General features: G+C 72.2%; 47 protein-coding genes (1 of these 47 cut by a window edge). 30 read left to right on the top strand and 17 right to left on the bottom strand.

Annotation, left to right across the window (positions count from 1 at the left end):
* Positions 1 to 789: the 5' portion of a maleylpyruvate isomerase family mycothiol-dependent enzyme gene (locus IEZ06_RS25435; protein WP_189239200.1), read on the bottom strand. The gene continues 15 nt to the left of window position 1, outside the view; only the first 789 of its 804 coding nucleotides appear in the window; its start codon is at positions 787 to 789; its stop codon lies off the left edge, out of view.
* Between the two features lie 270 nt (positions 790 to 1,059).
* On the opposite strand from IEZ06_RS25435, the gene uvrA reads away from it, so the two are divergent.
* From uvrA to whiA, 7 genes are all read left to right on the top strand, one after another.
* On the top strand, positions 1,060 to 3,900 hold the full coding sequence (uvrA, locus tag IEZ06_RS25430) for an excinuclease ABC subunit UvrA (protein ID WP_189239199.1): 2,841 nt from the start codon (positions 1,060 to 1,062) through the stop codon (positions 3,898 to 3,900).
* A gap of 141 nt (positions 3,901 to 4,041) precedes the next feature.
* Entirely contained in the window at positions 4,042 to 4,467 is a 426-nt protein-coding gene (locus IEZ06_RS25425) for a Rieske (2Fe-2S) protein (protein ID WP_189239198.1), read from the top strand.
* 173 nt (positions 4,468 to 4,640) lie between these two features.
* A complete protein-coding gene (locus IEZ06_RS25420) occupies positions 4,641 to 5,108 on the top strand; it encodes a Rieske (2Fe-2S) protein (RefSeq protein ID WP_189239197.1) in 468 nt (155 codons plus the stop codon).
* Positions 5,109 to 5,238: 130 nt separating this feature from the next.
* On the top strand, positions 5,239 to 7,266 hold the full coding sequence (gene uvrC / locus IEZ06_RS25415) for an excinuclease ABC subunit UvrC (protein WP_189239220.1): 2,028 nt from the start codon (positions 5,239 to 5,241) through the stop codon (positions 7,264 to 7,266).
* 112 nt (positions 7,267 to 7,378) lie between these two features.
* A complete protein-coding gene (gene rapZ / locus IEZ06_RS25410; RefSeq protein ID WP_189239196.1) occupies positions 7,379 to 8,251 on the top strand; it encodes an RNase adapter RapZ in 873 nt (290 codons plus the stop codon).
* Positions 8,248 to 9,216 carry a gluconeogenesis factor YvcK family protein gene (locus IEZ06_RS25405; protein ID WP_189239195.1) on the top strand — a complete coding sequence of 323 codons (969 nt, stop codon included), beginning with the start codon at positions 8,248 to 8,250 and terminating at the stop codon, positions 9,214 to 9,216. Before rapZ ends, IEZ06_RS25405 begins: the two co-directional genes overlap by 4 nt.
* 93 nt (positions 9,217 to 9,309) lie before the next feature.
* Positions 9,310 to 10,290: a DNA-binding protein WhiA gene (gene whiA / locus IEZ06_RS25400; protein WP_189239194.1), complete on the top strand. Its 981-nt coding sequence runs from the start codon at positions 9,310 to 9,312 to the stop codon at positions 10,288 to 10,290.
* Positions 10,291 to 10,458: 168 nt separating this feature from the next.
* On the opposite strand, the gene IEZ06_RS25395 is transcribed toward whiA, so the two are convergent.
* Positions 10,459 to 10,959 carry a hypothetical protein gene (locus tag IEZ06_RS25395; protein ID WP_189239193.1) on the bottom strand — a complete coding sequence of 167 codons (501 nt, stop codon included), beginning with the start codon at positions 10,957 to 10,959 and terminating at the stop codon, positions 10,459 to 10,461.
* 228 nt (positions 10,960 to 11,187) lie between these two features.
* Between IEZ06_RS25395 and gap the strand changes: the two genes are divergently transcribed.
* The 5 genes from gap to IEZ06_RS25370 all read left to right on the top strand — a co-directional run bounded on the left by gap (position 11,188) and on the right by IEZ06_RS25370 (position 15,036).
* On the top strand, positions 11,188 to 12,195 hold the full coding sequence (gene gap, locus IEZ06_RS25390; RefSeq protein WP_189239192.1) for a type I glyceraldehyde-3-phosphate dehydrogenase: 1,008 nt from the start codon (positions 11,188 to 11,190) through the stop codon (positions 12,193 to 12,195).
* Positions 12,192 to 13,379 carry a phosphoglycerate kinase gene (locus IEZ06_RS25385; RefSeq protein ID WP_189239191.1) on the top strand — a complete coding sequence of 396 codons (1,188 nt, stop codon included), beginning with the start codon at positions 12,192 to 12,194 and terminating at the stop codon, positions 13,377 to 13,379. The genes gap and IEZ06_RS25385 overlap by 4 nt, the downstream gene beginning before the upstream one ends.
* Positions 13,380 to 13,458: 79 nt before the next feature.
* Positions 13,459 to 14,244, top strand: a complete 786-nt coding sequence (gene tpiA, locus IEZ06_RS25380) for a triose-phosphate isomerase (RefSeq protein WP_189239190.1) — start codon at positions 13,459 to 13,461, stop codon at positions 14,242 to 14,244.
* A gap of 132 nt (positions 14,245 to 14,376) precedes the next feature.
* Positions 14,377 to 14,607: a preprotein translocase subunit SecG gene (secG, locus tag IEZ06_RS25375; protein WP_068899030.1), complete on the top strand. Its 231-nt coding sequence runs from the start codon at positions 14,377 to 14,379 to the stop codon at positions 14,605 to 14,607.
* A gap of 81 nt (positions 14,608 to 14,688) precedes the next feature.
* On the top strand, positions 14,689 to 15,036 hold the full coding sequence (locus tag IEZ06_RS25370; RefSeq protein ID WP_012892502.1) for an RNA polymerase-binding protein RbpA: 348 nt from the start codon (positions 14,689 to 14,691) through the stop codon (positions 15,034 to 15,036).
* A gap of 97 nt (positions 15,037 to 15,133) precedes the next feature.
* Here IEZ06_RS25370 and IEZ06_RS25365 read toward each other — a convergent pair whose 3' ends face one another.
* Genes IEZ06_RS25365 through IEZ06_RS25355 form a run of 3 tightly spaced genes read right to left on the bottom strand, consistent with a single transcriptional unit; the run spans position 15,134 to position 18,623 of the window.
* Positions 15,134 to 16,111: a sugar kinase gene (locus tag IEZ06_RS25365; RefSeq protein WP_189239189.1), complete on the bottom strand. Its 978-nt coding sequence runs from the start codon at positions 16,109 to 16,111 to the stop codon at positions 15,134 to 15,136.
* A complete protein-coding gene (locus tag IEZ06_RS25360; RefSeq protein WP_307811752.1) occupies positions 16,108 to 17,037 on the bottom strand; it encodes an IclR family transcriptional regulator in 930 nt (309 codons plus the stop codon). Before IEZ06_RS25360 ends, IEZ06_RS25365 begins: the two co-directional genes overlap by 4 nt.
* Positions 17,034 to 18,623: an N-acyl-D-amino-acid deacylase family protein gene (locus tag IEZ06_RS25355; RefSeq protein WP_229798654.1), complete on the bottom strand. Its 1,590-nt coding sequence runs from the start codon at positions 18,621 to 18,623 to the stop codon at positions 17,034 to 17,036. Before IEZ06_RS25355 ends, IEZ06_RS25360 begins: the two co-directional genes overlap by 4 nt.
* A 212-nt stretch (positions 18,624 to 18,835) precedes the next feature.
* Between IEZ06_RS25355 and IEZ06_RS25350 the strand changes: the two genes are divergently transcribed.
* Positions 18,836 to 19,042, top strand: coding sequence for an EF-hand domain-containing protein (locus IEZ06_RS25350; RefSeq protein ID WP_189239188.1), 207 nt, complete (start codon positions 18,836 to 18,838; stop codon positions 19,040 to 19,042).
* Between the two features lie 205 nt (positions 19,043 to 19,247).
* Here IEZ06_RS25350 and IEZ06_RS25345 read toward each other — a convergent pair whose 3' ends face one another.
* Positions 19,248 to 19,511 carry a dsRBD fold-containing protein gene (locus tag IEZ06_RS25345; protein WP_068899040.1) on the bottom strand — a complete coding sequence of 88 codons (264 nt, stop codon included), beginning with the start codon at positions 19,509 to 19,511 and terminating at the stop codon, positions 19,248 to 19,250.
* A 271-nt stretch (positions 19,512 to 19,782) separates the two neighbouring features.
* On the opposite strand from IEZ06_RS25345, the gene IEZ06_RS25340 reads away from it, so the two are divergent.
* From IEZ06_RS25340 to IEZ06_RS25330, 3 genes are all read left to right on the top strand, one after another.
* Positions 19,783 to 20,952 carry a UDP-N-acetylglucosamine--N-acetylmuramyl-(pentapeptide) pyrophosphoryl-undecaprenol N-acetylglucosamine transferase gene (locus IEZ06_RS25340; RefSeq protein WP_189239187.1) on the top strand — a complete coding sequence of 390 codons (1,170 nt, stop codon included), beginning with the start codon at positions 19,783 to 19,785 and terminating at the stop codon, positions 20,950 to 20,952.
* A gap of 128 nt (positions 20,953 to 21,080) precedes the next feature.
* Positions 21,081 to 21,341 (top strand): hypothetical protein, encoded by a 261-nt coding sequence (locus tag IEZ06_RS25335; RefSeq protein WP_189239186.1) that lies wholly within the window; start codon positions 21,081 to 21,083, stop codon positions 21,339 to 21,341.
* A 100-nt stretch (positions 21,342 to 21,441) separates the two neighbouring features.
* Positions 21,442 to 21,672 (top strand): DUF2277 domain-containing protein, encoded by a 231-nt coding sequence (locus IEZ06_RS25330; RefSeq protein WP_189239185.1) that lies wholly within the window; start codon positions 21,442 to 21,444, stop codon positions 21,670 to 21,672.
* A 190-nt stretch (positions 21,673 to 21,862) separates the two neighbouring features.
* On the opposite strand, the gene IEZ06_RS25325 is transcribed toward IEZ06_RS25330, so the two are convergent.
* On the bottom strand, positions 21,863 to 22,630 hold the full coding sequence (locus tag IEZ06_RS25325) for an ABC transporter permease (protein WP_189239184.1): 768 nt from the start codon (positions 22,628 to 22,630) through the stop codon (positions 21,863 to 21,865).
* Positions 22,631 to 22,870: 240 nt separating this feature from the next.
* A complete protein-coding gene (locus tag IEZ06_RS25320; protein WP_189239183.1) occupies positions 22,871 to 23,842 on the bottom strand; it encodes an ATP-binding cassette domain-containing protein in 972 nt (323 codons plus the stop codon).
* Positions 23,843 to 24,470: 628 nt separating this feature from the next.
* Here IEZ06_RS25320 and IEZ06_RS25315 point away from each other — a divergent pair.
* Positions 24,471 to 25,226 (top strand): ABC transporter ATP-binding protein, encoded by a 756-nt coding sequence (locus tag IEZ06_RS25315; RefSeq protein ID WP_189239182.1) that lies wholly within the window; start codon positions 24,471 to 24,473, stop codon positions 25,224 to 25,226.
* Positions 25,211 to 26,995: a hypothetical protein gene (locus IEZ06_RS25310; RefSeq protein WP_189239181.1), complete on the top strand. Its 1,785-nt coding sequence runs from the start codon at positions 25,211 to 25,213 to the stop codon at positions 26,993 to 26,995. The genes IEZ06_RS25315 and IEZ06_RS25310 overlap by 16 nt, the downstream gene beginning before the upstream one ends.
* Positions 26,996 to 27,017: 22 nt before the next feature.
* On the opposite strand, the gene IEZ06_RS36645 is transcribed toward IEZ06_RS25310, so the two are convergent.
* From IEZ06_RS36645 to IEZ06_RS25295, 3 genes are all read right to left on the bottom strand, one after another.
* Positions 27,018 to 28,316: a lysozyme gene (locus tag IEZ06_RS36645; RefSeq protein WP_203872167.1), complete on the bottom strand. Its 1,299-nt coding sequence runs from the start codon at positions 28,314 to 28,316 to the stop codon at positions 27,018 to 27,020.
* 268 nt (positions 28,317 to 28,584) lie between these two features.
* Positions 28,585 to 29,610 carry an NAD(P)-dependent alcohol dehydrogenase gene (locus IEZ06_RS25300; protein ID WP_229798652.1) on the bottom strand — a complete coding sequence of 342 codons (1,026 nt, stop codon included), beginning with the start codon at positions 29,608 to 29,610 and terminating at the stop codon, positions 28,585 to 28,587.
* Between the two features lie 294 nt (positions 29,611 to 29,904).
* Positions 29,905 to 31,350: an FG-GAP repeat domain-containing protein gene (locus IEZ06_RS25295; RefSeq protein ID WP_189239180.1), complete on the bottom strand. Its 1,446-nt coding sequence runs from the start codon at positions 31,348 to 31,350 to the stop codon at positions 29,905 to 29,907.
* 254 nt (positions 31,351 to 31,604) lie between these two features.
* Between IEZ06_RS25295 and IEZ06_RS25290 the strand changes: the two genes are divergently transcribed.
* Together IEZ06_RS25290 and IEZ06_RS25285 are read left to right on the top strand one after the other, a co-directional pair.
* Positions 31,605 to 32,603, top strand: coding sequence for an aldo/keto reductase (locus tag IEZ06_RS25290; RefSeq protein WP_189239179.1), 999 nt, complete (start codon positions 31,605 to 31,607; stop codon positions 32,601 to 32,603).
* Between the two features lie 18 nt (positions 32,604 to 32,621).
* Complete coding sequence (locus IEZ06_RS25285) at positions 32,622 to 33,209, top strand: TetR/AcrR family transcriptional regulator (RefSeq protein WP_189239178.1); 588 nt, start codon at positions 32,622 to 32,624, stop codon at positions 33,207 to 33,209.
* Between the two features lie 184 nt (positions 33,210 to 33,393).
* Here IEZ06_RS25285 and IEZ06_RS25280 read toward each other — a convergent pair whose 3' ends face one another.
* Both IEZ06_RS25280 and IEZ06_RS25275 read right to left on the bottom strand, forming a co-directional pair.
* Entirely contained in the window at positions 33,394 to 35,565 is a 2,172-nt protein-coding gene (locus tag IEZ06_RS25280) for a hypothetical protein (protein WP_189239177.1), read from the bottom strand.
* Positions 35,566 to 35,712: 147 nt separating this feature from the next.
* Positions 35,713 to 36,828 (bottom strand): ADP-ribosylglycohydrolase family protein, encoded by a 1,116-nt coding sequence (locus IEZ06_RS25275; protein WP_189239176.1) that lies wholly within the window; start codon positions 36,826 to 36,828, stop codon positions 35,713 to 35,715.
* Between the two features lie 407 nt (positions 36,829 to 37,235).
* On the opposite strand from IEZ06_RS25275, the gene IEZ06_RS25270 reads away from it, so the two are divergent.
* Both IEZ06_RS25270 and IEZ06_RS25265 read left to right on the top strand, forming a co-directional pair.
* On the top strand, positions 37,236 to 38,426 hold the full coding sequence (locus IEZ06_RS25270) for an OmpA family protein (protein ID WP_189239175.1): 1,191 nt from the start codon (positions 37,236 to 37,238) through the stop codon (positions 38,424 to 38,426).
* A gap of 239 nt (positions 38,427 to 38,665) precedes the next feature.
* Positions 38,666 to 39,829: a DUF418 domain-containing protein gene (locus IEZ06_RS25265; RefSeq protein WP_189239174.1), complete on the top strand. Its 1,164-nt coding sequence runs from the start codon at positions 38,666 to 38,668 to the stop codon at positions 39,827 to 39,829.
* Positions 39,830 to 39,872: 43 nt separating this feature from the next.
* Here the strand turns inward: IEZ06_RS25265 and IEZ06_RS25260 are convergent, their stop codons facing one another.
* The gene (locus IEZ06_RS25260) at positions 39,873 to 41,654 is read right to left on the bottom strand and encodes a PD-(D/E)XK nuclease family protein (protein ID WP_189239173.1); all 1,782 of its coding nucleotides are present in this window, start codon (positions 41,652 to 41,654) and stop codon (positions 39,873 to 39,875) included.
* Positions 41,655 to 41,932: 278 nt separating this feature from the next.
* On the opposite strand from IEZ06_RS25260, the gene IEZ06_RS25255 reads away from it, so the two are divergent.
* Together IEZ06_RS25255 and IEZ06_RS25250 are read left to right on the top strand one after the other, a co-directional pair.
* Complete coding sequence (locus IEZ06_RS25255) at positions 41,933 to 43,111, top strand: ATP-binding protein (protein ID WP_189239172.1); 1,179 nt, start codon at positions 41,933 to 41,935, stop codon at positions 43,109 to 43,111.
* Entirely contained in the window at positions 43,108 to 44,169 is a 1,062-nt protein-coding gene (locus IEZ06_RS25250) for a ParA family protein (protein WP_189239171.1), read from the top strand. The genes IEZ06_RS25255 and IEZ06_RS25250 overlap by 4 nt, the downstream gene beginning before the upstream one ends.
* Positions 44,170 to 44,655: 486 nt before the next feature.
* Here IEZ06_RS25250 and IEZ06_RS25245 read toward each other — a convergent pair whose 3' ends face one another.
* Positions 44,656 to 47,124, bottom strand: a complete 2,469-nt coding sequence (locus tag IEZ06_RS25245) for a tetratricopeptide repeat protein (protein WP_189239170.1) — start codon at positions 47,122 to 47,124, stop codon at positions 44,656 to 44,658.
* A gap of 134 nt (positions 47,125 to 47,258) precedes the next feature.
* Between IEZ06_RS25245 and IEZ06_RS25240 the strand changes: the two genes are divergently transcribed.
* Complete coding sequence (locus IEZ06_RS25240) at positions 47,259 to 47,753, top strand: TIGR00725 family protein (protein WP_189239169.1); 495 nt, start codon at positions 47,259 to 47,261, stop codon at positions 47,751 to 47,753.
* A gap of 116 nt (positions 47,754 to 47,869) precedes the next feature.
* Here IEZ06_RS25240 and IEZ06_RS25235 read toward each other — a convergent pair whose 3' ends face one another.
* Entirely contained in the window at positions 47,870 to 48,379 is a 510-nt protein-coding gene (locus tag IEZ06_RS25235) for an ATP-binding protein (RefSeq protein ID WP_229798659.1), read from the bottom strand.
* A 404-nt stretch (positions 48,380 to 48,783) separates the two neighbouring features.
* Between IEZ06_RS25235 and tgmA the strand changes: the two genes are divergently transcribed.
* The 4 genes from tgmA (at position 48,784) to IEZ06_RS25215 (ending at position 52,735) form a co-directional block, all read left to right on the top strand.
* Positions 48,784 to 49,038, top strand: a complete 255-nt coding sequence (gene tgmA, locus IEZ06_RS25230; protein ID WP_189239167.1) for a putative ATP-grasp-modified RiPP — start codon at positions 48,784 to 48,786, stop codon at positions 49,036 to 49,038.
* Entirely contained in the window at positions 49,038 to 49,982 is a 945-nt protein-coding gene (gene tgmB, locus IEZ06_RS25225; RefSeq protein ID WP_189239166.1) for an ATP-grasp ribosomal peptide maturase, read from the top strand. The genes tgmA and tgmB overlap by 1 nt, the downstream gene beginning before the upstream one ends.
* Positions 49,979 to 51,175: an ATP-grasp peptide maturase system methyltransferase gene (gene tgmC / locus IEZ06_RS25220; RefSeq protein ID WP_189239165.1), complete on the top strand. Its 1,197-nt coding sequence runs from the start codon at positions 49,979 to 49,981 to the stop codon at positions 51,173 to 51,175. The genes tgmB and tgmC overlap by 4 nt, the downstream gene beginning before the upstream one ends.
* 156 nt (positions 51,176 to 51,331) lie before the next feature.
* A complete protein-coding gene (locus tag IEZ06_RS25215; RefSeq protein ID WP_189239164.1) occupies positions 51,332 to 52,735 on the top strand; it encodes a helix-turn-helix domain-containing protein in 1,404 nt (467 codons plus the stop codon).
* Between the two features lie 63 nt (positions 52,736 to 52,798).
* Here IEZ06_RS25215 and IEZ06_RS25210 read toward each other — a convergent pair whose 3' ends face one another.
* Positions 52,799 to 54,166 carry an ADP-ribosylglycohydrolase family protein gene (locus IEZ06_RS25210; RefSeq protein ID WP_229798650.1) on the bottom strand — a complete coding sequence of 456 codons (1,368 nt, stop codon included), beginning with the start codon at positions 54,164 to 54,166 and terminating at the stop codon, positions 52,799 to 52,801.
* A 399-nt stretch (positions 54,167 to 54,565) separates the two neighbouring features.
* Between IEZ06_RS25210 and pglW the strand changes: the two genes are divergently transcribed.
* Positions 54,566 to 56,914, top strand: a complete 2,349-nt coding sequence (pglW, locus tag IEZ06_RS25205; RefSeq protein ID WP_189239163.1) for a BREX system serine/threonine kinase PglW — start codon at positions 54,566 to 54,568, stop codon at positions 56,912 to 56,914.
* Positions 56,915 to 56,950: the final 36 nt, after the last annotated feature.

Below are 56,950 nucleotides of genomic sequence, written 5' to 3'. Positions count from 1 at the left end.
GGGAGGCGTCTCGGGAAGGCCGGGAGGCGCGGTCAGGGCCATCCACGGCGGCGGTGCGGGCACCGGTCCGGCCGAGGGCTGGTTGCCCGTGCTCCCCTCCGGCATCACCCTGAGCCCGCCCCCCTGCGTGCGGCCGGTGACCCAGCACAGCAGCGCCCACGGGTCGCCCTGGACCACCGGGCCGGAGCCCAGGTCGCGCCAGACCTGGTGGTGCAGGTAGTCGTCTATCGTCTCCTCCACCACGATCTCGCTGACCGGGCTCTGCTCCCTGGGCCAGCACACCATCGCGTCGTGCAGTTCCCGGCGCACGAACGCCTCGGGCCAGTCGGCCGCGGTGTAACCCGCGCCGAGGTCCACGTGGTGGATCTCCGTCTCGCGCAGGCGGCGGACCAGGAGGTACCAGGCGGGGTGCTCGGGCGGCCGGGTCCCGCACACCACGGCCGACCACGCCTCGGCGGGCAGGTCCCGGAAGGCGGCGGCGAGTCTCGCCGAGCTCTCCTCCAGGTCGGCGAGCTGCTCCTTGGCGGAGCGGGCGGCGCCCGCCTCGATCTCGGCCTCCCGGCTCTGCGGGTCGGGGTACTGCGGGGTCTCGACGCCCGTCCTGGCCCACTCGGTCAGGTTGACCAGGCTGTCGGCGTTGCGGGCGAGATGGGTGAGCAGGTGGCCCCGGGTCCAGCCGGGAAGCCGGGAGGGCTGCGGGATGTCGGCGTCGGAGAAGGAGGCCGCGGTGCCGAGGAGGCGCTCCGTCGAGGCCGAGAGCTCGGCCTGAAGTTTCTCTAGCAGATCCATTCCCCTACTCCATCATTGCGGCGGCGGCCGTGCCAACATCCCCGGCGGCGCCATGCCCGGGCATAAAAGAACCGGTTCACGTGGTTGAAACGGGAAGCGGCCCGTCGGGCGCGGGCGGAGGCCGTACTCTGGGGCGAGCGGGGAGCCCCGGTTTCCGGGCGCCCGCGCCGGGAGACCGCCGGGCGAGATCGCCGGCGAAAAACTGTCGGACCCCGTCGCTAGTCTTCCCGCGACCGCTTCTCAACCCTCTACACCGATGTCGGGACTGCTGTGGCTGACCGCCTCATCGTGCGTGGCGCACGTGAACACAACCTCAAGGACGTCTCGCTGGAGCTGCCGCGGGACTCGCTGATCGTCTTCACCGGGCTCTCCGGCTCGGGCAAGTCCAGCCTGGCCTTCGACACCATCTTCGCCGAGGGCCAGCGGCGCTACGTCGAGTCGCTCTCGGCGTACGCCCGCCAGTTCCTCGGGCAGATGGACAAGCCCGACGTCGACTTCATCGAGGGCCTCTCGCCCGCGGTGTCGATCGACCAGAAGTCGACGAGCCGCAACCCGCGCTCGACCGTCGGCACGATCACCGAGGTCTACGACTACCTGCGGCTGCTGTGGGCGCGGGTCGGCAAGCCGCACTGCCCGAAGTGCGGCCGGGCGATCGCCAGGCAGAGCCCCGAGCAGATCGTCGACCGGGTGATGGAGCTGGCGGAGGGCACCCGCTTCCAGGTGCTCGCCCCGGTGATCCGCGGCCGCAAGGGGGAGTACACCGAGCTGTTCGGCCAGCTCCAGGCCAAGGGATACGCCCGGGCCCGGGTCGACGGCGCGGTGATCAGGCTCGACGAGCCGCCGAAGCTGAAGAAGTACGAGAAGCACGACATCGAGGTCATCGTCGACCGGCTCTCGGTGAAGGAGGGCTCGCGCAGCCGCCTCACCGGCTCGGTGGAGACCGCCCTGCAGCTGTCGGGCGGCACCATCACGCTGGAGTTCGTCGACCTGCCCGAGGACGACCCGAACCGCGAGCGCTTCTACTCCGAGCACCTCTACTGCCCCTACGACGACCTGTCGTTCGAGGAGATGGAGCCGCGCTCGTTCTCCTTCAACTCGCCGTTCGGCGCCTGCCCGGAGTGCACCGGCCTGGGCGTCCGGATGGAGGTCGACCCCGACCTGGTCGTGCCCGACCCGGAGAAGACCCTGGGCGAGGGCGCGCTGGCCCCCTGGGCCGGCGGCCACACCAGCGACTACTTCGAGCGGCTGGTCGAGGCGCTCGGCAAGGCGATGGGCTTCAACCTCGACACCCCCTGGGAGCGCCTGTCCAAGAAGGCGCAGAAGGCGCTGCTGCACGGCCACGACGAGCAGGTGCACGTCCGCTACAGCAACCGCTACGGCCGCGAGCGCTCCTACTACACCACCTTCGAGGGCGTCATCCCCTGGGTGCAGCGCCGCCATGCCGAGTCCGAGAGCGACGGCATGCGGGAGAAGTACGAAGGCTACATGCGGGAGATCCCGTGTCCCGCCTGCAACGGCGCCAGGCTCAAGCCGGTCTCCCTGGCGGTCACGGTCGACGGCCGCTCCATCGCCGACGTGGCCTCCCTGTCGATCGCCGACTGCGCGGAGTTCCTGGCCGGGCTGAAGCTCTCCGACCGGGACATGCAGATCGCCGAGCGGGTGGTCAAGGAGATCAACGCCCGGATGGGCTTCCTGCTCGACGTCGGCCTCGACTACCTGACCATGGACCGCGCGGCCGGGACCCTCGCCGGCGGCGAGGCCCAGCGCATCCGGCTGGCCACCCAGATCGGCTCCGGGCTGGTCGGCGTGCTGTACGTGCTGGACGAGCCCTCCATCGGCCTGCACCAGCGGGACAACCAGCGGCTGCTGGAGACGCTGATCCGGCTGCGCGACATGGGCAACACGCTGATCGTGGTCGAGCACGACGAGGACACCATCGCCGCCGCCGACTGGGTGGTGGACATCGGCCCCGGCGCGGGCGAGCACGGCGGGCAGGTCGTCGTCTCCGGACCGGTCTCCGAGCTGCTGGCCTCCGAGGAGTCGCTGACCGGCGCCTACCTGTCGGGCCGCAGGAGCATCGCGATCCCGCCCGCGCGCCGCAAGCGCGACCGCAAGCGGCAGATCACCGTCAAGGGCGCCCGGGAGCACAACCTCCAGGGCGTGGACGTGGAGTTCCCGCTCGGCGTGTTCACCGCGGTCACCGGCGTCTCCGGGTCCGGCAAGTCCACCCTGGTCAACGACATCCTCTACAGCGCCCTGGCCAAGGAACTGAACGGCGCGCGCACGGTCCCCGGCCGGCACTCGCGGATCAACGGCATGGACCAGGTCGACAAGGTCGTGCACGTCGACCAGTCGCCGATCGGCCGCACCCCGCGCTCGAACCCGGCGACCTACACCGGCGTCTTCGACAAGGTGCGCGACCTGTTCGCCCAGACCACCGAGGCGAAGGTCCGCGGTTACGCCAAGGGCCGGTTCAGCTTCAACGTCAAGGGCGGCCGCTGTGAGGCCTGCTCGGGCGACGGCACGATCAAGATCGAGATGAACTTCCTGCCGGACGTGTACGTCCCGTGCGAGGTCTGCCACGGGGCGCGCTACAACCGGGAGACCCTGGAGGTCCACTACAAGGGCAAGACGATCTCCGAGGTGCTCGACATGCCGATCGAGGAGGCCCTCGGCTTCTTCGACGCGATCCCGTCGATCCGGCGTTACCTGCAGACGCTCAACGACGTCGGCCTCGGCTACGTCCGGCTCGGCCAGCCCGCCACGACCCTGTCCGGCGGTGAGGCGCAGCGCGTCAAGCTCGCCGCAGAGCTGCAGCGCCGCTCCACCGGCCGGACGATCTACGTGCTGGACGAGCCCACCACCGGCCTGCACTTCGAGGACATCCGCAGGTTGCTCGGCGTGCTCGGCAAGCTGGTGGACGGCGGGAACACGGTCATCGTCATCGAGCACAACCTGGATGTGATCAAGACCGCCGACTGGATCATCGACATGGGTCCCGAGGGCGGTTCCCGAGGCGGGACCGTGGTCGCCACCGGGACGCCCGAGGACGTCGCACTGGTCGAGGCCAGCCACACCGGCCGCTTCCTGCGCAAGATCCTCGGCAGCTGAGAGCGCCTGCGGGCCCCGCCGGTGTCCGGGCGCGATTCCCCTTCACCGGACACCGCAAACCCGGATTCGGGACCGGGCTCCTGCCTCAATACCCTTGAGGCGGAGCCCGGTTGGACGGGGGACGTTGCGAGAAGGGCCGCAATGAGCAGCAGTGATGGTTCCGCCATGCCCACGCGCAGGCAGGTGATCGGCGCCGCGGGGGCCGTGGCGTGCGGCGCGGCGCTCGCCGGCTGCGCCGCCGGGGCGCCCGGCCCGGCCGTGGTGCCGCCGGGCGTCAAGGGTCAGGTCGTCGCGAAGGTCGCCGACGTCCCGGTGGGCGGCGGCATGGTGCTCACCAAGTGGAAGATCGTGATCGCTCAGCCGACCGCGGGGGTGTTCAAGGCGTTCAGCGCGAGCTGCCCGCACCGGGGCTGCGCGGTCAGCCGCCCCGCCGAGGGCGTCATCCGCTGCCCCTGCCATGGCAGCGAGTTCGACGCCGTCTCCGGAAAGTGCCTCAAGGGCCCGGCCGAGGCGCCCCTGGCCGAGTTCGCGCTGAAGGTCGAGGGCGACGGCATCGTCATGGTCTGAGACGGACGTCTCCACAGGGTCGCGGCCAAGGTGTAAATCTTCACAGTCTCCTGATGTCCGGTACGGCATGCTGGCCCGCATCGGAGTGACGGCCGGGGACGGCCGGGGACGGCCACGGGCGCCCCCGGCCGGCCATGGGCGCGATACGGATGCGGACCCCCGGGAGGGTGACCATGACGGACACGACACGGCGTGCGGTGATGCTGGGTGCGGGAGGGGCGGGGCTCGCGGCGGTGCTGACCGCGTGCTCCGGCTACGGCGAGCCGACGGCGGACGACGCGGGCTCCTCCAGCGCGGCCCCGTCGGCGGCGGAGACCGGCTCGGAGACGGCGGCCGGCTCCGGTGACTCCGCGGCGAACGCGCTGGCCAAGACCTCCGACATCCCCGTGGGCGGCGGCGAGGTGTTCAAGGATGCGAAGGTCGTGGTGACCCAGCCGAAGGCGGGGGAGTTCAAGTGCTTCAGCTCCGTCTGCACGCACCAGGGGTGCGACGTGGGCGGAGTCGAGGGGACCGACATCGTCTGCCCCTGCCACAACAGCAGGTTCAGCATCACCGACGGGTCCGTCACCAACGGCCCCGCCAACAAGCCCCTGGAGGAGAAGGCCATCAAGGTCGACGGAGATTCGATCACGCTGGCCTGACCGGTGCGGTCCGCCGTACCGGCGTCCCCGGCGAGGGGCGGCCGGGGTGCCGGTGCGACGGGTCGCGGGTCCGGCGGGGCAGGACTCCCTGTCGGTGGGGCCCGATAGGCTTCGGGACGTGGCGAGATCTGTGCAGGGTCCGGCGAGTTTCCGGCCGAAGCCGGGGTCGATCCCCGAGTCCCCCGGTGTCTACCGGTTCAGGGACGCCGGAGGCCGGGTCATCTACGTGGGCAAGGCCAAGAGCCTGCGCCAGCGGCTGAACTCCTACTTCGCCGACTTCGCGGGACTGCACCCGCGCACCCAGACCATGCTCACGACCGCCGCCGGCGTCGACTGGACGGTCGTGGGCACCGAGGTCGAGGCGCTCCAGCTCGAATACTCCTGGATCAAGGAGTACGACCCGCGGTTCAACGTCAAGTACCGCGACGACAAGTCCTACCCCTACCTCGCGGTCACGATGGGCGAGGAGTTCCCCCGCGTCCAGGTGCTGCGCGGCGCCAAGCGCAAGGGCACCCGTTACTTCGGTCCCTACTCCCACGCCTGGGCGATCAGGGAGACGGTCGACCTGCTGCTGCGGGTCTTCCCGATCCGGAGCTGCTCGTCGGGGGTGTTCCGGCGCGCCGCCCAGATCGGCCGGCCCTGCCTGCTGGGTTACATCGACAAGTGCTCGGCGCCGTGCGTCTCCCGGGTCACGCCCGCAGAGCACCGCGCGCTCGCCGAGGACTTCTGCGACTTCATGGCGGGCAACACCGGCCGGTTCATCAGGCGGCTGGAGGGCGAGATGCGCCGGGCCGCCGCCGAGGAGGAGTTCGAACGGGCCGCCAGGCTCCGGGACGACGTCCAGGCGCTGCAGCGGGCGATGGAGAAGCAGGCCGTCGTGCTGGGCGAGAACATCGACTGCGACGTGGTCGCGCTGGTGGACGACCCGCTGGAGGCGGCCGTCCAGGTGTTCTACGTCCGGGCGGGACGCGTGCGGGGCCAGCGGGGCTGGGTGGTCGACAAGGTCGAGGAGACCGGCCCCGGTGAGCTGGTCGAGAACTTCCTGCTGCAGATGTACGGCGAGGCCGCTCCCGAGGCGCTGCCCCGGGAGGTGCTGGTGCCCGCCCTGCCGCCGGACGCCGGGGCGCTCGCCGAGCTGCTGAGCGAGCGGCGCGGGGCCCGGGTGGAGATCCGCGTCCCGCAGCGGGGCGACAAGAAGTCGCTGATGGAGACCGTCGAGCGCAACGCCAAGGAGTCCCTGAACCAGCACCGGATCAGGCGCGCCAGCGATCTGACGACGCGGAGCAGGGCGCTGCAGGAGGTCGCCGACGCGCTCGACCTGGACCAGGCACCGCTGCGCATCGAGTGCTACGACGTCTCCCACCTGCAGGGCACCAACGTGGTGGCCTCGATGGTGGTGTTCGAGGACGGCCTCGCCAGAAAGAGCGAATACCGCAGGTTCTCCGTCCGCTCCGCAGAGGGCGACGTCGCGTCCATCCACGAGGTGATCTCGCGCAGGTTCAAGCGCTACCTGGAGGAGCGCTCGGCCACCGGCGAGCTCGACGCCGGCCCGGAGGCCGGGCCCGGTGACGGACCGGACGCCGGAACGGGCGGAGGACCCGCCCTCCCCGGAACCGCGGACGGCGCCGGCACCGGAGCGCCCGCCGCTCCGGACGCCGGACCGGAGCCGGCGCCGGGCATCGACCCCGAGACGGGCCGGCCGCGGAGGTTCGCCTACCCGCCCAACCTGGTCGTGGTGGACGGCGGCCCGGCCCAGGCGGCGGCCGCCCAGCGGGCGCTCGACGAGCTCGGCGTGGACGACGTCGCGGTCTGCGGCCTGGCCAAGCGCCTGGAGGAGGTGTGGCTCCCCGGCGAGGACCTGCCGGTCATCCTGCCCCGGTCGAGCGAGGCCCTCTACCTGCTGCAGCGGGTCAGGGACGAGGCCCACCGGTTCGCCATCGCCTACCATCGGTCGAAGAGGTCGAAGAGCGTGCGGGAAAGCGCCCTGGACGAGGTCCCCGGGCTCGGCCCGGCGCGCAGGCAGGCTCTGATCAAGCATTTCGGATCGGTGAAACGGCTGCGGGAGGCGACCGCCGCCGAGATCCGCGAGGTTCCCGGGATCGGCCCTGCGACGGCTGAGGCGATCGTGTCGGCGTTGAAGGGGGAGAACCCAGCGTGAGAGCGGACCACGGGCGCGGCGGCGTCGTTCACGCGGCCGGCGGAGGAGGGCACGTGAACGAGCGAGCCATGGGCGCGGCGGTGCCGCGCCCGCGGTCGGCGGAGGAGGACGCGTGAGAGAGCGGGAGCCCGCGTTCGTCATCGTCACCGGCATGTCGGGGGCGGGACGGAGCACGGCGGCCAAGGCACTGGAGGACCTGGGCTGGTTCGTCATCGACAACCTGCCCCCGGGGCTGCTGTTCGCCATGGCCGAGGAGGCCGGGCGGGTCAAGCTGGCCGCCGACAAGGTGGCCGCGGTGGTCGACGTGCGCAGCCTCGCCTTCACCACCGACCTCAACGCCGCGATCGAGGAGCTGGACGGGCGCGGCGTCGCCGTACGGGTGGTGTTCCTGGAGGCCAGCGACGAGGGGCTGGTCCGCAGGTTCGAGAACGTCCGGCGCCCCCACCCGCTGCAGGGGGACGGCCGCCTGGTCGACGGGATCGCCCGCGAACGCGGCATCCTGCGCGACGTCCGGGCCAACGCCGACCTGGTCATCGACACCTCCAACCTCAACGTCCACGAGCTCCGCGGCAAGATCGTCGCCTTCTTCGGCGGCGAGGACCGGCCGGGGCTGCGGGTCAACGTGGTCTCGTTCGGGTTCAAGTACGGCCTGCCCGTGGACGCCGACCTGGTGGTGGACTGCCGCTTCCTGCCCAACCCGCACTGGGTGCCCGAGCTGCGCCCGATGAACGGGACCGACGCCCCCGTGCGGGACTACGTCCTGGAGCAGGCGGGTGCCAAGGAACTGCTCGACGCCTACGAGGAGGTGGTCGGCATCATCTCCGCCGGATACGCCCGCGAGGGCAAGAGCTACGCGACCCTGGCCGTCGGCTGCACCGGCGGCAAGCACCGCAGCGTGGCCATGGCGGAGCAGATCGGTGCGCGCCTGCGCGACCGGGGCGGCATGGACGTGCAGGTGAGCCACCGGGATGTGGGCCGCGAGTGACCGGAGGTCTCAACGGCGGGCCGGGGGGGCCGGGGGGCGGTCCCGGGGCCGTGGCGCTGGGCGGGGGGCACGGGCTCTACGCCTCGCTCTCCGCGCTGCGCAGGGTCACCTCGCAGCTGACGGCCGTCGTCACCGTGGCCGACGACGGCGGATCGAGCGGGCGGCTCCGCCGGGAGCTGGGCGTGCTGCCCCCGGGAGACCTGCGGATGGCCCTGGCGGCCCTGTGCGGAGACGACGAGTGGGGGCACACCTGGAGCGAGGTCGTCCAGCACCGGTTCCGCAGCGAGGGCGAGCTGCACGGCCACGCGGTCGGCAACCTGCTCATCGTGGCGCTGTGGGAGAAGCTCGGTGACACGGTCGCCGGACTGGACTGGCTCGGGCGGCTGCTGGGCGCGCACGGCCGGGTGCTGCCGATGTGCTCGGTCCCGCTGGACATCGCCGCCGAGGTCGAGCTGGACGGCGAGATCAGCACGGTGCGCGGCCAGGTGGCCTGCGCGCTGACCCCCGGCCGGGTCCGGGCCATCTCGCTGGTCCCGGAGGACCCCCCGGCCTGCCCGGAGGCGGTCCGGGCGGTCCTGGACGCCGACTGGGTCGTCCTCGGCCCCGGCTCGTGGTTCACCAGCGTCCTGCCGCACCTGAAGGTGCCCGAGCTGGCCGAGGCCCTGCACTCCACCCGGGCCCGGCGCCTGGTCACGCTGAACCTCGCGCCGCAGCCGGGGGAGACCGACGACTTCTCCCCCCAGCAGCACCTGGAGGTGCTGCGACGGCACGCGCCCGCCCTGGAGATCGACGTGGTGCTGGCCGACACCGGCGTGGTCGACGACCGGGACGAGCTGGAGAAGGCCGCCGCCGCGCTGGGCGGACGCCTCGTGCTGGCCGACGTGGCGGCCGCCGACGGCTCGCCGAGGCACGATGCACGACGTCTTGCCTCGGTCCTGGACGAGATTTTCCATGAGAAGCGTTGATCCTGGTAAGCCCGGCCCAGGAGTGCGAGAAACTTCTGTGAGCCTGATGTATCTCGGGCCGCAGGGGGTTCACATGGGGGAGGACGAACGCGCATGGCGATGACAGGTGTGGTGAAGGACGAGCTGAGCAGGCTGACGGTCCTGAAACCCTGCTGCCGGAAGGCCGAGGTGTCGACGCTCCTGCGGTTCGCGAGCGGGCTGCACCTGGTGGGCGGGCGGATCGTGATCGAGGCGGAGCTGGACACCAACGTCACGGCGCGGCGGCTCATCAAGGACATCGGCGAGGTGTTCGGCCACAAGGCCGAGGTGCTGGTCCTGGCCCCCGCCGGACTGCGCAAGGGCTCCCGCTACGTCGTCCGGGTCTACCGCGACGGCGAGGCCCTGGCCCGTCAGACCGGGCTGATCGACAACCACGGCCGCCCGGTCCGCGGCCTGCCGCGCCAGGTGGTCGCCGGGGCCACCTGCGACGCCGAGGCCGCCTGGCGGGGCGCGTTCCTGGCCCACGGCTCCCTCACCGAGCCGGGCCGCTCGATGTCGCTGGAGATCACCTGCCCGGGACCGGAGGCGGCCCTCGCGCTGGTCGGGTCCGCCCGGCGGCTGAAGATCCACGCCAAGGCCCGCGAGGTGCGCGGCGTCGACCGGGTGGTGGTCCGCGACGGCGACGCGATCAGCGCGCTCCTGACCCGCCTGGGCGCCCACGACAGCGTGCTGGCCTGGGAGGAGCGGCGCATGCGGCGGGAGGTGCGCGCGACGGCCAACCGCCTGGCCAACTTCGACGACGCCAACCTGCGCCGTTCGGCCCGGGCCGCGGTCGCCGCGGGCGCGCGGGTCCAGCGGGCCCTGGAGATCCTGGGGGACGACGCGCCCGAGCACCTGGTGATCGCCGGCCGGCTGCGGGTGGAGCACAAGCAGGCGTCCCTGGAGGAGCTCGGCCAGCTCGCGGACCCGCCGCTGACCAAGGACGCCATCGCCGGCCGGATCCGGCGCCTGCTCGCCATGGCGGACAAGCGCGCCCAGGACATCGGCGTGCCCAGCACCGAGGCGAACCTCACGGTGGACATGCTGACCACGTGACCGCCCTGCGACGGCGGGTGCGCCGCCACCGCGGGACGACGGGTGGCCGGGGCGGGCGGTGACGGCGGACGCCACCGCGTGACGGTCCCGGACATGACGAGAGCCGGGCCCCGGGCGGGCGCCGGCTCTCGTCATGTCCGGGACCGGAGTCCGGAAGGCGCGGAAGGGCTACGCCGGGTTGTGCGGCTTGAAGTAGTCCGTTGGGGCCTCGTCCTGCTGCGGGGAGGACGGAGCGGTCAGGGACTCCCGGGCGGCCTTGACGCGGCTGTTCACGAAGCTGAAGCCCGCGGCGCCGGCGATCGCCCAGAAGAGCAGGGTCACCGGATCCTGGGCGACGAGGTCGGGGAACTCCTGGGCCTTGGGCAGGAGCTCGCTGAGGGGCGATCCTCCGGGGTTGACGAAGTCCGCCCAGGCGTCGCCGATGAAGACGCCGAGACCGGCTCCCGCGAAGGAGAACACCGCGGCCAGGGCGGGCAGTACCGGACTGGTCGGGCGGACGGCCATCATCGCCAGGCCGACCAGGACGCCGACGCCGATCGCGGCGATGCCGATCTCGTAGTCGGTGACGCCGATGACTGCGCCGTAGGCGGCGGCGCCCACGAGCGCGGCGACCAGGCCCGCGACGGAGCCGAGGACGAGACCGCTTCCGGATCTGGAGGTGGAGGTCATTGCAGGTCCTTGCAGGGATGGGATGTGTTTACCGTGACGAGTCGGGCACTTTACTGCAAACGTGCGTGAAGGACTCGCGATTTACGGGAGAGTCCGAAGAAAGCGAACGGGGGACCGCAAGTGGTCTAAACCAATTGGGGTCCGATAGGGTTCGTTCTTGAGGTACAAGCCCGCCCCAAGTCGCCGGTCCACGCGGCCGGCGCAACGACGTACGAGGAGATCGGCACAGTGAGCATCCGCGTAGGCGTCAACGGATTCGGCCGCATCGGCCGCAACTTCTGGCGTGCGGTCGCTGCCAGCGGCAAGGACATCGAGATCGTTGCGGTCAACGACCTGACCGACAACGCCACGCTCGCCCACCTGCTCAAGTACGACAGCATCCTCGGCCGCCTGCCGTACGAGGTGAAGAGCAGCGCCGACGAGATCACCGTGGACGGCAAGGCGATCAAGGCCTTCGCCGAGCGCGACCCGGCCAAGCTGCCCTGGGGCGACCTGGGCGTGGACGTGGTCGTGGAGTCCACGGGCTTCTTCACCGACGCGAACAAGGCGCGCGTGCACGCCGAGAACGGCGCCAAGAAGGTCATCATCTCGGCTCCGGCCAAGAACGAGGACTTCACCGTCGTCATGGGCGTCAACCACGACCTCTACGACGCGGCCAACCACACGGTCATCTCCAACGCCTCCTGCACGACCAACTGCCTGGCCCCGATGGCCAAGGTCATCCACGACACCTTCGAGATCAAGAAGGGTCTGATGACCACCATCCACGCCTACACGCAGGACCAGAACCTGCAGGACGCCCCGCACAAGGACCTGCGCCGCGCCCGCGCCGCCGCGCTGAACATCGTGCCGACCTCCACCGGCGCCGCCAAGGCCATCGGCCTGGTGCTGCCGGAGCTCAAGGGCAAGCTCGACGGCTACGCGCTGCGCGTGCCGATCCCCACGGGTTCGGCCACCGACCTGACCGTCGAGGTCGGCCGCGACACCAGCGTCGACGAGGTCAACGCCGCGCTCAAGGCCGCCGCCGAGGGCGCGCTCAAGGGCTTCCTGACCTACACCGAGGACCCGATCGTCTCCTCGGACATCGTCACCGACCCGGCCTCCTGCATCTTCGACGCCGGCCTCACCAAGGTGACCGGCAACCAGGTCAAGGTCGTCGGCTGGTACGACAACGAGTGGGGCTACTCCAACCGCCTCGTCGACCTCATCGAGCTCGTGGGCGCCGACCTGCGATGAAGGACCTGTCTCAGCTCGACGTGAAGGGTCGGCGCGTGCTCGTGCGCGTCGACCTCAACGTCCCCCTCGACGGGGACGTCATCACCGACGACGGCCGCATCCGCGCCTCGCTGCCCACGATCCGCGACCTCGCCGGCCGGGGCGCCAAGGTCGTGGCCTGCGCCCACCTGGGCCGCCCCAAGGGCTCACCGAACCCGAAGTACTCCCTGGCCCCGGTCGCGCGGCGGCTGGGCGAGCTGCTCGGCGCCGACGTGGCCTTCGCCTCCGACGTGGTCGGCGAGTCGGCCCGAGGTGTCGTGGAGGGTCTGCAGGACGGCCAGGTGGCCCTGCTGGAGAACCTGCGCTTCGAGCCGGGCGAGGAGTCCAAGGACGACGCGCAGCGCGAGGAGTTCGCCCGGAAGCTGGCCGATCTGGCCGAGCTCTACGTCGGCGACGGCTTCGGCGCGGTGCACCGCAGGCACGCCAGCGTCTACGACGTGCCCGGGCTCCTGCCGCACGCGGCGGGCGGCCTGATCACGGCCGAGGTCGACGTGCTCCGGCGCCTGACCGAGGACCCGGCCCGGCCGTACGCCGTGGTGCTGGGCGGAGCCAAGGTCTCCGACAAGCTCGGCGTCATCGCCAACCTGCTGACCAAGGTCGACCGCCTGATCGTCGGCGGCGGCATGGCCTACACCTTCCTGAAGGCCCAGGGCTTCGAGGTCGGCAGGTCCCTGCTGCAGGAGGACCAGCTCGACAAGGTGCGCGGCTTCCTCCAGGAGGCGGCCGAGCGCGGGGTGGAGCTCGTGCTCCCGGTCGACGTGCTGGCCGCCACCCACTTCGCCGAGGACGCCGAGTACGAGGTGGTCGACGCCACCGCGATCCCGGCCGACCGGGAGGGGCTGGACATCGGCCCGCGCAGCCGCGAGCTGTTCGCCGCCAAGCTGGCCGACGCCAGGACCGTCTTCTGGAACGGCCCGATGGGCGTCTTCGAGTTCGAGGAGTTCTCCGGGGGAACCCGCGCGGTCGCCGAGGCGTTGATCGGCTCGGAGGCCTTCACCGTCGTCGGCGGCGGCGACTCCGCCGCGGCCGTGCGCCGGCTGGGCCTGCCCGAGGACGGCTTCTCGCACATCTCCACCGGTGGCGGGGCCAGCCTCGAATACCTGGAGGGCAAGACCCTGCCCGGACTCGCCGCGCTGGAGGCGTGAGGGTGGGCCGAGGCAGCCGGCGGGGCACCCCGCACGGGACGAGCGCTCCGCGGAGCGGGCGAGGAGCGGTGGGAGACAGATGACTGCAGGACGCAAGCCTCTCATCGCCGGCAACTGGAAGATGAACCTCAACCACCTCGAGGCCATCGCCACCGTCCAGAAGCTGGCGTTCGCGCTGAACGACAAGGACTTCGACCGGGCCGACGTCGCCGTGCTGCCGCCGTACACCGATCTGCGCAGTGTGCAGACGCTGGTGGACGGCGACAAGCTGCGGATCCTGTACGGCGCGCAGGACCTGTCGCCGTACGACGGCGGCGCCTACACCGGGGAGATCTCCGGGGCGATGCTGGCCAGGCTGGGGTGCACCTTCGTCACGATCGGGCACTCCGAGCGGCGGCAGTACCACCGCGAGGACGACGAGCTGGTCAACGGCAAGGTGCTGGCCGTCTACCGGCACTCGCTCACGCCGATCCTGTGCGTGGGGGAGGGCCTGGAGGTCCGCCGGGCCGGAGGCCACGTGGCGCACAGCGTCGCCCAGCTCGAGGGGGCGCTGCGCAAGGTCCCCGCCGAGCAGGCGGCCTCGATCGTGCTGGCCTACGAGCCGGTCTGGGCCATCGGCACCGGTGAGGTGGCGACCCCGGCCGACGCGCAGGAGGTCTGCGGGGCACTGCGGTCCAGGCTCGCCGAGCTGTACGACGGCGAGGTGGCCGCGGCCGTCCGCATCCTCTACGGAGGATCGGTCAAGTCCGACAACATCGCCGGCATCATGGCCCAGCCCGACGTGGACGGAGCCCTGGTCGGCGGGGCGAGTCTGGACGCGGCCGAGTTCGCCAGGATCTGCCGGTTCGGGGAAACATCCGGCTGAGTGAGCCGTTCGGAGGGTACGACTTGACAGCAGGTCGTACCCTCTTAGAGCAGGTTTGAATCGTCACGCCTCTGGCGTCATACAGGGATCGCGCCCGGACGCGGGTCGCGCACATTAGGAAACAGGTCAACGGTGACAATCGGAATCTCCATCGCCCTCATCCTGTCGAGCATGCTGATGATCTTGCTCGTGCTGCTCCACAAGGGCAAGGGCGGCGGTCTGTCGGATCTGTTCGGCGGCGGGTTCTCGTCGTCGTTCGGTGGCTCCTCCGTGGTGGAGCGCAACCTCGACCGGCTCACCATCATCACCGGGGTGGTCTGGTTCGTGTGCATCATCGCGCTGGGCCTGCTCCTGAAGCCCTGATTCGGCTTGCCGGAAGCATGACAGTGGTACAGCCCTTCCCCGTATCCCGAGCGGGAGGGCCATCGAGCGAGGAGTACATCCGTGGGTAGTGGCAACGCGATCCGTGGCAGCCGTGTCGGCGCCGGCCCGATGGGAGAGGCGGAGCGTGGCGAGGCGGCTCCCCGTGTAAGGGTCCCGTTCTGGTGCGCGAACATGCACGAGACGCGTCCCAGCTTCGCCAGCGACGCGGCCGTCCCGGAGTTCTGGGACTGCCCCCGCTGCGGTCTCCCGGCAGGTCAGGACGAGGCCAACCCGCCTGCTCCTCCTCGTAACGAGCCGTACAAGACGCACCTCGCCTACGTGAAGGAGCGTCGCAGCGACAAGGACGGCGCGCAGATCCTGGCCGAGGCCCTGGAGCGGCTGCGCTCCTCCTCGCGTCCGATCTACTAGCCGTCGAGGCGATCGTGGCCCGGCTCCGGCCGGTTCGCACGCGCGCAGAAGGCCCCCGAAGCGGTGACACCGCCCGGGGGCCTTCTGCGTCGCGGGGCTACCGGTCGACCGCGTCGGCCGTCCCCGCCGTGCCGGTCAGCCGGAGCAGTTCCAGGTCCGCGCGGCGGGGCAGGCTCTCCCAGTCGCCCTGCGCGGTCACCGCGCACGCCCCGGCGGCGCAGGCGGTGGCCAGGCGCCGTTCGGGGGAGGCCCCGCCCAGCCAGTCGGCCAGCCATCCCGCGGCGAAGGCGTCACCGGCCCCCACGGGGTCGAGCTCGGTGACCCGGTACGGCTCGGCGCGCCGTACCTCTCCGTCGGAGAGCTCCAGTGCGCCGCGGGCGCCGAGCTTGACGAGCACGTGGCGCGGTCCCAGCGCGGCGAGGGCCCGGGCCGGCTCGGCGGGGTCCCCGCCCGGGGCGCCCTGCCCGCCGACGAACAGGCGGGCCTCGGCCTCGGTGGCGAACAGCACGTCGGCGGCCTCGACGGTCTCGCGCAGCATGGCGGCGGCCTGATCCGGCGGCCAGAGGGCGCGGCGGTAGTTGACGTCCATCGAGACGGGCACCCCCGCCGCGCGCGCCTCCGCCACCGCGGCCCGAACCGCCTCGCGGGCCGATGCCGAGAGGGCGGGGGTGATCCCCGTGACGTGCAGGACGCGGGCCGAGCGGATCAGCTCCGGATCGAGATCGTCCGGGCAGAGCCGGGAACCCGCACTCGCCGCCCGGTAGTAACGCACGTCCACCGCCTCGGAGGTGCGCCGCCCCTTGACCATCAGACCGGTGGGCGCGTCCGGGTCGACCACCGTCCGGGAGACGTCGACGTGCTCCCCGGCCAGGGTGGAGCGGACCAGCTCGCCGAACTCGTCGGCGCCCACCCGGCCGATCCAGGCCGCCCGCAGGCCCAGCCGGGTGACGCCGATCGCCGCGTTCGACTCGGCGCCGCCCACGCCGAGGTCGAAGTCGCGGGCGTGCCGGAGCAGGCCGGTACGGCGGGCGGTGAACAGGGCCATGGTCTCGCCGAGGGTCACCAGGTCGGTCATCGGGGGGCTCCCAGCTTTCTGGAGATCAGCAGGGCGGCCCGCGCCACCATCGGCCCCAGGTCACGCACCCGCGCGGCGGTGATCCGCGAGGTCAGCCCGGAGACGGAGACGGCGGAGACCGCGCTGTCGTCGTGGTTGAAGATCGGCGCGGCCACGCAGCGGACCTCGGGCTCGTTCTCCCGGTCGTCGACCGCGTAGCCGCGCTGCCGGATCCGGGCCAGCTCACCGCGGAGCCGGTCGGGGTCGGTGATCGTGTGGCGGGTCAGGGCGGGCAGCCCGGCGGCCACGACCCGTTCGACGGCATCCTCCGGCTGCCAGGCGAGGATCGCCTTGCCGACCGCGGTGCAGTAGAGCGGGCTCCGGCTGCCGATCCGGGAGGCCATCCGGACCGTCGCCTCGTTCTCCACCTTGTCGATGTAGACGACGTACGGCGGGTCGTGGACGACCAGGTGGACGGTCTCGCGGACCTGGAGCATCAGCCGGCGCGTCTCCTCCGCGGCCACGGTCCTCAGGTCGAGCGTGGACAGGTAGGCCTGGCCGAGGCGGAGCGTGCCGTGGCCCAGCCGGTAGGCCCCGCTCCTGCGGTCGCGTTCCAGGAGTCCGGCCTCCAGCAGCGGGACGGTCAGGCGCAGCACGGTGCTCTTGGACAGGCCGAGCGCCTCCGCCAGCCGCGACAGCGACAGGCCCTGGCCCGCGCCCGCGTGGTCGCGCACGTACTCCAGTACGGCGAGCGCCCGCCGGAGCGAGGCCGACTGGTTGCGCTCTCCGCCGCCCGTCCTGCTCTGGGCCGGGTCCGCGCCGGGACTCCGGTCGGGGTCGCGGTCCCGGCCGGGAGTCTGCGCCTGCGCCTGGACCTGCGCCTGCACCCGTGCCTGGTCGTGGTCGTGGCTCCGACCGGGGCCAGGGCCGGGGCCGGGGGCGTTCACCGCGGCCTCAGCGGGCGGCCGGGGCGGGCCCCGGTGAGGGCACCGCCCGCCAGCACCGGCACGCCGCCGACCAGAACGTCGTCGATCCCCTCGGCGAGGGTGCGCGGCCGGGAGTAATCGGCGGTGTCGGCCGCCTTCCCCGGATCGACCACCACGAGGTCCGCGGCCATGCCGGGGCGGATCGCCCCCCGGTCCGGCAGCCGGAACCGGCGGGCCGGACCGGTGGACAGGTGCGCGACCGCCTCCTCCCAGGTCCAGTCGCCGAGCTCGCGGACGTGCCGGCCGAGGAAGCGGGCGAAGGCGCCGAAGGCCCGGGGATGAGGGTGGCCGCCGATGTGGATGGCGTCGGAGCCGCCCAGGTGGGCGGGGTGGCGCAGCAGCAGCCGCAGGGAGGCGTCGTCGTTGCCGGGCGGCTGGGCGAACACGCAGCTGGCGGCCAGCCCGGTCGCGACCAGCAGGTCCGCGCAGAAGTCGGCCGGTCCGCGCCCGGCTTCGGCCGCGGCCTCGGCCAGGGTCCTGCCCTCGGTCCAGGCGAACTCGGCGGAGGGGACGTGCGCGAGCACGGCGCGCCGCCAGAGCGTGGGATCGGTTTCACGGGCCAGGCGGCGCCGTACCGCGGGATCGTGCAGGAGCGCCACCGTGCGGTCCAGGTCGGGGCGGGCGGTCCCGTCCCCGGTCCCGCCGGGCGCCCCGCGGCCGGGGCCGAGGGAGGCGGGGCCGTCGAGGTCGCGGGGGAGGGCGACCATCGCCAGGATGCTGAACCCGCTGAGGTAGGGATAGCTGTCGAAGGTCACGTCCAGGCCCGCAGCGAGGGCGCGGTCGACCATCCCGGCGAGCCGTTCGCCCGGACCGTGGTAGTGGGAGACGTGCAGCGCGACCCCGGCCCGCTCGGCGATCGCCCGCGCCTCGGCCATGCCCGTGGCGGCGGCCTCCTCGTATCCCCGCATGTGGGTCACGTAGGGCAGACCGGCCCGGGCGACGGGCGCGCACAGCGCGGCGAGCTCGGCGGCGTCGCCGTACCGTCCGGGGACGTACTCCAGGCCGCTGGACAGGCCCGCGGCCCCGTCCTCCAGCCCCTGCTCCACCAGGCGGAGCATCGCCGCCGGATCGCCGGAGGCCGCGTGGCGGACGGTCCCGTGCGGGACGAGGTAGACGGTGTTGAGGGCGGTCGCGCGGTCGTAGGTGGACAGCAGGTCCGCCACGCTCACCGGCCCGCCGTCCAGTGCCGGATGAGCACCGTTGATCGCGGCGAAGTAGCGGGTGACGAAGCGCAGCGTCTCGGGATCGGAGGGGGCGAAGGAGAGGCCGTCCTGCCCGAGCACGAACGTCGTGACGCCCTGCCGGAGCGCCGCCAGCTGCACACCGGGGTCGAGCACGGTCGCGTCGCCGTGGACGTGGGCGTCGATGAAGCCGGGGACCACCAGCCGCCCGGCGGCGTCGACCGTGGCCGCGGCGGGACGGGCGCCCCCGGAGGACAGGTCGCCGACCGCCTCGATCCGGCCGTCGCGGACGCCGACGTCGGCGGGGTACGGCGGGGCGCCGGTGCCGTCCACCACCCGGCCGCCCGTGATGAGCACGTCGAACACGGTGGACACGGTAGAGGGCCCGTGCACGTGGTACCACATTCGCGGCACGGCGTTGTGCAATGCACAACACGTCGAGAGAAGCCTTCCGCTCACCGCCACCGTCCGGAGTCGCAGGGGGGACCGCGGCTTCCGGACGGGAGCCCGCCTTCTCGCCCGGCGGGGACTCGCGTAGGTTGTCAGCCGGAACGGACGCGAGGAAAAGGCGGGACAGCATGTCGGCGGAGCGGTTGACCGAGCTCAGGAGCGAGTTCTCCGCCATCGACACCGATGGCGACGGTTTCATCACGGAAGGGGAGCTCGCCGGGCGCTTCCCGGACCTCCCCGCGGAGGCGATCGGCTCGCTGAACCGCGACGCCGACTCCGACGGCGACGGGCGGTTCTCCTTCGAGGAGTTCGTCAGGCTGATGTCCCGGGACTGACGACCCGCCGCAGGCGCGGGGCGCCCGGCCGGACCGCCGACCGGGCGGCTCCCGACCGGGCCGCGGGTCCCGGACCCGAACGGAGGGCGCGGCCCGGACGGTCGTCCGGGCCGCGCCCTCCGGGAGGCCCTGGAGTCCGGGATGCCCGGAATCGGAGCCGTCCGGTCGGCGGTCCGACCGGGGAACCGGGGATCCGAGGCCGTCCTCACCTCCTCCTGAGTTCGGCCTCCTCCATCACATCGGCCGCCGCGTCGCCCATCAGCCTGCCGGACAGGTCGGCCAGCACGCGGCCGGCGGCCAGTTCGTCGCCGATGTCCGGCACCGGGCGGTCGGTCGGGTTGCGCCGGGCGTACTCGACGCTCTCGTACCTGCGGCCGTCGGGGATGTCCAGCACGGCCTGGGCCGAGGTGACCCGGTCGTTGTCGTCCTCGACGATGGTGATCTCTACGTTCCACTGCTTGGTCTGCATGGTGCTTCCCTCCTCGTGGGCGGTGCTTCTTCCGAGGTCCCGCTGGAACGGTGAATTCCCTTGCGCAGCCATTTACGTGAAATATGGCTTTCGTGCGGGTTTGTACCCGATTGCGGCATACTTCTACCTTGGCTTCCCGATTCGGCGGGGGATGGCCGGACTCGGTGCAATTGGATCTTTATCGGGACTCCCGGTAGCGTGCCCGAGGCCGCCCGGCACCCCGGCCGCGGCCGGGAGCCCGACGATCGCCATCTGTGGAGGAAACGCACGCATGAATGCCGGAAGCCGCCAGCCCCTGCGCATGCTCGTCACCGGAGGCGGGACCGGCGGTCACACCTACCCCGCGCTGACCACCGTCGCCACCGTCCGCGAGCAGGCCGCAGCGCACGGGTACGACCTGGACGTGCTCTGGGTGGGTACGGCGAGCGGCCTGGAGGCCCGCATCGCGGCCGAGAACGGCATCCCCTTCCGCGCGATCAAGACGGGGAAGCTGCGGCGTTCGCCGAACCCCAGGGAACTGCTGGCCAACCTCGCCGACATGTTCCGCATCCCGGTGGGGATCCTCCAGGCCTTCGGCATCGCCGCCCGCTACCGGCCGGACGTGGTGCTGTCCACGGGCGGGTACGTCTGCGTGCCGCTGGGACTGGCCTCCCGGATGCTCCGCCGTCCGCTCGTGATGCACGAGCAGATCACCGCGCTCGGCCTGGCCAACCGCATCCTGGCGCGCTTCGCCACCCGGATCGCGCTCACCCACCCCTCGTCGGTGGAGCACCTGCCCGCTCCGGCCCGGGAGCGGGCGGCCGTCACCGGCAACCCGGTCCGGCCCCACCTGCTGCGCGGGAACGCCCCGTCCGGCCGCTGGCACTTCGGCTTCTCGCCGGAGGTGCCCCTGGTGTACGTCACCGGAGGGGCGCAGGGCAGCCGCCAGATCAACACGCTGATCGAGGAGATCCTGCCCTCGCTGCTGGAGCGGGCGCAGGTGCTCCACCAGTGCGGCCCCGGCTGGATCGACCAGCTCACCCGGACCGCCGAGGGCCTTCCCGAGCACCTGCGGGAGCGTTACCGCCCCGTCCCCTACGTCGGCGAGGAACTGGCCGACGTGCTGGCCGCGGCCGACGTCGTGGTCTCCCGCAGCGGGGCCGGCGCCGTCGCCGAGCTGACCGCGGTGGGCAAGCCGTCCGTGCTCGTCCCCCTGGTGCCCTCCGCCGGGGACGAGCAGCGCCAGAACGCCCGCTACCTGGCGGAGTCCGGAGCGGCCCGGGCGCTCCTGGAGAACGGTCCCGAGCCGGAGCGGCTGCTCGCCGAGCTCGACGCCCTCCTGACGGACCCGCGGCTGCGCGCCGACATGTCGAAGGCGGCCAAGTCGCTCGGCCGGGTCGACGCCGCCGGGGCTCTGGCCGGGATGGTCCTGGAGGAGGCGGGGGTCTTCGGGTTCAGGTGACCGGGGTCGCGGCCGCCGGAAAATGTCGGTGGCGGGGGGCATGCTGGTGGTGTGAGCCCAAGCTGGACGATTCGAGGAGTCCGCGCGATCCCACCGGGTCCCGCGGCCTCCGGGGAGAGAGGCACACGATGCCCGCCACCACGATGAGCATGTCCGACCTGGCCGACGTCCTGTTCGCCTCCACGCTGCAGGCTTCGGACGATCCCTCGCCGGAGCAGGTGCGCGCCGCGATCGAGGACCGGCTGCGGGTCTGCCGGCACGACATCGCCGACTGCGTGGCCTGCGTGGCGCAGGAGGCCGGAGACCATCCGGAGACCTACCGCGAGCGGATGCGCTGGGCGCTGCACGTGGTCGACCGGGTCGACCCGGCCACCCTCGTCGGAGCCTGACCGGTTCCCGGCGCCGATCCTTCCCGGTGGCCGCTCCGCGGGAGCGGTACTGACCACCGGGAGGCATGGGCGCCGGGCATGGATGAAATGAGGTCCTGTCATGTGCCGGAGCATCAAGACCCTTCGGGAGCCCTACGCCAGCGACGTGACCGGTGAGGACGTGCACGCCGCCGCCCTCCAGTACGTCCGCAAGATCTCCGGGTTCCGCTCCCCGTCCGCGCGCAACGCCGAGGCGTTCGAGCGCGCGGTGGCCGCCGTCGCCGCCGCCACGGAGGCGCTCCTGGAGGACCTCGAGCTCAGGCGGCCGCCCCGGAGCCGGCCGCGGTCCTGACGCCCGCCGTGCCACCTGGTGTCGGCCGCGGTCCTGACGCCCGCCGTGCCACCTGGTGTCGGCCGCGGTCCTGACGCCCGCCGTACCCCGAGCCCGCGGTCGACGCGCTCCGGCGGAGGGACCGAGATCCTGGCGGGTCCCGGCATCGCGCCGGGACCCGGTACGGCGGGCGAGACCAGACGCCGTGGGATCAGACGCCGCGCCTCATCGACCGGGTGCCCAGTGCCAGGCCCGCGGCGGCGACGGCGCAGGCCGAGAGCGCGCCGTACAGCACCGGCGCGTCGGTGAACCGGCCGGAGAACAGCGCCCGCTCGGCCTCCACGATGTAGGTGACGGGGTTGAACGCGGCGGCGACCTGCAGCCACGCCGGGCCGAAGTCCATCGGCAGCAGCATGCCCGACAGCAGTAGGAGCGGGAACATCACCAGCTGGGTGACCCCGTAGAACAGCTCGCCGCCGGGCTGGGAGGCGATCGCCAGCGCGAACGAGAGCGCACCCAGCCCGATCCCGAACACGGCCAGCAGCACCAGCCCGGCCAGCACCCCGGCGAAGTGGGGCCGGAAACCCAGCGGCACCGCCAGGGCGATGATCAGCAGGGCCTGCGCCAGCAGGATCGCGAACTCCTTCAGGGTCCGGCCGACCAGCATCGCCGTCCGGTTCAGCGGAGTGACCATCATCCGCTCCAGCGAGCCGCCGATCAGCTCGACCAGGAGGTTGTACCCGGCCATCATCGGCCCGGACAGGCACATCATGACCAGGATGCCGGGCACGAACCACTGCCACGGGGAACCCCCGCCCGCCCCGCCGAACCCCGGCGTGCCCGCCAGCAACGGGCCGAACAGGAAGAGGAAGAGGAGGGGCTGGCCCATGGTGAACAGCAGGCCGAGGGGCTCGCGCGGCACGGGCGCGAACTCCCGGGAGAAGACGGTCGCGGTGTCACGGGCGAATCGCAGGTCCATGTCAGGCCTTTCCTGAGGGGTGGGAGCGGCCGCGGTGTTCTCCGGGTGGGAGCGGCGGTCGGGTCTCCTGAGCGGGAGCGGGAGCGGGGGTCGGGTCTCCTGAGCGGGAGCGGGAGCGGCCGCCGTGTTCTCCGGGTGGGAGCGGGAACGGGGGTCGGGTCTCCTGAGCGGGGCCCGGTCTCCCGGGCGGGAGCGGGCGCCGGGCGTCGCCGCGGGCGGCGGGCCGTGGGGTCGGAAGGCTCACGCGGCGGCGCCCTCGCCGTCGCCCTCCCGCAGCGTGCGGCCGGTGAGGGCGAGGAACACGTCGTCCAGCGTGGGGCGGGAGGCCACGGCGGTGGCGGCCTTCACCCCGGCCGCCTCCAGGGCCCGCAGATACTCCGGCAGGGCGGTGTCCGCGCGGGGCACCCGGAGCCGCACGGTCACCCCCTCGGCGCTCACCCCGTCCGGCGCGGCGATCCGCCCGGCGACGGCGGCCGCCCGCGCGGTGTCGGCGGCGTCGTGGACGGTGACCGTGACCTGGTCGCCTGCCAGGTCGTTCTTGAGCCGGGCGGCGGTCCCGTCGGCGATGATCCGGCCGTGGTCGATGACCACCACCCGCTCGGCCATGGTGTCGGCCTCCTCCAGGTAGTGGGTGGTCAGCAGGATCGTCGTGCCGTACTCCGCGCGCAGCCGCAGGATGTGCTCCCAGACGTCGGCGCGGCTCTGCGGGTCCAGCCCGGTCGTCGGCTCGTCCAGGAACAGCAGGCCGGGCCGGTGGACGAGTCCCAGGGCGATGTCGAGGCGGCGGCGCTGCCCGCCGGAGAGCGTGCCGGGCCTGCGCGCGGCCAGCGGCCGGAGCTCCAGGCGGTCGAGCACCTCGTCGGCCCGCCGGTCGGCCTCGGCGCGGGTGAGGCCGTAGCAGCGGCCCTGGGTCACCAGTTCGTCGCGGACGCGGAAGTTCTCGCCGGCGCCGTTCTTCTGCCCGACGTAGCCGATGCGGGCGCGCACCCCGGCGGGGTCCGCCACGACGTCGCGGCCCGCCACTGTGGCGGTCCCCGACGTGGGCGGCAGCAGGGTGGTCAGCATGCGCAGGGTGGTGGACTTCCCGGCCCCGTTCGGGCCGAGGACGGCGACGAGCCGACCGGCCTCCACGTCGAGGTCGATGCCGCGCACGGCGTCGACGGTCTCCCGCTTGACTTCGAATTTCCGGGTGAGTCCTCGGGCATGGATCATGATCCCCTCCTCGGGGCGGAGCGCGGACGGTTCGGGCGGGCTGCGGGCACGCCGAAGAGACCCCGGACGGGGGCTCGGCGGTGATGGGTTCATCTTCAGCCAGGGCATTCGGGTCTGGCAAACGTGAAATGTACATTCATATTTGCTCTGACCTGCGGAAACGTCTTCGTGTAGAAGGTCCGGGCAGAGAGGGCGGAGATGTTTCTCCACGGCGCGGAGCCCCGCTGAGGTGGGGTTTTCCGGCCGGTTCGGTGATGGTCCGGAAAATATTCCGGTCGCCGGTCACCGGTCGCCGGTCGCCGGTCGCCGGTCGCCGGTCGCCGGTCGCCGGTCGCCGGTCGCCGGTCGCCGGTCGCCGGTCGCCGGTCGCCGGTCGCCGGTCACCGGTCACTGGTCACCAGGACCCAGGACCCAGGACCCAGGAGCGGTGGCTCTGAGGCCCAAGGCCGGGGCGGCGGTCGGGGTCCGTCGGCGGTCGCCGGTCCACCGCGGAAACAGAGGCGGCCCCCGCATCCGGCGGTGATGTACGGGAGCACTGGACAGCGCGTCGTTCTCATGATCGAATTTCCCGGCCGCCGGATGAAAACCTTTTCCCGGCCCCTCCCCGCCAGTGACACGAGAGACCCCCATGACTCCAGCGCTAGAGATCGTCGGCCTGACCAAGACCTTCGGCGAGAAGGTCGCCGCCGACCACGTCGACCTGACCGTCCCGCCGGGTTCCTTCTACGGGCTGGTCGGCCAGAACGGCGCCGGCAAGACCACCACGCTGTCCATGGCCACCGGCCTGCTCCGCCCCGACGGCGGCAGCGCCCGGATCTTCGGCGCGGACGTCTGGTCCGACCCCTCCCGCGCCCTGTCGATGGTCGGCGTACTGCCCGACGGCCTGGCGATGCCGGAGCGGCTGACCGGCCGGGAGGTGCTCACCTATCTCGGCCTGCTGCGGGGACTGGCCAAGGACGTCGTCGCCGCCCGCGCGCAGGAACTGCTGTCGGTGCTGGAACTCGACCGGGCCGAGAAGACCCTGGTGATCGAGTACTCCACGGGCATGCGCAAGAAGATCGGGCTGGCGGCGGCACTGCTGCACGCCCCGCGACTGCTCGTGCTGGACGAGCCCTTCGAGGCCGTCGACCCCGTCTCGGCGGCCACGATCAAGACCATCCTGCGGGGGTTCGTCGCGGGAGGCGGGTCCATCGTGCTGTCCAGCCACGTCATGGCCCTGGTCGAGCAGCTCTGCGACCACGTCGCGGTGATCGACCAGGGCAGGGTCGCCGCCGCCGGGCCGCTGGAGCAGGTCCGGGGCGACCGCTCCCTGGAGGACACCTTCGTCGGGCTCGTCGGCGCGTCCGACACCGGGTCGAGGGGGCTGTCGTGGCTGTCGCGCTGACCGTTCCCCGGACCATGGCCGCGATGAAGCTGGCCGTGCTGCGCAACTCGATGAGCGGGCAGAAGGCCGGTTCCATCGTGATGGGCGGAGTGCTCGGGCTCGTCCTGGCGGGCGGCACGCTGTACGCCGCGTTCCAGAGCGGGGACCTGCTCGCCGCGGCCTACGCGGTCTGGATGCTCGGCTGGATCTTCGGTCCGGTCTTCGCCGGAGGCGGCGACGAGACGCTCCGCCCCGAGTACTTCACCTCGCTCGGTCTCCCGCCGCGCCGCCTGGCGACGGGCCTGCTGGTCTCCGCCTTCGTCGGGGTCGCGCCCGCGATCAGCCTGCTGGCCCTGTCCGGGCTGGTCGTCTTCGGGGTACGGCAGGGCCCGGCGGCCGTGCCGGTCGCGCTGCCCGCGATGCTCCTGCAACTGGCGGTATTCGTCCTGCTGTCGCGGGTGGCGGTCGCCGTGATGGGCCTGGCCCTGCGCTCGCGCGCGGGCGCGGTCGGCGCCGGCCTGGTCAACGGCGCGATCCTGGCGGCGCTCGGCCAGGGCTGGGTCTTCGCGGTCGCGCTGGGACAGACGGGCGGGATCCCGGCCGGGGCGTCCGCGGCGGTGCGCTACCTGCCGTCCGGCTGGGGGCTGGCCGCGGTCGAGGCCGCCGGAACCGGGGCCTGGGGCCGCGCGGGCCTCGCACTGGGCGCGCTCGCGGCGCTCGTCGCGCTGCTGCTGGCCGCCTGGGCCGCGCTGCTGGCCCGGCGCGCGGGTTCGGTCAAGGCGTCCGCCCGGGGCCGGCGCCCGATGACCGCCGCCACCGCGACGGGCGCCGTGGTGGCCAAGGAACTGCGGACCTGGTCGCGTGACCTGGTCCGGACCCACCAGCTGACCTTCGCCGTCGCCTACGGCGTCTTCTTCGCCGCGGCCCCGCTGGTCCTGGGCTGGACCGCCATGCTGCCCTGGGCCGGGCCGATCTTCATCGTCATGGCCGCCGCGATGTCGGCCAACCTCTACGGCGTCGACGGCACCGCGCTCTGGCTGACCCTGCTCTCCCCGGGCGCGGCCGACGTGCGGGGCAGGCAGCTGGCCTGGTTGCTGGTCGTCGGGCCGGTGGCCGCCGCGCTGGCCCTGGGCCTCACCTCCGTGACCGGCGGGCCCTGGCCCATGGTGCTCGCGCTCACCGCCGCGCTGCTCGGCGGCGCCGCCGGGATCGTGCCGCTGATCGCGGTCTACGCGCTCGTGCCCGGCATCGACCCGCACCGGCGGGGCAACAACCCGCTGCGCTCCAGCGAGGACGACGGCGCGATGACCGGCCTGGCCTACGCCGTACTGGTCCTGGTGGCGCTCACCGGGGCCCCGGCGGCGGTGGCGGCCGCGCTGTACGGCTGGGCGGGCGTCGCCGTCGGCGTGGCGACCGGCGGCCTGTGCCTGTGGGGCTTCGGGCTGCTCGCTCAGCGGCGGCTGCACGCCCAGGGACCCGAACTGCTGCACACGATGCGGACGGGCAAGCGGCCCGCGGCCAAGCCGGGGAGCTGGGCGAAGTTCGACGACCTGCCGAAGCGCGAGCAGATCATCACGGCCCTCTGCTGGTCGGTCGGCGCGATCCCGCTGTTCCCGCAGGGCATCGTGGCGGGCTTCCTCAAGGCCAACGGGACCGAGGACCGGAGCTGGTTCCTCGCGCTCCACATGCCCGAAGGGCTCCAGTGGCCGGTGATCGTCTTCATGGTCCTGCTCGGTCTCGGCGTCTACGGCCTGGGCCTGTGGATCCCCTACCGCCGCCGCACGCGCTGACGGGCCCCCGGGCCCGTCCCGGTCACCACCACCGGCCGGTGCGCACGTCGACGTGGTCGCTGCCGCTCCGGGCGGCCAGACGCGACGCGTCCCCGTTGTAGACGGCCTGCCAGTGGCCGTCCCCGGCGGCCCGGAACGTCCGGCGGAAGGTGCCGTGGGAGGAGGTCACGGCGGTGCCCGCCGTCCGCCAGACGGCGGAGCCGAGCGGCCGGAACCTGATCAGGACCCGCTGCCCGGCGACGGCGCGCCGGGTGCCGGCGGCCAGGCGCAGGGTGCCGGAGACCGTGAGCTTCCGGCCCTTCCCGACCGGCTCGGGACCGGCGTTCAGCGAGGAGACGCGGGTGGCGGCCCTGACCGCCTTGCGCACGGGCGCCTGCACGGGGGCCTTGGGGAGCGCGTTCACGGGAGCCTTCACGGGCGCCTTCACCGGGGCCGGGGTGCTCCGGCCGGTGGCCAGCAGCTTCAGCTGCTCGTAGGTGCCGTTGAAGACGTTCTGGTCGCCGGGGAAGACGCCGGAGTCCGCGTGCTGCCAGATCGCGTGGGCCGTCCAGCCCGCCGGGAGGGCCCCGACGGCCGAGGCGTAGCGGGCGAGCCAGAGCGGGTGGTCGCCGAAGGCGGCGCTGCCGCCGGTGCAGGTCTGCCACCAGTAGGTGTTGGTGTAGACGGCGGGCCGCCGGCCGGCCAGGGCGAGGTAGCGGTCGCTGAAGTCGCGGATCCAGCTCACCATCCGGGCGGGGGACAGGCCGTAGCACATGTCCAGGCCGTTGGAGGACTGGTACGGGTTGAACTCGATGTCGAGCACGCCCGGCAGGGTCCAGCCGTCGGGGGTCCAGCCGCCGCCGTTGCGGAAGAAGTAGTCGGCCTGGGCGGCGCCGCCGGACTTGTGCGGCAGGGCGAAGTGGTAGGCGCCCCTGATCAGGCCGGCCTGCCGGGCCCCGTGGTACTGCTCGGCGTAGCGGGGGTTGCGGTAGGTGGTCGACTCGGTGGCCTTGACGTAGGCGAATCGTGCTCCGTCCCGGTACACCGCGGGCCAGGACACGCCGGGCTGGTGCGAGCTGACGTCCAGCCCCCGGACACCGGGCGGCACCGGCGCGGCGGCGACCGGCGCACCGGCCCGTGCGGAGAGCTGCCCGGCGGTGTGCGCGGTGTGCGCGGTGTGCGCGGTGGCTCGCGTGGCGACCGGTCCGGTGGTGTGCGCGGCGGCCCGTGCGGTGGCGGGTGCGCCACCGGGTACGGCGGCGGCCGCCGGGGGCGCGGTGGTGGAGGAGGCGAGGGCGACGGCCAGGCCGCCGCCGAGGAGGAGTCGGGGGAGGCGTTCCATTCGTCCTGTCCCTCACGGGACGCCGTACGCCGTCCCGGGTGGACGGACGCCTGCGGCGTCGGCTTCCTCCTGCCGATCGGCGGCTCGCGGGTCCGGGTGAGGGTTCGGCCCTGTGGTGCAGGTCACTTCACGGCGCCGGATCCGGTCGTTCCGACGCCGCACCGGGGAAGGCGCCCGTCCCTCCGCGTCGATCGTTTCCGTGTCGGCCGTTTCCGTGTCGGCCGGTCTTGTCGCCGTTCCTACGCGCCGACCGGTCTTCGTCCGCGCCTCACACGGCGACGACGACCTTGCCGGCCGCGCGGCCGCTCCTCAGGTGCAGGAGCGCCTCCGGGAGTTCGCCCAGCGGGTACGTCCGGTCGACGACCGGTGTGATCTTCCCGCTCTCCAGGAGCTCTCCCAGCAGCCGGAGGTCTTCCTCCCGCCCCGTCGACATCAGTCCGCGCAGGTTCTGGCCCACGAACGGCGAGAGCATCACCGCCCGGAGCTGGCGGCCCGCGCCCTGCGTCCACCGGCCGCCTCCCCGGCCGCTCCCGCCGGAGCCGACGATGACGAGGGTCCCCCGGGGGGTGAGGAGCCGCCGGAGGCGCGACAGCGAGCGGTGCCCGCCGGTGTCGAGGACGAGGTCGTAGCGGCGCGACCCGTCCGCGACGTCCTCGCGGGTGTGGTCGACGACCTCGTCCGCGCCGATGGACCGGACCAGGCCCGTCTTGGCCGTGCTGCACACGCCGGTGACGTGCGCGCCGAACGTCCTGGCCAGCTGCACCGCGAACGTCCCCACGCCGCCGCCCGCCCCGATGACCAGCACCCGCTGCCCGGCGCGGATCCCGCCGGCGTCGCGGAGCCCCTGGAGGGCGGCGAAGGCGGAGGTCGGGACCGCCGCGGCCTGCTCGAACGTGAGGTTCGCGGGCTTGGGCGCGAGCCTGGCCTGCGGAGCGCACGCGTACTCGGCGAGGGCGCCGTCGCAGGTGCCGAACACCTCGTCGCCGGGCCGGAACCGGGTGACGCGCTCGCCGACCGCCTCGACGGTCCCCGCGACGTCCAGGCCCGGGACGGGGACCTTCGGCCGGAGCAGCCCGAAGCCCGCGAGGCGGATGAGGTACGGCAGGCCCGTGACGAGCTGCCAGGTGCCCTGGTCGATGCCCGCCGCGCGGACCCGCACGAGCACGTCGCCGGGTCCGGCGACCGGTCTGCCGACGTCGCGGAGCTCGAGCCGGTCGGGCGGGCAGTAGGCGTACCGGACCATCGCCTTCATCGCCTTCATCGTCGTCACGTCGTCCGCGGTCTCGCCCTCCATGCTGTGCCCTCCAGGTCGAGGGGCCGGGTCGCGGGCCGGGAGCCGTCCGGGACGGACGCGAAGCAGGCCGCTCACAGAGCCGGTCTTGAGCACCGGCGCCGATCCGCAGACGTATCCCGCCGCGCGGACCCTTGCCCCATGTAAAACAGAGCTGACATCAATGAAGGTAAAGTACGGTGGACATGATGTCAAAGATTATTTACTTCTCCCGCTCCTCGGCCTTCTCGTCGTCCGGATGTCGCCGAGCCAGGTGAGCCGCCCTCGCATCCGCGCGTGGGCGGGCTCCCGTCGCTCTCAGCCCCGCCCGGCGCCTTTCTGCGCCTTCAACTTCTTCAGCTTCAGTTGCGCCGCCTTGGCCTTCGCCGCCGCTGCCGCTTTCGCCTTCGCCGCTGCCGCCGCCTTGGCCTTCGCCGCCGCCGCTGCTTTCGCCTTCGCCGCCGCCTTCGCGTCCGGCTCGGACTTCGGCTTGGGTGCGGGCTTGGGCTTCGCCGGGGGAGCCGGGGCCGGCGCGGGAGTGGCCGGCACCGGAGTCGTGGGGGCGGTGGGGGCGCAGGCGTCCATCAGCACCGACACGGCGTTGGCGGAGATGTTCGCGATCGCCGCGTCCTTGCGGCCGTCGCCGTCGAAGTCACCGGTCACGATCTGCTGGGGAGCGTTTCCCGGGTGGTAGGTGACGGCGCTCGCGAAGGTGCCGTCGCCGTTGCCCGGCAGTACCAGGAGGTGGCCCGGATCGAAGGGGCCCGGCTGCCGCGTCGTCGCCAGGAGGTCGGCGTCGCCGTCGCCGTCGACGTCGTCGGCCAGGACGTCCTCCGGCTGCGCTCCCAGGACGTGGTCGGGCCCTGGCTGGAAGGTGCCGTCGCCGACGCCGGTCAGCACCGACACCCCACCGTAGATCGACGCCGCGAGCAGGTCGGTGGTGCCGTCGCCGTCGACGTCGGCCATGGTGAGGTGCCGGTACTGCGCGCCCCCGGCGTAATAGGTGACCACGGGGTGGAAGGCGCCGTCGCCGACGCCGCGCCGTACCCCGACGTAGCGGCTCCCGCCCATGGAGCCGTCGACGGCGAATGCGAGGTCGATGCGGCCATCGGTGTCGAAGTCGCCGGTCACGACCGCCTGCGTGCTGGTCGAGGCGTGGTTGACGGCCGGGCCGAAGGTGCCGTCGCCGTTGCCGGGCATGACCCACAGGCCGGTGGAGGGGACCACGACGGCCAGGTCGGTGCGGCCGTCGCCGTTGACGTCGGCGGCGGTGATGTCCGTGGAGGTGGCACCGCTCAGGGTGAGGGTGACGGCCGGGTCGAAGGTGCCGTCGCCGTTGCCGAGCAGGGTGTGGACGCGGGCGGCGTATCCGTCGGTCACGGCCAGGTCGGTGTGGCCGTCGGCGTTGAAGTCGTGCGTGACGACGTGCCTCGGGCCCGGTGCGACGGTGGTGTCGGCGGCCGGCTGGAAGGTGCCGTCGCCGTCGCCCAGCAGGACCGAGACGGAGTCCTCGTTGGCGTTGGCGGTGACGATGTCGGTGCGGCCGTCACCGTTGAGGTCGGCCGTGGCCAGGGACAGGGGACCGGTCCCGGTGGCGTGGTCGACCGGGGAGGTGAAACCCACCGGGCACAGGACGGGGGCTGCGGCGTGGGCGGGGGCGGCGACGCCCGCCGCGGCCCCGGAGGCGAGCACGAGCGTGCCGAGCAGGGAGGCCGTACGGCGCCGGGCGTTCGTGCCGGGCGACGCGGGGTGGGGCGAATACATGAGGGAGCTCCTCCGTGAGCCGTGATGTCCGGCGTGCGGCCCGCCGAGGGCACGACATGCACGCCGAGTGCTGATGCCTCTTCTCATCGGCGGCCGGTGGCGGGGCGTGAGTCCTCAGGCCGTCCCCGGGCGGTGCTCTGCGACACAGGGAGGGGGAGCACACTATGGACTGACAAATATTGAAATCTGTCATCCCATAGTACATAGTGATCGTGCAAGCGGATCCCGTACCGACCATCTCCAAGGAGCACACCGTGCACGACCGCACCCTCGGCGCCTCCGGTCCCGTCGTCTCCGCCCTCGGCCTCGGCTGCATGGGCATGTCCGCCCTCTACGGAGAGGCGGACCGGACCGAGTCCGTCGCCACCATCCACGCCGCCCTCGACGCCGGCGTCACCCTGCTGGACACCGGCGACTTCTACGGGATGGGCCACAACGAGCTGCTCATCGGCGAGGCCCTGCGCACCGCCGGGACCGGCGCTCGCGACCGGGCGGTCCTCAGCGTCAAGTTCGGCGCCCTGCGCGACGCCGGCGGCGGCTGGAACGGCTACGATGGCCGCCCCGCCGCGGTGAAGAACTTCCTGGCCTACACGCTGCAGCGGCTGGGCACCGACCACGTCGACGTCTACCGCCTCTCCCGCCTCGACCCGGCCGTGCCCGTCGAGGAGACCGTCGGCGCCATCGCCGAGGAGGTCGAGGCCGGCCGCGTGCGCCACATCGGCCTGTCCGAGGTCGGCGCGGAGACCATCCGGCGGGCCGCCGCCGTGGCCCCCATCGCCGACCTGCAGATCGAGTACTCCCTGTTCTCCCGCGACATCGAGGCGGAGACCCTGCCCGTCTGCCGGGAGCTCGGCATCGGCGTCACCGCGTACGGCGTGCTCTCCCGCGGCCTGCTCGGCGGCCACTGGACCCGGGACCGCGCCCTCGCCCCCGGCGACTTCCGCGGCCTGAGCCCGCGCTTCTCCGGCGAGAACCTCGACCGCAACCTCGCCCTGGTCGAAGCCCTGCGCGCGACCGCCGAGCAGAAGGGTGTTACGGTGGCGCAGGCCGCCATCGCCTGGGTGCTCTCGCGCGGCGAGGACATCGTCCCCCTGGTCGGCGCCCGCCGCCGCGACCGCCTCGCCGAGGCCCTGGGAGCCGTCGACGTCGCCCTCGACGCCGTCGCCCTCGACGCCGTCGACCTGGCCGCGATCGAGGACGCGGTCGCCGGGACCCGATACCCGGAGGCGCTGATGGCCCACCTGGACAGCTGACGGCGCTGAGAGGACACGATGGCCGCGGGTGCACTGACCGCCGAGGAGATCCTGGCCGCCACCGAGGGCGTCCTGCGCCGCTACGGCCCGGCCAAGGCCACCGTGGTCGACGTGGCCAGGGCCCTCGGGGTCAGCCACGGCAGCGTGTACCGGCACTTCCCCACCAAGGCGGCGCTGCGCGCCGCGGTCACCCGGCGCTGGCTCGACCGCAACCACGCGGGACTGGCCGAGCTCGCCGCCGAGGACTCCCCGGCCCCCGAGCGGCTGCGCCGCTGGCTGGCGGCCCTGTTCGAGGCCAAGCGGCGCAAGGCCCTCGACGACCCGGAGCTCTTCGCCACCTACACCGTGCTCGCCGGTGAGAGCGACACCGTGGTCGGCGAGCACATCGACGCCCTGCTCGGCGAGATCGCCCTGATCATCGCCGACGGCGTCGCGCAGGGCGCGTTCGCCCCGTGCGATCCGCAAGTCACCGCGCGCGCGGTGCTGGACGCGACCGGCCGCTTCCACAACCCGCTCTACGCCGCCGAATGGTCCGCCCCGGAGATCGACACCGCCTTCGGCGCGGTCTGCTCACTGGTGCTCGCGGGCCTGCGGGCGACCGGCTGACGGCACGAGCCCGAGACCCGCGGGCCTGCGGGCCTGTGGACCCGCGGACCTGCAGGCCTGTGGGTCCGCGAGCCTGCAGGCCTGTGGGTCCGCAGGCCCGCGGGTTGCGGTCGTGCGGGTGCCGCGGCGGTCGTGCGGGTGCCGCGGCGGTGCGTGCGGGTGCGCGGGCGGGGTCCCGGGCGCCTCAGTTGGTTCGGGTATTGGGGAGGTGGTCCCCGAGGTAGCCGATCCAGACCTTGCCGCTGGCGCCGCCGGAGTCGTCGTGGAAGTACATCCGCGGCGCCGGGTAACCGACGGGCCGCAGCTTCACGTGCGCCTCCATCAGGAGCCGCCCCGCCGGATGCACCTCCTGCGGGACGGTGAAGACCCGGGGCTCGCTGAACTTGGCGCTGCCCGTCACGCTCCTGGACTCGCGCATGGCCAGCATCCCGGTGGGGATGGTGCGGCGGCCGTCCGCACCGTTGGCGCACCAGTCGTAGAACCCGCCGGAGAACGCCCCTGAGGAGCGCGCCCCGGCGAAGTCGTCCAGCGCGCACAGGGCGTCCCACGCCTTGGCCGCCCAGGTGCGGCAGAGCGCCGGGTGGTCCAGGTCCAGCCGGGCGGCCGGGCCGTCGGTGTCGCCGACCGAGACGTGCCGCAGCGTCGCCCGGGCCCTGACCAGCACGTCCACCAGACCGGTCGGCTCGAAGACGTCCTCCTCGGGGGGCGCGCCGTAGGCCGGGTGGCCAGCCTCGGCCAGCATCCGCTCCAGCCGTCGCACCTGCCAGGCCAGCCTTCGGGCCTCTGCGGCGGAGTCGGCGTACTCCTTCTGGAGGAACAGGTGCTCGCGGCGGAGACGCTCGGCCTCGCCCTCCACTCGTGTCTCCGCCGGTGCCCCGGACCCGCCTTCCGCCCGCGTCCGTGCCCCGGGCTCGTCCTCCACCCGTGTTTCCGCCGGTGTGTCCGCCGGTGCCCCCGCCTCCCCGGCCACCGGGGGAAGGCCGTCCCGCCACCGCTCGGCGACGACGTCGCGGAGCCCGGCCACGTGCGCGCCGAGAACGCGGATCTCGCGGAGCAGCCGACCCGGCTCGTCATCGGGGGAGGCGGACGACGCGGCCAGGTTCAGCGCACTCTCCAGCTCACCGCGCAGCTCCTTGACCACCGCGTCCGCCACCGCCCGGACGAGACCGGCCACGTCGAGCGCCGGAGCGTCGCCGACCGGCCCGGCCGCCGGAGAAGGGGCGGGGGAGGAGCCCTGTCCGGCGGCCGGGTGGGTTCCCGGGGCGGCGGTTCCGGGGGCGCCCGGACCCGCGGCCGCCGACCGCGCGACGGCGGACTGCACGGTGGAAGGCGGTACGGCGGCGGACCGCGCCGAGGCCGTCTCCGAGGCCGTCTCCAAGGTGGCGGGCGGCACCAGCTGCCGGGTCAGGGCCATCATCCCGCGCCGCAGCTCCTCGCGGCTGAGGTCGACCGGAGCGGGCACCGGGGCCGCCGCGGCGGCGATCGAGCCCAGCTCGGCCGTGCCGGACAGGACCCGGCGCACGGCCCCCATCGTCCGCCGGACGTCGCCGGGGAGCTCGGCGCGGGCGGTCCTGCCGAGCGCCCCGTCGACGACCACGCCGAGGGCGGCGGTGCCCTGGGCGCGGAGCCGGGGACCGCCCATGGTCAGGTGCCGCTCGGGGTAGCGCTCCCCGGCGGGGTCGAACGGCGTGACGTAGGTGCGGACGCCGCCGCCGTACACGCCGAGCCGCTCGCCCAGCACCTCGTTGAACCGGTCCTGGCTGCGCAGGTCCGCCAGCCGTGCCACCAGGGCCGCCCCGGTGAGGGCGGCGGCCAGGTGGTCGGCGCGGGCGCGGGCCGCCTCGGGCCGCTGGGCGTCCACGGAGACGACCACGGCCGGGACCCGGCGGCGGGGGTCGGCCAGCGTCCGGACGAACCGGTCCACCTCGGTCTCGTCGAGCACCACCGGGGCGTCCTCGACGTGCACGGCGCCGTCGGTGATCCGGGCGGTGCGCAGGTACGCCGGGAGGAAGCCGGGGGCGGTGACCGCCTCCGGCTCCCGGCCGCCGTGCTGCTCCACGGTGACGACGACCCACCCGGTCATGCCCGGCACGGACTCGGCGTAGGTCACCTGCGTGCGCAGGGTCCCGTCCGGGAGCGGCTCGTCGAGCGTGTAGCGCCCGCAGCCGCCGCCCCGGCGCTCCATGACCAGGCGGGCCCCACCGGTCTCGTGCTCGGTCCGGGCCCGGGCCGCGCTCGCCGGAGGGAAGCCCTTGGCCTCGGTCCACTCGGAGAAGGTGCGGCGCAACCGGATCGAGATCGGCGGCTCCCGGTCACGCAGCACCGCCTGGTACAACCGCGTCACCTGAGATGCCATGGGCAGAAACCGCCTTCGAACGGGGGGACGTACGGCCGGCACTCCGCAAATCAGGGGTGAAGCGTATCCGACGATGATCTGCAGCGTTCACATAAGCGTAGGGTTACCTCGCCCTCTGTGCCGATCACCTCTGCCGGACCGGCCGGTTCACCGGTCCGCGGGGTAACGGGCGGCGAGATCCCGGGCCGGACCGCCGAAGGCGGCGACGAGGTCGTCGGCGATCCGCAGGACGGCGTCGCGGCCCTCGACGGCCGCGGCCCAGTCGGCGGGCAGCGCGGCCTCGCCGTACGCCGCGCCGACGATGTTGCCGCAGACGGCGCCGGTGGAGTCGGCGTCGCCCGAGTGGTTGACCGACAGCAGCAGGGCCCGGCGCGGGTCCGGCTCGACGAGGGCGCAGTAGACGGCGATGGCCAGCGCCTCCTCGGCGATCCAGGCTCCGCCCAGGGTCTCCACCCTCTCCGGCGCGGGGCCGCCCGCCTCCGCCAGCCGCCGGGCCGCGCGCAGAGCCTCGCGGGTCTCATGGTGCTCGGGCCCGTGCCCGTCCAGGGCGGACAGCATCCGGTCGGTCGAGTCGACGGCCGCGGGCAGCGGTTCCCCGTCGACGAGCCGGCCGATGAGGTGGGCCAGGGCGCCGGAGGCGATCGCGGCGGTGGGGTGGCCGTGGGTGATGCGGGCGGCGGCGGTGGCCAGGGCGACCGGATCGGCCGCGACGGAGGAGGAGGCGGAGGAGGAGGCGGAGAAGGTGGGGGAGGCGCGGACGAGGCCGAAGGGGGCCGAGCGCATCACGGTGCCGCAGCCCTTGGAACCGGGGTTGACGGGTCCGTGCCCGAGGGGCGTCTCCGGCGGGGGAGGGGTGATCCCGGAGCGCAGGCCGGACAGGCAGGCGTTGCCGGGGGCGCGCCGGGCGTACAGCCACCGCTCGGTGCGCAGCCAGCCGGTGCGGAAGCCGCCGTCCTCGGGGCGCGGGGCCGCGTGGTCCTGGGTGTCGAGCCAGCGCAGGTAGGCGCCGTGCACGCCCGCCAGCGGGTCGCCGCCGTGCAGCCGGGCGCGGATCAGGCCCTCGGCGGTGAACAGGGTCATCTGGGTGTCGTCGGTGATCTCGGTCTCGACCATGCCGGTGAGCCCGGCCGGGCCGAACCGCGCACGGATCTCGGCCAGCGACATGAACTCGACGGGGTTGCCGAGCGCGTCGCCGACGGCGCCGCCGAGCAGGCAGCCCCGTACGCGGGAGCGGTACGGGACGGTGGTCGCGGAGTCGTTCATGATCGGGATCCTCGTCTGCGTCGGCGGATGGGAGAGGCGCCGATGCCTCCCTGGAGATGGAACCACGTGACGTCACCGGACGGGATCCGCAGCGACCGCCCCACCGCCACCCCGCGTCCCGCCGCCTCCCGTCCCGTCCCCTCCTCGGCGCCGGTGGGGACTCGATGGCGGACAGTCGTAAGGCGACGCACCCGGCCTGGCGCGTCGTGTGCTCGGCGAGGGCGGGGACGCCGGCAACGCCGTCTACCGCGACAGGTGGAGGGGCGCTACCGCGGAAGGTGGAGCCGGGTTTCAACCCGGCGGATGTATTCCGCGAGATCCCTCTGGGCTACCGTTCCGGACGGGGGCATCCACGGAGATCCGCAGCCTGATGCCGGTCTCGTCGACGCACAAGGGAGAGGCCCTCCATGAGAGCAGCAGTCGCCGTCGTCTCCGCTCTGCTCGCGGCCACGCTGGCGGCCTGCGGCACGTCGCCGGCCGGAGGCGGGACCGGCATCGGGGCCGGGAACGGCGACGGCAGCGGCCAGGAGCGCCGGTCCCGCGTGGTCTCGTCCCCCACCCCGCCGGCCGCCGACTCCTCTCCCGCGTCCACGGAGCAGGGGACCGCCTCGCCGCAGCCCGCAGTCGAGCCGACCGGCTGCCTCCACGGCGAGCTCATACCCGCGGTGGAGATCCCGGCCGTGCACGCCGACCCGGTCCACATCCCCGAGGCCGAGATCGGCGGGGAGAGGATACCGGCGGTCACCATTCCCGGGGTGGACATCCCCGCTCAGCGGGTCCCCGCCCAGTGCACCGAGATCAAGCCCGCTCCCGGCGGTTGCCTGGGCGCGGCGAGCATCCCGCCGGTGACGATCCCGGCCGTGGAGATCCCCGCGGTGGAGATCCCGGGCGTGAACGCGGGCGGCATCGAGCTCGACCCGGTACGCGCCGAGGCCGTCAGCACCGAGGCGGTCCACGCCGAAGGCGTCTCCACGCCCGAGGTGTGCCAGGTCGAGCCGGAGGGCAGAGGACTCGTCCCGTATGTGATCCGGCCGTACATCATCCGGCCCTTCATCATCCGCCCTTTCATCATCAGGCCGTACATCATCCGCCCCTACACGTGCAACGACCGGAGGGAGTGCATTCCGGCGGTGGAGGTACCGGCGGTGGAGGTGCCCGCGGTGGAGGTGAGGGCCGTGGAGATCCGTGCGGCTGAGCTGAAGGCGTACGAGGTCGGGGAGAGCGAGGTTCTGGAGGGCGAGGACACGATCGCCTTCAGCCTCGACGCGGACGTCCTGTTCGACTTCGACAGCGCCGCCGTCAAACCGGCCGCCGCGGCGGAGCTGGAACGCATCGCCCGGCAGATCGCCCGGAAGGCCGCCCCGGACGCGATCGTCCGCGTCGACGGCCACACCGACTCCCAGGGACAGGACGCCTACAACCTCGCCCTGTCCCGGGACCGCGCGCAGGCGGTCCTGGACTGGCTGACGACCAGGGGAGGGCTGGACCGCTCGCGGCTGAAGGTCACCGGGTACGGCGAGAGCCGGCCGGTCCGGCCGAACGCCACCGAGGAGGACCGGGCGAAGAACCGCCGCGTGGTCGTCTCCACCGACACCTGAACCCGGGCGGTCGCCTCGTCCGGCCCGTCCCGCCCGTCGCCTCGCCCGGCCCGTCCGGCCTGGCCCGTCCGGCCTGGCCCGTCCGGCCTGGCCCGTCCGGCCCGTCCCGCCCGTCGTCTCGTCCCGCCCGGCCCGCCTCGCCTACCGCACGGGCCATCGCCGCCGCCGTCGACTTTGGTCGCGGAACCCCCGTCCGAAGTCCGATGTGCGCCGTACACCACGTTCCTAGCATCGAGGGCATGACCCAGACCGCAGCGCCGGCGTCCAGGCGCATCCACGAGATCGACGCCGTGCGGGGCTTCGCGCTGGGCGGCATCCTGATCGCCAACATCGGCTTCTTCGCCGACCCCGGATACGCCGTCGGCATCGGCACCCTGCCCATGAGCGAAGGCCCCGTCGCCCTCGTCGTCGGCACCCTGGTGCTGACCAAGTTCTATGTGATCTTCTCGTTCCTGTTCGGCTACTCCTTCACCCTGCAGATGCGCTCGTGGGGCGAGAAGGTCAAGTCGCGCATGGTCCGCCGCTGCCTGGGCCTGTTCGTCCTGGGCGTGGCGCACGGGTTCCTGCTCTGGATCGGCGACATCCTCACCCTCTACGCCGCGCTCGGCCTCCTGCTGCTGACGATGCGCAACATCAGGCCGAGGACCGCCGTCAAGGCCGGCTGCTGGATCATCGGCGTGATGTCGGTGTTCTGGCTCGTGCTGGCCGGGCTCGTCATGCTCGACCCGGGCGGCGCGGCGGCCCCGGTCGCCGACACGGCCGCCGCGGCGCGGGCCGAGGCGCTGGTCACCGGCGGGCCGCTGGACTTCCTGCGGTTCCAGGTCGAGACCTACCCGATGCTCGCGGCGTTCGTGTGGCTCGGCCAGGGCCCGATGGCGATGGCGCTGTTCCTGTTCGGGCTGGCGGCCGGGAAGTCCCGCCTGTTCGAGGAGCGGGAGCGCTGGGCCCACCTGGTCCCCCGGATCCTGTGGCTGGGCTACGGCGTCGGCCTCCCCGCCGCGGTCTTCTTCACCTGGTCGTCCCAGACGTCCGGCGTGATGGAGCTGGTCGGCCTGGCGGTCAACAACGTGGCCTCCCCGCTGCTGTCGGCCGCCTACGTGGTGACCCTGCTGGCGCTGGTGGAGCGGGTCCCGGCGGTCGCCGGCGCCCTGGCCCCGGCCGGCCGGATGGCGGCCTCCAACTACATCGGCCAGTCGGTGCTGGCCTGCCTGGTCTTCACCGGGTACGGCCTGGCGCTGGCGGGGGAGCTGTCCCCGGTCGCGGTGCTGGGCGTGGCCGCGGTGATCTACACGGTCCTGCTGACGCTGAGCGCCCGGTGGCTGCGCAGCCACCGGCAGGGCCCGGTCGAATGGGCGCTGCGACGCGTCACCCTGCTCTCCGCGGCCCCGCAGAACCCTCGCTGATCGAGGGGAGACCTAGCCACCTGCGGCCGGCTGGCGACGGGTCTCAGAAGGGCGGCTCGTCGTCCTCCGCCCCGGCGAGCGCGCCGGTGACCGCCTCGACCCGGCTGGTCGTGCAGCCCGGCGACTCCAGGACCTCGCCGGTGACCGGGTCGATCACCAGGCCGTCGACCGTGATGAAGGGCCCCTCGTCCGCCCGGGAGGCGTCGCCGCACCAGCGGGAGACGGGGCAGAACCGGCACCAGGGCCCCGGGGTCGCCAGGAAGGCGGTGTCCCGGTGCCAGGGACCGGCCAGCTCCGCCAGGACGGCCCGCGCGGCGGCGACCACCCCGGGATCGGCCGCGTCGAGTTCGATGACCGTGCCCGAGGCCGGAGTGAGCTGCTCCAGTTCGACGGTCCCGGCGGTGTCCCCGAAGACGCCGCCCGCGATCAGGCAGACCGCCAGGGCGAGCTGCGGGACCAGCTCCAGGGCGTTCTCCGCGGTGATGCCGCGGTCCGTCAGCGAGGTCTTCTGCTCCCGGTAGACCAGGCGGCCGTCCACCCGGCGCAGCAGGTCCGGGTTGGCGACGACCACGACGTCGGCCGCGGAGTCGTAGGCGGCCACCCTCGGCTCCGGCGCGACGCCGGTGATCTCCCCGGGCCCGCGCAGCGGGCACACGTCCACGTGCTGGATCAGGTAGGGCCAGATCTGCTGGTATTCGTCCCAGTTCATCAACCGCTCGGCCAGGCCGTGGAAACTCCCGGTGGGGTCGGGCAGGTCGTCGAGCGTGCACGGCCGCTTCCGTGGCCTGCCGTGAGCGGTCTCCAGCCACTGGTGCACCAGCAGCCCGCGCCGCACCGCCGGGCCCGCGGCCTCCTCCGCAGGCAGGTGCAGGTCGCGCAGGTGCGACTGCGCGGGGCAGACCTGGTACTGCCGGGCCGTGGTGACCGACCAGGTACGGCGGTGCGTCCCAGGACCGGGCAGCCCGAGCAGCCCCGGCGTCCGGGCGAGCGCCTCGCAGGAGCCGAACAGCCTGCACCCGGCGCAGTCGGACCCCGGAGCCCGGCGGTCGTCGGTCAGCAGACGCGCGGCCACCGGCCTGACGGAGTCCAGGTACGCCTGCCGTACCTCCTCGGGGGCCGCGTCGACGAGCACCCGGGCGTCGGCGTCGGTCAGGCCCATCTCGACCACCCGGATCCGCTGCGGCCGCACTCCGCCGGACTCGACCGGGATGGGAACGGCCTGGTAGATGTCGCGGGGGTCGACGACCCGGTCCCCGGCCGCCGCGACGTACGCCATGGCGAGCGTGGAGTGGTCGCTCTTCCGCCCCGTCGGACGGCGCAGCCGCAGCCGGCGGAACTCGACGACCGAGCCGTCCGGCGAGGCGTACCAGCGGCCCCACGCGGTCAGCGCGCGCATCTCCACCGCCGAGGCGCCCCGTGTGCCGTGCTGCACGACCCGGGGCCGCCCGTCCAGGTGGAGCTCGACGCCCTCGGCGGCCAGCTCGGCGGCCAGGCTCTCCGATGTCTCCACGTAGGTGCGGCAGGCGTGCCGGATCCAGCGGGCCACGCCCCGGTGCACCGGGTCACGGCTCTCCTCGACCGCCATCTCGGCCGCGACGTCCGGGTCGTAGCCGTCGTACTCGACGAAGTCCAGCGCCGAGATGACCAGGCCGAGGGGGAAGGACGCCCACGGCGGGTAGCGCCGCCGGTCGCGGACCACCGGCCGCATCGCGGGATAGGCCTTGGCGGCGGCGAACGCGGGGCAGTCCCGCTCGCGGCGGTCGAGGGCGCTCGCCGAGAGCCGGACGACGTCCGGATTGCCGGTGAGCTCGGTGTGGAGGGGCATCGGGTCTCCTGGTGGGGATCACGTTCCGTAGGATCTATAGCACTTCTTGTACTTGTGCTGGGGCCCCCTTGTGGATGATGTACGGGAAACACGGGCGCGGCAGCGAGGTGGACCAGGCGGCTCCCCGCTGGACGCGCCTTCCATGATCGGCGCCGTAGGCGGATTTGGTAGCCTGCTGGTCGTTCTCGGCCGTACAGTCAGTCCTCGCAGGTGATGCCCCATGATCGTACGGCCGTATCGATCGATACGGCCGGGGAGCGGGCAGGACAATGACTGACATGACCACAGACCTCGCGGACCTGCTGGGTGACAGGGAGAGCACCGTCCTGGGGTTCAAGCAGTCGGCCTCCAGCCGGGACAAGATCGGGCAGGCGATCTGCGCGTTCGCCAACGACCTGTGCGGGCGTGGCGGTGGTGACCTGCTCATCGGAGTGGACGACAAAGGCGAGCCGGTGCTCAACGTCAGAACCGGGGATGAGGAACTGCGGAGACTGACCGACTACCGGGACAGCGGGCAGATCCTGGACCGGCCCTCGATGACCGTCGAGACGGCCGTCTTCAAGGGCGGGACCGTGATCCGCGTCCATGTCGAGGCTTCGGCGACTCCGCCGGTCCGTTACGACGGCGTGGTCTGGGTGCGCCCCGGCCCGACGACGCGCAGAGCGACGCGTGAGGACGAGCGGGTGCTGGCGGAGCGCCGCCGGGCATTCGACGGCCCTTTCGACGGACGGAGCACGCCCGGCAGCACGCTGGACGACCTTGACATGACACTGTTCCGATCCACCTATCTGCCGTCGGTGGTCTCTCCGGAGGTCATCGAGGAGAACGGACGCCCTGAGGCGCTCCAACTGGCGAGTCTCCGCATGGCGGACCTGACCGGCACGCCGACGGTTCTCGGCCTGCTCGTTCTCGGATTCAACCCGAGCGGCTTCATTCCCGGTGCCTATCTGCAGTTCGTACGGTACGACGGGGCGGGGCAGGACGCGCCCATCGCCGATGATCAGGAACTCCGGGTCAACGTCGTCGACCTTGCCGGGCGGCTCGATCCGCTGCTCCGCGGTCACCTGCACACTCAGGTGGTCGAGGAGGAGGGATTCCGGGAAAGGCAGCGGCCCGACTATCCTTTCGCTGCACTGCGCGAAGCGTGCATGAACGCGGTCATGCACCGCAACTACGAGACCTCCTACGCGCCCATCCGCGTGCTCTGGTTCGCCGACAGGATCGAGATCACCAATCCCGGCGGGCCGTACGGGCAGGTACGTCCGGACAACTTCGACCGGGTGAGCGACTTCCGGAACCCGTCGCTCGCCGCGGCGATGAAGTCGCTCGGCTACGTCAACAGGTTCGGACGGGGGATCGGCCGGATCCAGGCCTCCCTCGCCGGGAACGGCAACCCTCCAGCGGAGTTTCTCGTCGACGACTCATCGTGGTCGGTGACCTTGAGGAGAGCAGAATGATCTCGATGGCGCTCTTCAACAACAAGGGCGGCGTCGGCAAGACGACGCTCACCTACCACCTGGCTCACATGTTCCAGCGGCTCGGGCACAGGGTACTGGCCGTGGACCTCGATCCCCAGTCCAACCTGACGTCGGCGTTCCTCGACGAGGACGATCTGGCGATCCTCTGGGCGGAACCGGAGAGCCCCGCCTGGGGGAGTGAACAACTCGCGCTCATCGGTCCGCTGCCACGCCGGATCACCCGGGAGACGGGTACGGTCGCGGCGTCGGTGAAACCGATCATGGAAGGGCTCGGTGACGTCGCGTTCTACGAGCCGGTCCAGATCGTCGACGGTCTCTGGCTCGTGCCGGGAGACCTGGAACTGAGCGCGTTCGAGGATCGGCTCTCCGAGGCCTGGCCGCGCTGCTTCGTCGGCGACCTGGCCGCCATCCGTACCATCACAGCGTTCCACCGGATCATCGATGACGCCGCCCGCAAGGTGAACGCCGACATCGTCCTCGTCGACGTGGGGCCGAACCTCGGTGCCATCAACCGTGCCGCTCTTCTGGCGGCGGACACGGTGCTCATGCCGCTCGCGGCGGATCTGTTCTCGCTGAGAGGGCTGCGCAACCTCGGGCCGACGCTGCGTACCTGGCGGGCGACGTGGCAGAAGACCGTGCTGCCGAACGTCCCGTCGTCGATCCCCGCGCCCTCGGGGAAGATGCGCCCGCTGGGCTATGTGATCATGCAGCCCACCATGCGCCTCGACCGGCCGGTCAAGGCCTACGAGCGGTGGCTGGAACGCATTCCGGCGGTGTTCGGCACCTCGGTGCTGGACGACGAACCCGGCGCCGTACCGGGGCGGTCGTACGAGATCGCGACGCTGCGGAACTACCAGAGCCTCATGCCTCTCGCGCATGATGCGCGTAAGCCGATGTTCGACCTGAAGGCCGCTGACGGAGCACTCGGCAGCACCCAGACCTACGTGCACAAATGTCACAGCGAGTTCCGGGAACTGGCCCAGCGGGTTCTCGGCAGGCTCAACGAGGCGGACAGAGCCGAGACGGCACAGGAATGAGGCGGCCGGCATGTCCTCGAACTGCTTGGCTTCGAAAGACAGCCGGGTCTCGAGCCCTTTGAGAACCGCGAGCACAGGCCCCGGCTGGTAAAGGTTCGCCTTGCCCGCAGTCGGAATCTTGTACTGCTCCAGGAGCGCCTTGATCGTGCCCGGGTCGCCTGGAACCGATGCGATGACCACAGGCTCGAAGTCGTCCTTGACGGCCAGCTCGGCGATCTGGACTGCGACGGCTTTCATCTGGGATTCGTTGTTTCCCTCCTGCCGTCCGGTCGTAGATCAGCCCGGAGTCCTGCATGCACGCGGCGGCGTTCTCCAGGTCACCGAGCCGATCCAGCGCGTTGCCCGCGTCCTCGTGCGCCTGTCGCTGGTAGAAGAGGAACCCGGCGTGGCCGTCCGAGATCAGCTTCTCCGGCAGCGCCGCTGCGTGCAGGCTCTCCAGGACCGCCTCGGCCGCGGAGTATCCGCCGGGTGCAACCGAACGGTGGCCTAGTCGGCGGGCTCGGCCAGTTCCTCCGCCCTGCGCCGTGCCTCCTCGGCGGGTCGTTGCCGTCCGAGGGCGGCGAGCACGTCGCCCAGCCGCCGGAGCGACCCGGCCAGGACCGGCCGGAACCGCCCGGGGTCCATGGCGGCCAGCCGCTCACGGACGGACACGGCCCGCCCCGCCGCCTCCAGGGCCTCGATCGGGCGGCCGCAGGCCATCAGGTAGCCGGAGAGGTCGCCGAGGAGCACCCCGAGTTCCGGAAAGTGCGGGTCGCGGTCGTCGCCGGCGATCGGCTCGAGGAGCGCGACGCCGCGCCGGGCCAGCCGTACGGCCTCCTCGGGGTGGCCCAGCTCGGCCCGGCACCAGGCGAGCCGGTCCAGGTAGAAGGCGTGCAGGCCCGGCACCTCGGGGATCGCGGCGGCCAGCTCCACGGCCTGCTCGACGGTCTCCGCCGCCTCCTCGATCCGATCCACTCCGGTCAGCAGGCCGCCCAGGTCGACCAGGGCCTCGGCCAGCTCGACGCCGGGTTCCCCGTGCGCCTCGGCCACCTCGACCCGGATCGAGGCGGCGTGCACGGCCCGGTCGAACCTGCCGAGCACCGACGCGTAGTCGGAGGCCCTGCGCAGGGAGAGCACCAGGTCGTCCCGGAACGCCTCCGCGTCCATGCCGTACAGGCGGTGCCGGATACCCGCGGCGCGGTCGGCCGCCTCCCACGCTCGCTCCAGGTCGCCCAGGGCCTCGTGGTAGCCGGCGAGGTTGTGCAGCACGACGGCGAGGTTCCGCAGATGCCGGGGTTCGTCGGCGATCAGCCTGTCATAGCAGGCCACGGCGCGGGTCGCGGCGTCCCGGGCGCGCTCGTCCCGGCCGAGCTCGTGCAGCCGTACGGCCAGACCGTTGAGGGAGTTGGCCAGTTCGTGCCGGAGATCGGCCCGCTCGTAGAGCTCGACAGACCTCTGCGCGGCCGCCGCGGCCTCCTCGGTCCTGCCCAGGGCGCCGAGCTTGTTGGCCAGGTTGTTCCAGGCGCCGCCCAGCGGGCCTCGATAGGTCTCCGGGTCCTGCTCGGCGAGCCCCTGCCAGAGCTCCAGCGCCTCCCGGTCGGCCCGTTCGGCCTCCTCGTGGCGGCCGCACCCGGCCAGGCTGCTGCCTAGGTGGCCCTTCGCCCGGGCCAGGCACTCCCGGTCGCCGGAGGCTTCCGCGGCGTTCACGGCCCGCTCGGCGTTGCGCAGGGCGAGTTCGTACCGCCCGCAGCGGAAGTCCAGCTCCGCCAGCCAGCCCAGCAGACCGGCCTGCGGGGTGGTCCAGTCCGGGTCGTCCCTGACCAGGAGCTTGTAGAGGCGGGCGGCCACGGCGGCGACCGCCGCGGCCTTGGTGAGGCGCCCTTCGCCGGCGAGCAGCTGCGACAGGTGCTGGAGGGCCGGGGCCAGTTCTCCCCGGAGCGGCTCGGAGTTCGGTACCGCCGCCAGATACGCCTCCTTGGCCTCCATCAACAGGCCTCGCTCGATGAGCCGCCCGCCGTAGGAGATCCAGGCCAGAGGCCGGACCAGACCGCTGTCGGGTCCCAGCTCCTCCGCGATCCGTACGGCCTCCGCCGCGGTCTCCAGGGCCTCATCGTCCCGGTCGGCGGCCGAGAGCGGGTCGGACATCAGCTGGAGGGCCAGCGCCAGGAACGGCAGATGGCCGCGGTCCTCCTCGACCAGTTCCCGGTAGGCCGCGATCGCTTCCATACCGGGCTCCAGCGCCTCCTCGCCGCGGCCGAGCCGGAGCAGCGCGCTCGCCCGGTCGCGCAGGGCGAGCGCCAGCCGGGACCGGAACTGCGGGAACTCGGTGGGCAACTCCCGCATCAGCCCGATGGCGAGGTCGCACGCCTCCAGCGCCTCATCGGCCTCTCCGCCCCGCATGAGCAGGTCGAACAGCTCATGGCAGGTCAGCGCCACATCCGGACGGTAGCGGGGACTGGAGCGCAGGCAGACGTCGTAGTAGCGCAGCGCGTCCCGCTTGGCCGCGGCGGCCTCGGCCACCCTGCCGAGCTCGGCCAGACTGGTGCCGCAGTCGCGCACAGCCCGCGCGTACAGGCCGCAGAAGACCTCGCCGTCGGCGACGTGCGGACGGAGCACGGACGCGGCCTCCTCGGACACCTCCAACGCCTCCTCCCACCGCTGCTGACGGGTGAGGATCTCGCCGAGCATGCCGAGGGCATCGGCGTACTTCAGCGGGTCGGTGAGGGCGAACGGCTGCCGCAGGGCGACGATCACCCGCCAGGCGGCCTCCCGGTCGGCCGCCCGGCCGCGCTGCTGGAACGCCTCGGCGAGCCTGAGGACCTCGGAGACGAACGACTGGACGACGCTCTGCGGATCATCGAGCAGGCCGGGAAGGGACGGCTGGACCTCGAGACCGGCCGCCTCCGCCCGTCTGAGGAGATCGCGCAGGGGCTCGACGATCCAGGGGAGGTGGGCATGGGCCGCTTCGAGATCCATGAGTCCTTCGCAAACATCATCAAAGGTGACAGTGAGGGAAATACTGCCCTATATCAGGTTCTAGCGAAACGGTCCAAAGGGATCGGCCACGGGCCGCTCCGACGGGCGCGGGCTGGTTGCAGAGGGGTCCTGTCGTGGTGATTCAGGTGGCGGTGTGCGGTCCGCGTGACTGCACGAGCGAAGACGAGTCCAACGCCCGCGAGGTCGGCCGGCTGCTGGCGGAGCGCGGCGCGGTGGTGATCTGCGGCGGTTGCACCGGGGTCATGGCCGCAGTGGCGGCCGGGGCCCGCTCGGCGGGCGGGACGGTGGTGGGCGTCCTGTCCGGGGCGGACCGGGCGGACGCCTGCCCCGACCTCTCCATCGTGATCCCGACCGGCGCCGGGGAGGCGCGCAACGCCATCATCGTCAACTCGGGTGACGCCGTGATCGTCATCGGCGGGTCGTGGGGCACGCTGTCGGAGCTGGCGCTCGCGATGCGCCGGGGCGGTGTCCCCGTGGTCCAGCTCGGCGGCTGGCGGGTCCTGGACCGCGACGGGCGTCCGCTCACCGGCGTCGAGCACGCCTCGACGCCGCAGGAGGCGCTGGCGCTCACCAGGCTCTGGCCCGACCGGCTCCGGCCCGGCCGGTGACTTCTGGAGCGGGTCTGTCAGGAATCGGCGCCGCCGGGCCGCCAGGTGATCGCCGGAGCGGCGCGGCTCCGGCCCGTCGTGTGATGGGTCCGCTGAAGTCGGATGCGATGAGAGGGCTACCGCTGGAGGCGCACCCGATGGCGGGCGAGGCGGAGCATGGGCGGGCAGGTCAGGCGGGTGCCAGAGCAGGTAGGCAGGGCGAATGCGACGGCCTTGGCGGGGGCATCGGTTGCGAAGGCCGTCGTGGCGTAGGCGCGGCAGTGGCCATCGGTGAGTTCACGGACGAGGAACAGGCCCCGACCGCTCTCCGGTAGCAGGTCCGCATCGGTTCCCGGGAACAGATCCAGGGCCGTCTGCTCGCTGGAACGGTCGAGAATGGCCGGAATCCAGCCCAGGTCGGGCTCACCGTCGACCAGTTCACACCAGGTGGGGACGCCGGCCAGGCTGAAGATCCGGATCTCGTACGGCGGGTGGGCGTGTGTCTCTGCATTGGCAGCGAGCTCGGCCACGACCGTCTCGGCATCGGTGATGTCGGCGTCGGACAGGCCCTCGGCCCGGAGTGCCTCCCGGACGACGGCACGGGCCCGGCGGGAGGCCGAGCCGGGTTGCAGGAGTATGACCAGCATGCTCACGTCGGTGAGAGCGCCTGCGGAGACCTCCCGAACGGTCTGCCGCCCAGAGTTGGTCTGTGGTGCAGGGACGGGTGGAAGCCCGGCTGGAAGATCTGGAAGATCGGCAGGGCCGTTGGGGGCTGGCCGCATGTCCACGCTCCATGGGTTGAGGATGACTGTGAACCCCAGCAGACGTCCTCGGAGCCGGAGGGAGAAGATCCCGGTGCGGGCGTTGCCGTTCACCCCGCGGATCACCGTCCGGAGGTGATCGTTGCCGCCCGCCGTACGGATCGTCGCGCCGGGTGGTCGTTAACCGGTCGTTCCGATCAAGGAGTGAACACGGTGAGGGCATGGACGGTGACAATCAGTGGCCGTAGGACGACTCCGGGAACCCGTTCCCCCAAGCGGAAGGACACGCCATGACCGTCACGACCCCGTGGGCACTTGCCCGCATGACCCCCTACCCGCTCACGGATCCCACGCCGGTCGCCGAAGTCCGCCTCGACCCCGTGTCTCAGCGGGCCGTCTACATCGGCCCCGGTGGCCGGCCGATCGAAGCGGGCAAGCACGGCACCAACAAGCAGACCAGCAGGTCGCTGGCGACCGGTGGAGGGGACGGCAAGAGCCCCACCTCCTCCGACGACACCGCGTCCACCGACTACGACAGCGACTGATGACCGGTGAGGCGGTGCTGGTCCTCACCTGCCTGGAGGACCCGACCGCGGACATGGTGATCGGCCACCTGCACGGGCGAGGGGCGCGGGTGGTCCGCTTCGATCCGGGTATCGACTTCCCGGCCTCCGCTACGTTCTCCGCCTGGTTCAGGGACCGGCCGCGCGGCCGCCTGGCCACCGCCTCCCGCCACGTCGACCTGGAACGCGTGCGGGCCGTCTACTACCGGCGGCCCACCCCCTACCTGCGGGATGATCCGTCCGAGACCGAACGGTTTACAGCCACCCAGGCCCGCTACGGACTCGGCGGGGTCCTGGCGACGCTGCCGTGCCGGTACGTCAACCACCCGTGGAAGATCATGGCGGCCGAGCACAAACCGCTCCAGCTCACCGTCGCCGGCGAAGCCGGATTCACGGTCCCCGCCACGCTGATCACCAACAGTGTGGCGGACGCCCGGGGGTTCGCGGCCGAGCACGGCCCGATCGTCTACAAGCCGCTGCGGATGACTCCCTACACCGGCGGAGGAGGCAAGATGTCGACCATCTGGACGACGCCGGTAGAGCCGGGCACGTTGGACGAGACGGTCGGTCACGCGGCGCACCTGTTCCAGGTCCGCATCGACAAGACCGCCGATCTGCGGGTGACCGTCGTGGGGGAGCGGGTGTTCTGCGTCCGGATCGAGTCGGAGCTTCTCGACTGGCGGCAGGACCCGGACCGGGCCGTCCACACCGCGATCGAACCCCCGGACGGCCTGGCCGGTTCCGCCCGCTCCTTCCTCGCCGCGCTCGGCCTGAGCTTCGGCGCCTTCGACTTCGCCCTCGACCGTGACGGCACCCCGGTATTCCTGGAGTGCAATCCGAACGGCCAGTGGGGGTGGCTGGAGGAGGCCACCGGGGTGCCGATCGCGGAGGCCGTCGCCGACCTGCTTCTGGAGGACATCGCATGACTGCTCGCACCGATGACGATCTCGCTGTGCGGCTCCGCCGTACCCTCGCCGACGAGCTCGCCCGGAGAGGTGATCTGCGCTCCCTGGAGTGGCGGCGGGCCGTCGAGACTGTCCCGCGCGAGGTGTTCCTCGGCGAGCGGATCTACCGGCGCGTCGACGCGGAGACCTGGACGCGGTGGGAACCGCTCGCCGCGGCGGACCTCGGCGCCGAACGGTGGCTCGGCCTGGCGTACACGGACGAGAGCTGGGTGACTCAGCTCGACGGCCGGGACGGCCCGGCCGAGCCGGACCAAGCGGCCGGTGAGGTGCGCGGCACCCCCACCTCCTCGTCCACCATGCCGGGCCTGGTCGTGCGGATGCTCGAAGACCTGCGGGTGGAGGACGGGCACCGGGTGCTGGAGATCGGCACGGGCACCGGCTACTCCACCGCCCTGATGTGCGAGCGGCTCGGGGCCGGCCTGGTCACCTCCGTCGAGGTGGATCCCGGCGTGGCCGCCCGCGCGCGGGACGCGCTGCACCGCGCCGGATACCGTCCGGCCCTCGTCGTCGGTGACGGCCTGGCCGGGCATCCCGCCGGGGCGCCGTACGACCGGGCCGTCGCCACCTGCGCGGTCCGGAACATCCCCGGTACCTGGCTGGAGCAGGTACGGCCCGGCGGGCTCGTCCTCGCCACGCTCTCGGGCTGGCTGTACGGCTCGGCGCTGGCTCGGCTGACCCTCACCGGTCCCGGTGAGGCGGAGGGGGAGTTCCTGCCGGGGACGGTGTCGTTCATGCCCGCCCGTCCGCATGCCGCGCCTCCGCCGGGGGAACTGCCGCCGCGGGAGGGGGAGCGGCGCGCCGCCGTCTTCGGCGCCGAGGTGCTCGATGAGTGGACGTCCCTCTGGATCGCGCAGCTCGCTATGCCCACTGCGACGTCCGTCACGGTCTGCTACCCGGACGATGAGCAGCCCGCCTGCTGCCTGGTGGATCACGCCACCGGCTCGTGGGCATGGCTGCACGAGGTCTCGGAAGGGCGGACGACCGTACGGCAGAGCGGGCCGATACGGATCTGGGACCGGATCGAGGCCGCGCTGGGTGCGTGGCACGAGGCCGGGGCGCCGGAACAGCAGGCGTTCCGGCTGCGGGTCAGTGGAGGTGAGCAGGTGGTGTTCCTGCCGGACGCGCCCGCGCTGTGCTGGCGCCTGCCGGGCTGATCCGGTCCTGCTGCCAGGTGGGTGCCGTGTCCTGGGCGGGTGTCTCTGCGCCGGGTGGTCGTTTTCCGGTCGTTTCCGGCAGCGGGCGGGGAATTCACGGCGCGTCCGGTGACAATGAGTCGTCAGTCGGCGACTTCGGGTCGTGAGGGGTGGTTCATGGGCGGGTCGGGCCGGGGCGAGGGGCGTCCGGAGCTGGTGCGGGCGCGCAAGCGGTTGGGCCTGAGCCAGGAGGCGATGGCCGAGGCGCTGTGGGTCTCTCCGACGACGTGGAGCCGGTGGGAGCGGGGACGCCAGGAGATCCGGCCGGTCTACCGGGCGCGGATGGCCGAGGTGTTCGGGGTAGAGGCGGCCGAGGTCGAGCGGTGGGTGGAGGGGCGGGAGCCGGTCGATACGGAAGCCTGGCTCGTCCCGGACTTCAGCGACCTGTCCCTCGCGGCTACCGTCGAGGCAGCCGGGCGTTTGTGGAGGTGCGACGTGGATCCGGAACGGCGTCACGTGCTGGCCGCGCTGCCGTTCGTACCGGCGGCCTTCGGGAATTGGCTCTCGGAATGGGTCTACGGAGCCCCCGCCGGATCCTCGGCCCATCTCGGGTCAGGACCGGCCGTAGGCCCTGCCGACGTGCGGCGGATCGCCGAGGCACGCCAGGCGTTCGTGGAGATGGACCGTCGGTTCGGTGCGGGGCTGGTGCGGCCGGCCGTCGTGGACTACCTGAACACCACGGTGGCGCCGCTGCTGCGCGGCCGCTACGACGGCAAGGTCGGAACCGAGCTGATGACGGCGGCGGCAGGGATGACCCTGCTCGCGGGCTGGACTGCCTACGACCTGGGCCGTCACGGGCAGGCCCAGCACTACTTCGGCCAGGCGCTCAAACTGGCGAAGGCCGGAAGCGACCCGCTGGTGGGCGTCTGGGTGCTGACGACCATGACACACCAGGCGATCCACCTGGAGCAGCCAGCCTGGGCGGTACGGCTGGCACGTGCCGCGGTGGACTCCGCCCGCCGGGTGCAGGCGCCACCGCGGGTCATGGCGTGGCTGCTGAGCAGGGAGGCGTGGGCGACGGCCCTGCAGGTGAATCTGGCCGAGACCCGTGACGAGCACGGTGTCAGGCGGGTGGAGCGGCTGCTCGCTGAAGTCGAGGGAGAGCACGCGCGGGGCACCACCGAGCGCGATCCGGCCTGGGTTACCTGGTTCGCGCCGACGGAGGTCGTCGCTGAAGGAGGCCGCTGCTGGTTCCTCATCGGTGAGCACCAGCGGGCCGTGGCCTGTGCGGAGGCCGCGCTGCGTGAGTACGACGAGCGCCGTCTCCGGTCGGCGCAGCTCAACCGGGTCAACCTCGCCGAGGCGCATCTCGGCATGGGGGAGGTGGAGCAGGCCGTCGACTCGGCACGGGCCGCCGTACCGATGGCCAGGTCGCTGACCTCCACGCGGCTCGTCGGCCGCATCCGGAAGTTCTCCGACCGGCTGAAGCCGTACGGCACGGTCGTACAGGTCAAGGAGTTTCGCGCTCATCTGGCTGAAGAACTCGTTTCTCAGCCGGAAGAGATCTCCTTGCAGGCTTGATCGCCCTCGGGCTCGTTCTGCTTTCTTTGTAAGAAATATTTTTAATCGGCGTTGCTTGCTGTCTTATTCGGGCCTGGTGACCGAATACTTCGTCAGCCACTCGTCGTTGTAGGACATGCGGAACGGCTCTGAGACCTGCAGGGACAGATCGTCTGCTATCTCGATTATCTCTTTCCGCCCTTCCAGTTGGTGGATCCAGTCTCCTGGGAGTGCTGTGTCTCCGTGTGTCGCTCCGAGAAGGCTTCCGCACATGGATCCTGTGGAGTCGCTGTCGCCGGAATGATTTACCGAGAGCAGTAAGCTCCTCTGGAGAGGTGAGAGTTGCTTCTTTGGCCAATCTTTGGAAGGGCTCATGTCCTGCCGTGCCAGGGCGCAGTAGACCGCTATGGCGAGTGCTTCTTCGGTGACCCATCCTCTTCCTAGTTTTTCAACGCTCTCGGGTGTCGGTGCGCCCTCCTCGGCGAGGCTCAGTGCTTTCTGAAGTGCTCTGGAGACCTCTTCGTGATTCCGGACCGTAGTGAGGACCCGCAGGACCTCTTGGGTAGCGCCCTTCAAGGAAGACCCCTCCACCAGTCGACCTATGATGAAGGCGAACGCGCCGGCGGAGAAATACCCTGTCGGGTGGCCGTGTGTGATCCGAGCGCAGCTCGCCGCCATGTTGAAAGCCAGCTCAGGATCGTCACGCACGAGTCCGAAGGGGGAGGATCGCACTGTGGACATGCAACCTTTGGACTCTGGGTTAACCGGCCCCGGTGTGCCGTCGGGTCTTTCTGGTGGAGGCTCGAATTCGTGTGTGAGGCCGGTTAATGTGCTCTTTCCGGGAGAGCGGACGGCGTAGAGCCAGGATTGATTGATCAGATGACCAGTCCTTCGAAAATGATCCTCCAAAGGATCTTCTGTGGAAACTATCTTTGAAGGGGATGTGTGCGTCTGAGTGCACTGCCAGCGCAGGTAGGCGCCCCGCACTCTTGCGGACAGGATCGACCCCATCTCCGTCATCGTTATCCGGGATGGATCTGTCCCACCTTTCTTCTGGGTCATTCTCGCGTGGGCGCCGATCAGGGCCTCGGCGGTGAAGAGGGTGAGCTGGGTGTCGTCGGAGATCCGTCCGATGTAGCCGTCGCGGTCGGGGACAAGCCCTTGCACACCGTCCGGGCCGTACTTGTGGTGGATCTCTTTCAGCGTCGTGGAGCTGAGCGGCCAGCCGAGTGCGTTCCCCAGGGCGCCGCCGAGCAGACAGCCCCTGACCCGACTCGCGTACGCCAGTCGTTCCATGTCCAGTGACATGTCGTCTCCCCGAGTTTCTGACTTGGTGATGTCGATCACCTGCACCCACCTGCACCGGTCGGCGAGGGTGGACAGTAGATGCGGCTCCGCGCCGACATCGCGGAAGCGGATGATCGTGTCGGTTATGTGGGCGAGGAGGAACACTCGAGATCCCACCCCTACTGCCATACCCGGGCGGCGAGAGACGATGCGGGTGGTGGGCTGGGCGCTCGGTTCGAGAGGCGAGCCTTGCGCAGGTGCACGTCGGTCAGGACTTCCATTTCCTGGAGGAACGGTCCAACCTTTCCAAGTGCCGCTCCTCGGCTCGACGGTCGGCTGTTGACTCGATTCGCCATTCACGTATAGCGTGTGAACTCGACACACGAGGAAACGATGTTTTAATCTTCACTTGTCCGGCGGATGGGTGGTCTTGGCCTGACCTGGGGTGGATGGACACAGCGGACGGTTGCGGATGCGGAACGATCTTCCATGAGGTTGCCCTCGCGCGTCTATCCTGGCTGTCGTCATATGCAGACAAGTGCCTGCTGAAGGAGGCTGTGGAGCATGGAGGAGGGCCGATGGACCACGATCACGCCTTCGCAGTTCCAGCACGAGCGTGAGGCCCTCGACTACATTCGCAAGCTGCTCCCCGGCACGGAGCCGCACCGTGCGTGGTCGAACTTCACCTTCACCGCCGACACCGGGCACGTGCGCGAGGTCGACCTGCTGGTCGCGGGACCGGCCGGTCTCTTCCTCGTCGAGATCAAGAGCCTGCACGGCAGGCTGACCGCGAGCGGTTCCAACTGGATCCACCAGGGCCCGGCGGGCGGCGCGACCCGGATCTTCGACAACCCGCTCCACCTGGCCGACTCCAAGGCCAAGCAGCTCAAGACGCTCCTGCAGCGTGCCGCCACCGCCCGGAAGCTGACCGAGCAGATCCCCTTCATCAGGGCCGCCGTCTTCCTGTCCGTCCCCTCCCTGCAGGTCCAGCTCCCCGAGCACCACCTGCACGGGGTCTACGGGACCGACGGGCAGGACGCCCTCCCGGAGATCTGGAACGACCTGCTCCGCGTCCCGCCCCACGACGACCGCCGCCGGCTGACGCCGACGCTGTCGAAGCAGTTCACGACGTTGCTGGAGGACGTGGGCATCGCCCGCAGCCGCCGTCACTTCCAGGTCGGGTCGTGGCAGCTGGACGCGCGGCCGTTCGACACCGGGCCGACCTGGCAGGACCACCACGCCACGCACGCCCAGATCAAGGCCGAGAAGCGGCGCATCCGCATCTACCTGGTGGAGCGCAACGCCGACCAGGCGATGCGCGCGAGCATCGAGCGGGCCGCCCGGCGGGAGATGCTCGTGCTGCACGGCATCAGCCACCCCGGCATCGTCCAGGTCGACACCATGGAGCCGCACGAGGCGGGTCCGGCGCTGATCTTCCGGCACCACCCGGAGGCCATGCGGCTCGACCACTACATCGCCCAGTACGGCGACCGCCTCGACCTGGACACGCGTCTCGGCGTGATCCGCGAGCTCGCCGAGGCGGTCTCCTACGCCCACGGCAGGCACCTCTACCACCGGGCCCTGTCCGCGCGCAGCGTCCTGGTCAGCCCCACCGCCTCCGGTGAGTCCGGCTGGCTCCGGCCGCGCTTCCAGATCAGCGACTGGCAGACCGCGACCCGCGGCTCCGAGTCCGCGGGCGGCACCGCAGGGACGATGCTGCCGAGCTCCGTGACGAGCCACGCGAGCGCGCACATCGAGGCCTCGGCCCGTGCCTACCTGGCGCCGGAGTTCACGGCGCCGGCTCCCGACCCGGTGGCGATGGACGTGTTCGGCCTCGGCACGCTCGCCTACCTGCTGCTCACCGGGCAGCCCCCGGCCGAGAAGCGCGCCGAGCTGTTCGCGCGGCTCTCGAAGGAGAACGGCCTGCGTGCGTCCACGGTCGCCGACTCCATCACCGAGTTCATGGACGAGATGGTGCAGGCGGCCACCGCCCCTGTGCCGTCGCAGCGCCTGACCACGGTGGCGGAGTTCCTCGAGATGCTCGAAGCTGTCGAGGAGGAGGCGACCGCCCCGGAGAGCGTCCACCCCGAGGGAGAGACCGTCCCCGAGGCCGAGGAGGCCGACCCGCTCGAGGCGCGCCCCGGAGACGTCGTCGGCGGGACCTGGCGGATCGAGAAGCGGCTCGGCACCGGCTCGACGTCCCGCGCCTTCCTCGCCGAGAACCTCACCTCCGGCAAGAAGGAGGTGCTGAAGGTCGCCCTCTCCGACGAGAAGGCGGCCCGGCTGGAGCACGAGGCCGCCGTGCTGCGCCGCCTGGGCAACGACTCCCGGGTGATCCGGCTGGTCCGGGACGAGCCGCTCCGCGTCGGCGGGCGCACCCTCATCGTGCTCGACCACGCCGGTGAGCTCACCGTCGCCCGCAAGATCCGCGAGGACGGCCGGCTCAGCCCGGACGAGCTGGAGGTCTTCAGCGACTACCTGTTCGGCGCGGTCGACTTCCTGGAGGGCGAGGGCGTCACCCACCGCGACATCAAGCCCGACAACATCGCCATCCGGGTCCGGCCCAACCGCACCCGGCAGCTCGTCCTGTTCGACTTCAGCCTGGCCGGCATCTCGGTGAAGGAGATCGAGGCGGGCACCCCCGGCTACCTCGACCCCTTCCTCGGCACGGCGTCGCGCCAGGTCTACGACGCGCACGCCGAGCGGTACGCCCTGGCCGTCACCCTGCACGAGATGGCCTCGGGCGAGCTGCCCGAGTGGGGCGACGGCAAGACCGAGGCGCGCTTCACCGAGGGGCCGCCCACACTCGCCACGGAGGCGTTCGACCCCGCGATCCGCGACGGGCTCGTGGACTTCTTCCAGCGCGCCCTGCACCGCGAGGCCAAGAAGCAAGGCCGCGTAGTTAAGCCGTGATCCCTGCTGTCGACTTGGCTGTTTCTGCAGGTCGAG

The organism is Planomonospora antibiotica (assembly GCF_014647955.1).
Taxonomy (GTDB): domain Bacteria; phylum Actinomycetota; class Actinomycetes; order Streptosporangiales; family Streptosporangiaceae; genus Planomonospora; species Planomonospora parontospora.
The sequence above is the reverse complement of the archived record's forward strand: the minus strand, read 5'-3'. Positions and strand labels throughout refer to the sequence as shown.

Bases quoted from the DNA above. Each gene is read 5' to 3' on its own strand.
- IEZ06_RS25255 (WP_189239172.1), top strand. From the start codon at position 41,933: ATGACCACAGACCTCGCGGACCTGCTGGGTGACAGGGAGAGCACCGTC.
- tgmA (WP_189239167.1), top strand. From the start codon at position 48,784: ATGACCGTCACGACCCCGTGGGCACTTGCCCGCATGACCCCCTACCCG.
- IEZ06_RS25325 (WP_189239184.1), bottom strand. From the start codon at position 22,630: ATGGACCTGCGATTCGCCCGTGACACCGCGACCGTCTTCTCCCGGGAG.
- IEZ06_RS25235 (WP_229798659.1), bottom strand. From the start codon at position 48,379: ATGCTGGTCATACTCCTGCAACCCGGCTCGGCCTCCCGCCGGGCCCGT.
- IEZ06_RS25265 (WP_189239174.1), top strand. From the start codon at position 38,666: ATGACCCAGACCGCAGCGCCGGCGTCCAGGCGCATCCACGAGATCGAC.
- IEZ06_RS25335 (WP_189239186.1), top strand. From the start codon at position 21,081: ATGCCCGCCACCACGATGAGCATGTCCGACCTGGCCGACGTCCTGTTC.
- IEZ06_RS25395 (WP_189239193.1), bottom strand. From the start codon at position 10,959: ATGACCTCCACCTCCAGATCCGGAAGCGGTCTCGTCCTCGGCTCCGTC.
- IEZ06_RS25365 (WP_189239189.1), bottom strand. From the start codon at position 16,111: ATGACCGACCTGGTGACCCTCGGCGAGACCATGGCCCTGTTCACCGCC.
- IEZ06_RS25280 (WP_189239177.1), bottom strand. From the start codon at position 35,565: ATGGCATCTCAGGTGACGCGGTTGTACCAGGCGGTGCTGCGTGACCGG.
- whiA (WP_189239194.1), top strand. From the start codon at position 9,310: ATGGCGATGACAGGTGTGGTGAAGGACGAGCTGAGCAGGCTGACGGTC.
- IEZ06_RS25420 (WP_189239197.1), top strand. From the start codon at position 4,641: ATGACGGACACGACACGGCGTGCGGTGATGCTGGGTGCGGGAGGGGCG.
- IEZ06_RS25330 (WP_189239185.1), top strand. From the start codon at position 21,442: ATGTGCCGGAGCATCAAGACCCTTCGGGAGCCCTACGCCAGCGACGTG.
- IEZ06_RS25385 (WP_189239191.1), top strand. From the start codon at position 12,192: ATGAAGGACCTGTCTCAGCTCGACGTGAAGGGTCGGCGCGTGCTCGTG.
- IEZ06_RS25425 (WP_189239198.1), top strand. From the start codon at position 4,042: ATGAGCAGCAGTGATGGTTCCGCCATGCCCACGCGCAGGCAGGTGATC.
- IEZ06_RS25250 (WP_189239171.1), top strand. From the start codon at position 43,108: ATGATCTCGATGGCGCTCTTCAACAACAAGGGCGGCGTCGGCAAGACG.
- IEZ06_RS25300 (WP_229798652.1), bottom strand. From the start codon at position 29,610: ATGGAGGGCGAGACCGCGGACGACGTGACGACGATGAAGGCGATGAAG.
- tgmC (WP_189239165.1), top strand. From the start codon at position 49,979: ATGACTGCTCGCACCGATGACGATCTCGCTGTGCGGCTCCGCCGTACC.
- IEZ06_RS25270 (WP_189239175.1), top strand. From the start codon at position 37,236: ATGAGAGCAGCAGTCGCCGTCGTCTCCGCTCTGCTCGCGGCCACGCTG.
- IEZ06_RS25295 (WP_189239180.1), bottom strand. From the start codon at position 31,350: ATGTATTCGCCCCACCCCGCGTCGCCCGGCACGAACGCCCGGCGCCGT.
- IEZ06_RS25345 (WP_068899040.1), bottom strand. From the start codon at position 19,511: ATGCAGACCAAGCAGTGGAACGTAGAGATCACCATCGTCGAGGACGAC.
- IEZ06_RS25320 (WP_189239183.1), bottom strand. From the start codon at position 23,842: ATGATCCATGCCCGAGGACTCACCCGGAAATTCGAAGTCAAGCGGGAG.
- IEZ06_RS25275 (WP_189239176.1), bottom strand. From the start codon at position 36,828: ATGAACGACTCCGCGACCACCGTCCCGTACCGCTCCCGCGTACGGGGC.
- IEZ06_RS25350 (WP_189239188.1), top strand. From the start codon at position 18,836: ATGTCGGCGGAGCGGTTGACCGAGCTCAGGAGCGAGTTCTCCGCCATC.
- IEZ06_RS25315 (WP_189239182.1), top strand. From the start codon at position 24,471: ATGACTCCAGCGCTAGAGATCGTCGGCCTGACCAAGACCTTCGGCGAG.
- IEZ06_RS25215 (WP_189239164.1), top strand. From the start codon at position 51,332: ATGGGCGGGTCGGGCCGGGGCGAGGGGCGTCCGGAGCTGGTGCGGGCG.
- IEZ06_RS25340 (WP_189239187.1), top strand. From the start codon at position 19,783: ATGAATGCCGGAAGCCGCCAGCCCCTGCGCATGCTCGTCACCGGAGGC.
- tgmB (WP_189239166.1), top strand. From the start codon at position 49,038: ATGACCGGTGAGGCGGTGCTGGTCCTCACCTGCCTGGAGGACCCGACC.
- tpiA (WP_189239190.1), top strand. From the start codon at position 13,459: ATGACTGCAGGACGCAAGCCTCTCATCGCCGGCAACTGGAAGATGAAC.
- IEZ06_RS25285 (WP_189239178.1), top strand. From the start codon at position 32,622: ATGGCCGCGGGTGCACTGACCGCCGAGGAGATCCTGGCCGCCACCGAG.
- IEZ06_RS36645 (WP_203872167.1), bottom strand. From the start codon at position 28,316: ATGGAACGCCTCCCCCGACTCCTCCTCGGCGGCGGCCTGGCCGTCGCC.
- IEZ06_RS25260 (WP_189239173.1), bottom strand. From the start codon at position 41,654: ATGCCCCTCCACACCGAGCTCACCGGCAATCCGGACGTCGTCCGGCTC.
- pglW (WP_189239163.1), top strand. From the start codon at position 54,566: ATGGAGGAGGGCCGATGGACCACGATCACGCCTTCGCAGTTCCAGCAC.
- IEZ06_RS25245 (WP_189239170.1), bottom strand. From the start codon at position 47,124: ATGGATCTCGAAGCGGCCCATGCCCACCTCCCCTGGATCGTCGAGCCC.